Genomic DNA, 57,671 nt, shown 5'->3' on the forward strand with positions numbered 1-57,671 from the left:
AATAAGAACACTATTTTCACTGAATTTTGAAAATAAAATTACTAATAAAAAGAAAATTGAAGCAAATAAAACAAAACAAGATATAAAGAATTTTTTTATGATGTCTGGAAAGTTAAAACTAGGAAATACTTTCAATAAAAGTGCTGAGAACAAAACAATATATATAAGACCGCACCCATTTCGAGCATTAGTCACTACAAGTAATGCACTATTTAAAATAGCAAAAATACCTAACTCTATATAAGAAATTAACGACTTACGTAAATAAAGCCATAATAAAACAACATTTAGAAAAACATACGAAGGATACGTTACGTATGAGAAACCGAGAGAATAACGTATTACGCCATTAGCGCGTATATTTGTTGTAGAGGGAATTAAACCACAAAAAGACGATATTATAATAAAGATAGACACAAAAGTTTGGACAAAAATTGTACATTTAGCTATATCAGCGAACAAGATTTTTCTACCACAAAAAAGTAAGATAGAAAACGCCAATAGATCTTCGTGTCCCCAAAAATATGTTTGAAGATTGAAAATAATTAATACAAATGCAACAATAACGTCTAATAAAGAAAGATCGTTAATAAAAATAATCTCGGAAATAATAAATAAAAATACTGAAAAATAATAAAGAATATTATTATGACCGAAATAAACTGAAAAATTGCTAGTATTAAGTAATGCAACACTTAACCATATAGTATAAGCAACAAAAAAAACAGGAGCTTGTTTAAAAGCTAAATTATGTGCTGGAGCAGCATGCAAGGCTTTATTGAAGAGCATTTTGTACCGCCTCCAGCCACTGGAAATGATATTGTTCGGTCGGCTCTAAAATTGCGCCTTCTCCCCATTCATTCCAAGCGTTAATAACCAAAATATCGGCGGCATCTTTTCGATTCTGTGAAATTAATTGATGCAAATATTTTTCAAATTTTTTAGGTGTTGCTCCCTTTGTAATAAAAGCTCGACTGCCTTTCCTCGGCGAATTATCAAAATTGGTAAAACATGAACGTAAAATTTTCCTATTATTGTATGTTCTATTTTTTTCAAGGAGCTTTTGCCACAGATAATCGTAATCAATAATATCAGTACGCTTAGTTTTCTTATTAAAAAAACGAAGCGCTTGACGTACATAGGAAATTTGGTAATGAGCTGAATATAGTGGCTCAAACTCCATTACAGCTTCAGAATACTTACTAAAGGCATTAGAATTGAAAGTACTGATAAACTCAATCAAATATATCTTTTCTAATCCAATCGATTCTAAGTAGCGATTCCAGTATTCAATCATTTGATCAAACTGAGGAATTCGATTCGGAGAATAAATAAATAGAACAGGCTGATTGTTGATACGAATGTATCTACTATCTTTAAAGAAGGGCAAGAAATATTCAATATGGGCTTTCCAGTCCTTTTCACCACCGAAAGTCTGAGGCATTATAATTTCTTTGTTTTTCCCATCCCATGCACGTGTCCATGGTTCGTTAGCCCAGCAAAAACAAAACTCTTGCGTTGCTTCTTTGGTCTTTAAAAGGTTTTCTACAGGTTTTTCAAGAAGTAACTTACCGTTGAACCAGTAGTGATAATAAATAAATCCATCGATACCATACTGTCGAGCTAAGGAATGCTGCCAAACCAATTCACTCGTCTTTGATAAATCATAATAATGATCATTTAGAGGAACTAACGGCTGAATATGACCAGAATACAGAGGAGCTGCTCTTCTTACATTTGTCCATTCAGTGAAACCCTTTCCCCACCATTTATCATTTTCCGGAAAGGTATAATATTGGGGTAGGTGCAAGGCCAACGTCTTCATTTTATCTCTCCTTTACGTTTGGTTTAACAAATAAGATAGTAGCAATTTGTGAAATTCTTTTTAGTAGATTACGCTTTAACAATCCACAATGCCAAAGCTTATATACGTGTGCCAGATTTCTTTCTTTAAGTGTTGCCGCATAGAGAAACACTTTCTCTCTTTCTCTATCATGCATAAATTCATTATACTGTTTATATAAATATTCCACTTGTTTGCAGTTTTCCCAATATTTAGCTGCATTAGTATGGAAAGAACAGATCTTCTCAATAAGTGAATAATGTTCAGCTCCGACAACATTGTCCCCGTGCTGCCTGTATAAAACTAATTGCTCCGGAATCTTTGTAAGATAACCACAGGATACTGCAATATCGCAAATCCACCAATCATGCATAACGATATCTGGCGAATACTTTGTTTGGCAAATTAAGCTATACAATGCTTTATTGCCCATAATGGTGCAACCTGCAACAATACTTGTATTAAGGATTTCTTCAGCAACCGGTTGTATCTGATCTTTTCCAGAATCCTTTAAAAAAGAATTAGCGATGGTGGATAAATTCTCATCCACAACTTTCATGTCCGAATAAACAAGCAACGGCACATCTTTACCGTACTGTTTTTCAAGCCCTTTCATATATGAAAGAGATACTTCTAATTTCCTTGGTAGCCAATAGTCATCCTGATCACTCAGACAAAAATAATCACTCGTTGCATATCTCAACATATCAAGGAAGTGATATGCAGCATTTTTGTGCACAATACCCGTTTTTAAACTGAATATACGCTGATCACTAGATGACAACTTTTCGATTACGCGTTGCGAACCATCACTTGAGCCATCATCAGATATATATAAATTCCAATTCGACATTGTCTGTTTACGAATGGAATTAACCTGTTCTTCCAAATATTTCTCGCCATTATAACATGCTAAAAATATATCAATCATATTAGATACCTCGCTGCATTTCTACGCTATACCTAATTACAACTGATGAAGCGAAGTATATTACGTATGTTTGGAGAACATAAAACACTTTTCTTTAGCAAAGCTCGCTTTTCTCTTGTCGTTAATCCATCTCGACAAACAAGCACTTTATAATATAGAAAGTTAGAATATTCTTTCTTATTATTAATTAAATCTTCTTTATACTTATTTTCTATATTTGCGTACGCTTTCAACGCTTTAGATACATTCGTTGTAATACTATCGCTTGATATATGCTGTTCGACAAGAATTTGATCAGTAAATGATAGTTTATTACCTTTCTTCAAGATACGAATGGCCAAATCCCAATCTTGAAATCGAGGTAATGTTGGATCGAATTTATTCTCATCCAACACCGACTTCTTAGCAACAATCATTTGCGTGCTAACAAAGTTCGTTTCCAGAATTGTGGGATATCCTAATCCTTTGTTAACGATTTTTATTGCAGGCTGTATATCAATTACTTTGTTTTCTACTGAGATTGTTTGCATCTGACAGATATCAATGTCTGATTTATTCGCTTCTAAATTAGCTAATTGAGTGGAAAGCTTCTTAGGCAACCAAACATCATCACTGTCTTGAAAGGCAAGAACGCTACCTTTTGCCAGCGAAATACCATAATTTCTGGCAACACATGCACCTTGATTTTTTTGATAATAATAGTGTATTCGAAGATCATTAAATTGACGAACAACGCTTTCAGTATCATCAGTAGATCCATCGTCAACGATTATTAGTTCAAAATCCTGATAATCTTGTTGCAGAATACTAGTTATCGATCGTCCTATCAAAGTTGAACGATTATATGTCGGCATTATTATCGATACTGAGCACATCTTATAACTAGTCTCCTGACTAAATCGACATTGTTTGCTACTTTTCAGTCCCGCTTAAACAAATCTCGCGTGTAGACCTTGTCCTCGGCATCGTTCAGCTCAGCGTTCCACCGGTTCGCCACGATCACGTCGGCGCGCCGCTTGAAGTCCTCCAGATCGTGTGTCACCTCGCTGCCGAAGAAGTCCGGGGCATCCAGCGTGGGCTCGTACACCAGCACGGTCACGCCCTTGGCCTTGATGCGCTTCATCACACCCTGAATGGAAGACTGACGGAAGTTGTCCGAACCGGACTTCATGGTCAGGCGGTAGATGCCCACCACGGGGTTCTTCACGTCCTTGACGCGCTCGAGCACCTCCTCGGCCACAAAGTCCTTGCGGGTGCGGTTCGCGTCCACGATCGCACCGATCAGGTTCTGCGGCACGTCCGCATAGTTCGCGAGCAGCTGCTTGGAATCCTTCGGCAGGCAGTAGCCGCCGTAGCCGAAGCTTGGGTTGTTGTACTTGTCTTCGATGCGCGGATCCAGGCACACGCCGCGGATGATCTGGCCGGCGTCAAGGCCGCGGGCCTCCGCGTAGGTGTCCAGCTCGTTGAAGTAGGCCACGCGCAGCGCGAGGTAGGTGTTGGCGAACAGCTTGATCGCCTCGGCCTCCGTGCAGCCGCACACCAGCTGGGGAATGCCGCAGGAGCCGTCGGCGTTCACGCGGTCCTGCTCGGCGGGATCCGCGCCCTGCGCCAGCAGACGGGCAAACTCGTGGGCGGCCTCGGTCGCCTCCACATCTTCCACCGGCGCACCGGCCACGATGCGGGACGGGTGCAGGTTGTCGTACAGGGCGTGGCCCTCGCGCAGGAACTCCGGGGAGAAGATGATGCGCTTGTCCCCTGTCTTCTCGCGCAGGCTGTCGGTGTAACCCACCGGGATGGTGGACTTGATCACGATCCACGCGGTCGGGTTCACCTCGCGGATCGCATCCACGGCGGCCTCGACGCTGGAGGTGTCGAAGTAGTTCTTCTTCGGGTCGTAGTTCGTCGGAGTGGCCACCACGGCAAAGTCCGCGCCGCTGTATGCGCTCTTCGGATCCAGGGATGCGGTGAAGTCCAGTGGCATGGTGCCGTCCGTCTTGCCGTCCAGGAACCGGGTGATCTCCGAATCCACGATCGGGCTCCTACCCGCGTTGAGCATCTCGACCTTCTCCGGCACGATGTCCAGCGCATGCACTTCGTTGTGCTGCGACAGCAACAGCGCCACGGACAGTCCCACGTAGCCGGTACCGGCAACCGCAATCTTCATAGTTTTTCCCCCGTTTGGGTTGGTTCTGCTATCAGTGCCGTCGGATGACGGCAATATGAGTACAAGTATAGAACGGATGGCGGGCAGCTGTACTTTTGGGAGGGAGAATCTCAGCAAGGAAACAACCCTTGAGCGCTGGCTGAAAACTGAAAGAAAAGAACTTGCACTGGAATAGGACGGTCGCGGCAATTGCAACATGCCTTTAGAACATGAAGTCACATTAGAGATGAAACGAACCACGAAGCAAGACTTCGCGCTGATTGATCCCAACGTATTAGTCAGCCAATCACCAACTACCTGCGATGCTAAAGACCACCCTATGCGAAAAGCAAATGGGGGGGGAATCATCGCATCGATTAGACACCATGAAGTGGCCTGATTTTTGTTCCGACTCTGTTATGTGACGACTTGTGTCGTCTGCTGTCGTAATACCCGTTCTCAACCTGTTCTGGTGCCCTATAGTCAAAGGAGGCGTGCGGACGCTTCGAGTTGTGCCACGAGACCCAGCGCATCGTCGCGCACTTCAGCTCAATCACACTCCGGTAGGGTTTGTTGGCCCGGATCAGCTCGCGCTTGTACAGTTAATCGCGCGCTCGGCTAGCGCGTTGTTGTATAAGTCGCCGATCATTTCTGCCGAGAGGAGCATGCTCGCTTCGGCCACATGCATAGAGTACACGAGGCTGATGTACTACGGCCGTGGTTGGAATGGTGCACGCACCCGTCCGCGCCACCATGGCATCCATCCCATGACCGCCTGGCCCAGTACCCGCAACGGCAGCTTCCGGTGCACATCGTGGAGGCGACCGCCCAGCCGACGATCCTGCGCACACACATGATGACTGAAAGATTATGGAAACACATTAAAGATAACCGCTCACTTGAATTAAAATTGACATAAATGTGTATGAACACTAACATATGAGCTATTCATAATCGGTATTCAATTTCATATGATAAGCAATCCTGATCATGAATAGCATCTAGCCTCACTGAAAACCTCATCGAGGCTAGTGAATAATTAACGCATCTACAAAAATGCTAATTGTGATTAATAAACGGCGAAGATAATTATGGTAAAAAATACAATACGCAATGGTTCAATCGATCTGATTCGCACTATTGGTATTATCGCAATCGTAGCAACTCATGCATTCTCCTCTTATCCAATAACACGAACATTACTGTATCCATGGCAAGTGCCTATATTCTTTGTGCTAAGCGGATGGTTCTGGAAATCAAAAAAATCTCCATCTTCTGAGATTAAAAGCCGTTGCACAGCATTACTTATCCCCTATTGTTCATGGCTAATTTTACTCTTAACCTTAGAAACAATTCTTTATATTCATTCTAATAACATTAACGGAATACTCAGGGTAGCTTGGAATGCTTTGCGAGGTGGCCAGTATGCAACAACACCATTCACAGTATTTTGGTTTATTACCGCTTTATTATTTGCCAGAATCTATTTAGTCCTAATAGAACGTATAGCTGGAACTATAGGAATAGTGGTAGTTTCTTTAGCTGGAATAGTTAGCGCTTGGCTTATACCTTATTATCTTAAAATTATGTGGCTATCATTAGGATTGGCTCTTCCATGTACTGTGTTCATAGTTGCAGGAATTATTGGTGGCCGTTTTTCGTGATCTGCTATAATTAGTAAAACGTGTAAAACTATTATTGCATGTTTCTGTACTTTCATTGGTTGCATTGGCTTCATACTGGGAGCCAAACCATTTGATATTAAAAATGCAAATTTTGGCACACCAATTCTTAGTATTGTGTGTTCATGTTTATTATGTGTTGGCGCAACTTTGTTGATTGAGTTAATACTCTCAGGTAAAAAACTTACTTGGTTCACATGGTTTGCATCACTCGGCCTGCCAATCATCTTTATTCACCCATTATTCTTTATGCTCTTAAAACAAATGGGGAATGCCACAGTCGGTGGATTCTTAACTGTTTCAGCCGCTTCAAGCGTAGTAGCAATTTGTATCCATAAGTCATCAGCACTCACTAAAATATTTGGGTAAATTTTTTAAAATGACTTCTTAAAACATAAAACGCTAATATCATTATAATTTTAGCTAAAAGAATAAATGATATTAGCAAAAGTAAATGTCTTTGCACTGAGTACAGTGCCACCTATGCATCTACCAACTAAACAATAACATGATACAAATAGCAGCAATCTCTAAAGAGAATATTCATTTTCATAGTTATATTTTTAAAGTGTGCAAAAGAGATTATTAAATCTTACAGAAGATACCTATTTTTTCTTTTTTAACAATGAAATAAATTGTTTAATATCACCATGAAGATAAAAAACAGCTAGGAAGGAAAGACTATAGAAAAAAATATAAATTATAAAATCAATAATAACATTACCTGTTTGCCAATAAAGTATAAACTTAGTGATATATGGCAAAGAAATTGCCACGATTCCCAAAACAATTACAATAGCAACAGGTTTAAGGAATTCACAAATAGTATGACCGAATGCTTTATAAGTAGTGTAATAAGCTACAGTAAAAGTTTGTAAAATAAACGCACATGTAACAAAAACCGTAAGGATAACAACATTACCTGTAATAGATCCTAATGACAAAAGCACAAGCATCACGGTTGTCGCAGCCAGCCCCTGACGAAAGAGAAGATCAGTACGACCAGCACTTTGTAAAATACCGCCTGTAACATTCATGACCATCTGAAAAATGATACTGAGAGATAAAATCACAAATAGAGGCACACAAGCACTCCATTGATCACCATAAAAAATAAGCACAATCTCATGCCCACATAAACCAAATATCCCTGCTATATAAGCACCAGCAATTGCAAGCGCTCTAACCATAAGCATCTGATAATTGTGAAGTCGTTCTTTATCATCCTGATATGCAGATAAATAAGGCTGAAGTATGGAGCCAAGAACACCGGGAATAAATTGAATAGGATAAGTTGTTAATTTATACGCCTTATCATACAGCCCTAATGGAATTGAGCCAAAAAATCGACCAATAATGAGATGATCTGTATTACGAGAAAAATAATTAATAATACTAAATCCAGCCTGATACGCCGAATATCGAGCAATAAGCCGTACCGACTTAAGAATATCTAATTTTTGTATACTAATCTGCTGCCGTACAGTAATTATGTTCCATAAGAAAATGGAAATCGCAGTTATATTTACATTCCAGACTAACGAATAAGTACCAAAACCGTTTAGCGCCATAACTACTGCAATTACACCACCAAAGACAGTAGTGGCAATTAAACGCACTCCAATCACATCAAAACGTTTATCACGTAGCAAAATACCATTAGGCACCATATTAACAGTATTAAAAAATACCGATACTGAAGACAACGCACATAATGGTATATATTCTGTTTCTTGATAAAACCAAGAAATAGGGAATCCCATAAATATGAAACATATGGTCAAGACTGCAGCGAGAATGAAAGAGAATATAAGCAAGCCACCAAAATCATAACGGTCAAGCTGCTTATATTGGATAATACCAGCACCAAAACCCATATCCGCAAGAATTGCAAATAGACTTGTAAATACCGTCAAGCCCGCCATTACACCATATTCTTCCGGGGACAACAAACGAGCTAACACAGCTGTCAATATCAACTGAATCAATACATTCATATATCGAGACGAAAACTGAATTACTGCTGCCTTAAAAAAACTAATATTATTATGTTTCATATATTCCGACTTAACTATTCCGGTCCTATTCATAAATAAGCATAATTATATACGATAATAATTTTATTAATTATTAATCAAATTCTCCCAATCTTTTGCAATTACTTCAGGCGAAAACATCTTCACTCGTTCTAACGATAGGGCAGAATACTGCTCACGTAGATCTCGACTATGAATTAATTGGCACAATTTGTTTCTAAAATCTTGAACGTCATCACCTTTGGCCATTAAACCATACATACCATGAGCTGTAACCTCTTGCATGGCTGGAATATCAAATGAGATCACCGGTAGTCCCACGCTCATTGCCTCAATAGACACAAGCGGCATTCCCTCCCATCGGCTAGGCAGTATAAAAATACTTGAGTTGAGATAGTGATTTATAAGATTCTCTCCAGTTAATGGCCCACACATAATAAACTTATTTTCTAATCCCTTTTCTGCAATTAGATCTAAAAATCTTTTTTCATCCGGACCTGAGCCAGCGATACTAATTTTCCAAGTTTCAGGTAACGCAGCAGCAATGTCAACTAGGTAATCCAAACCTTTCTGACGTAGCGAAAGACGCCCGGTAAAACATATAATCTTCAAATCTAAATTAGCAATTTTATTTGCATTGGCAATGGTCGCTGGATTATGAATTACAGTCACATTATCATTATATTTTCTCCATTTTGAAGCTGTATATGGCTCTAAGCAAATAATACCATCAGCTGAAGAGACATTTTTAATTAATTCATCAAAACGGTTCCCAAAGTAACTAACATCATTTTGATATATATCAAAATTATTATGCATCCACATATAAAAACGCGTTGCAGGAAAAATAGCTTTAAGGTGATTTAAATAAAGGAAGAAAGGCGGGTTAAGAATAACTATGTCATAGTGATTACGTTTCAATTCTTTATAAAAGAAATATTCTACATTATCTTTTACATATTTAGGAAAGATTAAATGCAGTAATTTCCTTAATATCTTTCCTGAAATTTTTAAAGGCGTCATTGGCTGCTGCACGAGAGGAACAGATGTATGATAAAAGTTATTCTTACAATCATAATTTAAAACATGTGTTTCATAACCAGCATTTTGCAGAAGATTAGCAGCATCCAATGTCACATGCTGCACCCCTCCTACCTGCAAATTATCAACACTAAACAAGATCTTTTTTTTCATGACTAACTCCGCTTCAACAAACTATTAAATTATATCAGATAAATCATATGGCATGCCATACTATAATTGCTCTGTCATCAGTCATTCTTCCCATTTGATAAGATTGACTCGGACAGAACAGAGACAGTCGATGCTTTTGTCATATATTCTATTTTAATATTGTCATTTGGACTTGTGAGATAGCAAAATCTATGATCGTTATGCGCACACTGCTCCTCATTATGAATTAGCAGAGTCTAAAATATACAATTATTAGCCGTATAGCACCCTGTGCCATACGAAACACTCATAACTGTATTACAGGTCCCCATATACGAAAGAAGAGCTCGGAGCAAATCATGCAGAAAATTTGCTCTATTAACTATGGTCAGTAGCACTTTGGATAAACAGTAACGAAAACCCATTTAATCCAAGCGTTAGATCACTACTCTTACTGCTCTTCATGCATAATAAGTAGTTATGGAAACAAATACGTCAGATATGAGCCAAGCCGTTGTATCAGTGATCATCCCCACGCTGAATCCCGGTGAGCAGATCATCACTTCACTTGAGCGTTGCCTTGAGCAGACTCGTCGCCCGGATGAGATCATCGTAGTGGATTCGGCGTCCAATGACGGTACGGCGGAGCGTGTGCAACGGTTCATCGACAAGCACGCCAAAGATCCGACAACGACCATCCGGTTCATCCCGATCCAACGTCAGGACTTCGACCACGGCGCGACCCGCGACATGGCATTACGCGAGTCCAAGGGCGACTTCGTGTTGTTCCTTACGCAGGATGCGCTGCCGGCTGATGCTCACTATATCGAGAATATCCTCAAGCCATTTGCGGACGAACATATTGCCATGGTCTCCGGTCGTCAGATCCCGCGACCCGATGCACGGCCGTCCGAGCGGCTTGTCCGCCAGTTCAATTATCCGGCCCAGTCGCATGTGCGCAGCGCCAAAGACATTCCCGCATACGGCATCAAGGCGTTCTTTGCCACTGATGTGTGTTCCGCATACCGGCGTTCGGCATATCTTGAGGTCGGAGGGTTCGAACACCCGATCACCACGAATGAAGACATGTTCATTGCGGCGGCGTTCCTGTATGCAGGGTACTCAATCGCATATGACGCGGACGCGCAAGTGATTCACTCCCATAACTTCACATGGAAGCAGCAGTACAAGCGCAACTATGCGATGGGACGTGAAATCACCAAGCACCAAAGCCTGCTTCGCAATGCGAAGGTAGCCGGGGAAGGCGCGTCGCTGGTGAAAAATGTGATGTCCGGCCTAATAAAACAGCATGCGTTCGGCGAACTGTTCTGGTTCGTGGGCGACTGCGCGGCACGACTGCTGGGCAATCGTGCCGGCACTGCGGCAGCCAAACGTGAGAGTGCGCGATAATTTCCGCATTCTCACCTATCATCACCGGTTATATGTAACGCCCGTATCCAGCCACCCCATCGGCGTCTGGTCCACACCCAACTGGGCGGTGGCCTTCGCCGATGTGGTCACGTCGAAGTCGTACGTAACCGAGGCGCCGGAAGCCAAGTAGACCACGCTGGTGAGCAGGCTCTTGCCGTTGAGCTTGGCCTTCTGGGCGTTGTCGGTCACTTTTCCGGTGCCGGACGCCTTGAGATTGGAGATGGAGCCGCCGACGGGACCGTAGAAGAGCATCTTCTCCACGGCGGTGCCGGCGCCGCCAACACCGTTGTTGCCGCCTACCAAGTACCACGAGTACTTGCTGACGTCGTTTTCCGGAATGGTATTGGTCATGGTGAAGCTCACATGGTAGTTCTGGGAGCCGTCGGCGTTGGTGCCGGTATGGGTGACGACGGTCTTGCGCTTGATGTACCAGTCGAGCTTGGAGGCGTTCTGCTGGTTCAAGTAGATGCCCACTTCCGGGTTCTCCTCGCTGGAGGGGGAACTCTTGGCGAAGCCGGCGTTCTGGAAGTTCTGGGCCTCGTCCTCGTGGAACGTGTACATGTACAGGTGGCGCTGTTCGGCCAGAGAACCCAGGGACTGCACCATCTTCATCATGGTGTCGATCTTCATGCCCTTGAACATGTTGTTCATGGCGGTCTTGGCCACGTATTCGAAATAGTAGTCCTGCTTGGAGATCGCCACAGTCTTATAGATGGTGTTGAGCAGGTATTCGGCCGTATTGTCGCCGGTGAGGGTCACGCCGTTGTCCAGCGTGATGTTGCCGCTGAGCTTCACCATTTCCTGAATGAAGACCGGGTCGATCATCATCACGCCGTCAACCTTGGTGCTGGAATAGGCCGAATAGTTCCAGATGGTGCGGATGCGCTCCGCCACCTTGTCGAAGTCCGGGTTGGCGGTGGTGTCGCGCACGTCGAAGCGGAATACGAGCGGGCCGTCGAACACGTTCTGTTCATCGGTGGAACCGCCGTAATACGTATTGAGGAACCGAGCGTTCGGGTGGAAATCCCCCACCTCGATCTTGCCGTTGTCCGCGGTCATGGTGCCGAGCGAGCCCACCAGACCACCGCTCGAGCGGGACTCTGAGGTGGTCTGGGCCACCACCACGTAGGTGCGGGCACCGTTGACGCCCAGGAACTGCGGCAGCACCTGCAGAGTGTCGTTCACGTCCTTGATCGTCTGCGTAATCTGCGTGAACTGCTCCACGCTCTGGTCGTACGCGCTCTTGACCTGCGGGACCGTCGGCTGCGGAAGGGCCTCCAGCTGTTCGAGCTGCTGCTGGAGCAGGGTGCTCGTGTCGTTGAAGCCGGACTGCGCGTCCACAATGGGCTGGAGGTTCACCTGGCCGTCACCGTTGCTTAGGGACGTACCGAGCAGGGTCTTCATCACGCCGGACAGTTTGGGCAGCGTGTCCGTCACCACGGAGTCCACCACGTCAGTCATGCCCTGCACGGTCTGGATGTCCGTGCCGTACTTGGGCAGCTGGGCCGCGCGTTGCCACAGATCTCCGTGCGCGATCTCCTTGGCGGCGGCGGTGTGGGCCTTGACCTGCGGGATGAGCTGGTCGAGCGCGTCCGCGGACTGCAGGTCCTTCATGTTCTGCACGTTCTTGAGCAGCGATACGGCCTGCATCTCGTGGTCCTTCACCTGCATGGCCTGCTGGTAGAACCGGTAGCCGGTATAGGCGGCTGCACCGGCGGCGCACAGGATCAGGAGCAGCAGCACCAGCAGCGTGTTGCGGATGGGATGATGCTTCTTGAGCACCGGCGAATTGGCCGGGATGCGCGCATGGGCCCCATACCTGCTATGCGCCCCAGACCTCGTTCCTCGTCCCACGTGTGCAGCCATACGTTCCTCTCCCGGCAGTACGAACCGTTTCAGTCCAACTTATCCATTGTCCGCGGGCGGGAAGACCGCTTAGGGGGAATTCCGGGATTCTCCACAATTTCGCCCGGAACCGGGAGACCTCGGCGTCAGATCTCCGAGAACAGTTGATCGATGCCCACCAGCCGCAAGTCCGGGTCGTGTTCGCCCAGTTCCTCCAGCGACCTCTCAAAGCCGCTGAGCGAGAACAAAACATACGACCGGTGTTCGATGCCGGTGTGGGAGGCTCGGTCACGCAACAGATTCAGCATTGATGCGTTCATGGGTGTGGAGCGGAACTTGCATTCGCCCATGACCGCCTGTTTGCCGGAACCGTCCACCGCCATCACATCAATCTCTCGGGTGCGGTCCCACCAGCGGCCGATCTCAGCGGCATGGAACGGCAATCGTCCAGCCATGCTCTCGCGCCACATCCATTCGCGGCACATCGCCTCAAACGGCGATCCCGCGAAGTCATGAAGGACAGAAGCTATGTGCCGGTTGTACACGCCATCTTCATCGCCCCGCTCCAGCTCGGAGCGATAGGGGAAAACAAACGAATACCAGAAGCGGAAGAAATTGTCGTCAATCCGGTACAGTCCACGCGTTCCCTTCGCCCGTTCCTTGATTTTCGCCGTCACGGGGAATTCTCGTTTCACAATTCCCAGCTCCATGAGGTTCGTCAGGTACGACGCAACCGTGGCGTTCGGAATCATCGTGTGCGTGGAAATCTCATTAAGCGATGTACCCCCGAGCGCAATGGCTCGGACCACGCTGTTGTACTTCGCCGTCTCCCGCAGCTCCTCGTGCATGAGGAATTCCACCTCGCTGTACAGCGGCGCGATACGGCGCAGAATGTGACGCTTGATGTTGTCGCCAATCGACTCGTCCGGATCGAACTCCTCCAGATAACGCGGGATACCGCCGAGGATCGCATACGCCAGCGCCTTATCTTCAGCCGAATAGTCGGGAAAGAACTTCACCGCGTCCCAATACGGCATCGGGGTCATCTTCAAAATGCCGGTGGCCCGCCCATACAATGGGGATTTCTCCGACAAAAGATCCTTCTCGATGAAGCTCATGGCGCTTCCGCAGATCACGATCATCAGGTTCGCATGGCGCAACGTATGATCCCACAAATTTTGCAGCACGGAAGGCAGGGACGGGTCGGATTTGACCAGATAGGGAAACTCATCGAACACGATCAGTCTGCGCCCGCCATCCGGTGGTTCTGGCAACCGGGTCAGTTCGGTCAACGCACTCTCCCAGTTCGGATACTGACGCAAATAGTCCTTGGCCGGCGCACCTGCCTCGAACATAAGACGGGAGAACGAGGCCAACTGCTCCTCCGCGGTTGCGCTTTGCGCGGCAAAGAACAGCGTGCTTTTGCCCCGGGAGAATTGCGTGAGCGTCTCGGTTTTGCCGACGCGGCGACGACCATAGACGAATACCAGCTGCGCCTTGTTCGCCCTGTAGCAGTCTTCGAGTTGCCTGAGATCGTTTTCGCGTCCGATGAAAACCATGCCGCCATAGTATGGCGTTGCATTGACTTTATTGCATCACGATGCAATGGTTTACGATGCAATGTATCACGATGCAATAAGCGCTTCGCGGAGCGGACGTCAATCCACCTGCATGGTGGCGAGGAGGGCCTTGTGGTCGCTGCCGGGGACGGTCACGGTTGTGAGGTCGCCCATGGTGACGCCCTTGTCGTGGATGATGTGGTCGATCTCGATCACCGAGGGGACGGTCACGCCGTGGACCTCCACGTTGGAGGGGTACGTGAAGTGGTAGCCGCGGCCGGCCTGCTCGGAGGCGTCCACGAACCGGTCGCCCAACAGCTCGCGGAAGCGCGGGTGGTCCCATGTGGAGTTGAAGTCACCCATGATCACGTAGGTCCAGTCGTAATCCTTGAGGTCGCCGATCGTGCCGAGGCCCGCGCCCCACAGGCCCTGCTTGCCGCGGGTGGGCGAATTCGGGTGCGCGGAGACGAAGCGGACCTGATGCCCGCCCATGGTGACCGTGCCGGCGGACATGGCGGAGGTCTCGATCCGCAGCAGGTTGGAGCTCGGGCGGGACATGGACGCCTTGGTGTACAGCACGTTCACGCCGCCGTTGTCGCTGTTTCCGGACTCCCCCACCACGCGGTGAGGCAACACCTTGGCAATGCCGGCGTCGCTGAGGCGCTGGAGCAGGTCATCGTTCACCTCCTGCAGCGCCAACACCTCCACATGCTCGTCGGTGACCAGTTGGACGATCGACGCCGCATCCGCCTTGCCCTCGCGCGCGTTCAGGGTCATGATGCGCGCATAGGCGTCATCCGTGGCGACGGGCTCGGCGGCCACGGCGGCGCGCGCCTCGCTGGACAGCTGTGCGGCGGGGATGAAATAGCCCATGTGCCACGAGAACTGCAGCACCACGCACGCCACGGACACGGCGGTGAGCAACCAGCGCCGCCACCAGAACGCCAGCACGGCGATGCCGGCGGAGATCACGCCCGCCACCGGCAGGAAGGCGATGAGCTCCGGCAGCGCCCGGCCGTCCATGTCCAGACCGGGGATGAATCGGATGGACATGAGCGCCATCAGGGCGAACGTCACCAGCCACAGCCAGAACGAGAGGAAGCCGTGCTTGCCGCCGCGCAGGAACCAGTTGCGGCGGCGGGGACGAGCGGGGGCTGCGGCGGAGGCGGAGGACGGAGGCATGGATTCATCACCGGTGTTCATGGCATTGGGGAATGGCTGTGCGACGGCGGATGATTGCGGCTGTTGCGGTGCCGGCTGCGGGGCATATTGCGGCCGCTGCGGCATGGGCCGGGTTCGACCCGCCGCCGGAGACTGCGCGATGGGACGCGCAATGGGACGAGTGGGCATGGCGGCATAGGCAGCGTCTGCGGCGGATTGCGTCGGCAAAATTTGGGTGGCTTCCTCGGCGGGACCCGGCCGAGTCTGTGCCGTGGCGGGCATAACCTGCGTGACTTCGGCGGACGGAGACGCCTGCGGCCCCGCAGACGGCATCACTTGCGTAGCTTCGTCGTCATCACCGCCGGTAGAGACCTCATTTGCGGTGGCTGGCTGAGGGAACAATACCTGCGTGGGCTCCTCAAGGCGGGCTTGCGGCCGCTGCGGTTCCTGCCCCGCGATGGCCGGCATCGACTGCGTCTGCGCGAAGTCATGGACGATCGGCACCGTGGGCTGGTCCGGCAGCACGCGCTCGGTGGGCATCGGGCGCGTCTGCCACACGCCGTTGAGCTCGTCGTCGATTGGAGACATGGCCCGCGTGGCGGCCACGTCGTCCCGCGCCCCAGCTTGTTGCGAGTGCTCTTGCTGGGCATGCTCCTGCTCGGCGCGTTTGCGCTGAAAATCGAACTGATACTCGGTCATTGCGCACTCCTTGCCGGCAAGCGAACCCCATGTGAGCGCCAAGCATAGCGCACGCGGGCGCATTTCTCCGCCGGCAATCGTGCTTCTTCGCTTCATATTTGCGATTCGTGTGGTGGTTTTTGATCGCCCTGCTCGGTAAGGGTGCCGCAATTCCGGCCGAACCGCAATGCGCCTACTCATGGATGGCCGCAAAAACCACCACACGAATCGCAAATACGGGTATGAAAATGCAAAACCGCCACCCCGAGCGGGCGGAAAGTCTTCATTCGCTCAGGATGACGGTAGGGAGCACCTCGCCCGACCAGGGCGATGGCGCTACTTCTTGATGATGCGGTTGTCGGCCACGTCCTTGAGGTGCTGGCCGTACGGGCTCTTGCCGTACTTGGTGGCGGCCTCGAGCAGCATGTCCTTGCTGATCCAGCCGTTCTCGTACGCGATCTCCTCGGCGACGGCGATCGGCAGGCCCTGTGCGCGCTGCACGGTGCGCACGAACTCGCCGGCCTCGTACAGGGAGTCCATGGTGCCGGTGTCCAGCCACGCGTAGCCGCGGCCGAGCGTCTGCACATGCAGGGAACCGTCCTCGAGGTACATGCGGTTGAGGTCGGTGATCTCCAGTTCGCCGCGGGCGGAGGGCTTGACCTGCTTGGCGAAGTCCACCACGCGGTTGTCGTAGAAGTACAGGCCGGTGACCGCGTAGTTGGACGCCGGATGCGCCGGCTTCTCCACAATGCTCACCGCGCGCTTGTTCTCGTCGAACTCAACCACGCCGTAGCGCTCCGGGTCGTCCACGTAGTAGCCGAACACGGTGGCGCCCACGCCGTTCTCCGCCTTGTTCACGGCATCCTTGAGCTGCTTGCCCAGGCCGTTGCCGTAGAAGATGTTGTCTCCAAGGACCAGCGCACACGGCTCGCCGCCGATGAACTCCTCGCCGAGGATGAACGCCTGCGCGAGGCCGTCCGGGGAGGGCTGCACCTTGTAGCTGAAGTGCACGCCGTACTGGGAGCCGTCGCCGAGCAGCTTCTCGAAGTTCGGCAGGTCCTTGGGCGTGGAGATGATCAGGATGTCGCGGATGCCGGCCATCATGAGCACGCTCAGCGGGTAGTAGATCATCGGCTTGTCGTACACCGGCAGCAGCTGCTTCGAGGTGACGGTGGTCAGCGGGTACAGGCGGGTGCCGGAGCCGCCCGCGAGAATGATGCCTTTCATGGTGTTGTCCTTAACTCTTAAGCCTTTTACTTGTTTTCCTACTTGCCGAGTTCCTTGTCCACGTACGCGGCGAGGGATTCCTCCCAGTCGGCGGGCGTGTAGCCGGCGGCCTCGATCTTGCCGAGGTTCAGCGCGGAGTGCACCGGACGCGGGGAGACCGGGTTCTTCGCGTTGGCGAAGTACTGCTCGGTGGAGATGGGCTCGACCTTGTCGCCGTTGCCGTTGGTGCGCTCGAACACCGCGGCGGCGATCTCGGCCCAGGACTTGACCGCGCCGGAGCCGGTCAGATTGTAGGTGCCGTAGGGCGCGTTGGAGTCGAGCAGGTGGAAGATGGCCTCGGCCATGTCGCGCGTGAAGGTCAGGCGACCGAACTGGTCGTCCACCACGGTCACGTGGTCGAGCTTGTCGGCCGGATCGGCCACGCGGTTGGACAGGGCCATCATGGTCTTGACGAAGTTGTGGCCCTCGCCGATCACCCAGCTGGAGCGCAGGATGTAGTGCTTCGGCGCGTTGGCCACGGCGATGTCGCCCGCGGCCTTGGTCTGGCCGTAGACGCCCAGCGGCGCGAACGCCTCGTCCTCGGTGTGCTCCTCGGCGGTGCCGTCGAACACGTAGTCGGAGCTGACGTGCACGAGCGTGAGGTTGTGCTCCTTGGCCACCTTGGCGAGCAGCGCCGGGCCCTGCGCGTTGGCCTTCCACGCGATCGGGCGGCCCTCGGCGGTTTCGGCCTTGTCCACGGCGGTGAAGGCGCCGGCGTTGATGATGGTGCCGTACAGCGACCAGTCGTACTTGTCGTAGGCGGCCGGGTCGGAGAAGTCGAACTCGTCGATGTCCGTGTACTCGAAGCCCTCGAGGTTGTGGGCCTCGGCGTAGGCGCGGATGGCGTGACCGAGCTGGCCGTTGCAGCCGGTCACCAGCGTGCGGCGCGGGGCCATCGGCTTGGCGTCCTTGAGCATGGGGTGGTGCAGGTCGGCCTCGGAGCGCTCGGACTCCTCCAGCGGGATGGGCCACTGGATGTTGAGCTCCGGGTCGGCGAGGTTCACGAACGTGTAGGTCTTCTTCTGTTCGAGCGACCAGTGCGCGTTCACCAGATACGTGTAGACCGTGCCGTCCTCGAGGGCCTGGAAGCTGTTGCCCACGCCGCGCGGCACGTAGATGGCCTTGGACGGGTCCAGACGGGTGGTGAACACCTGGCCGAGGGTCTCGCCCGGGCGCAGATCGACCCACGCGCCGAAGATGGAGCCGGCCGCGATGGAGATGTACTTGTCCCACGGCTCGGCGTGGATGCCGCGCGTCACGCCCTTGACGGCGTTGAAGCTGATGTTGTTCTGCACCGGCCCGAAGTCCGGCAGACCCAGCGCGGTCATCTTGGCGCGCTGCCAGTTCTCCTTGAACCAGCCGCGGTTGTCGCCGTGCACCGACAGGTCGAAGACGAGCAGGCCCGGGATGTTCGTTTCCGTGACCTTGAGTTCCTTTTCGAAATCCATATTGTTACCTTCTGTTGTTCCTGACAAAAGTCACACAAGGGGAACCGCGGAGCGTTCCCGTGGTTCCCCTTGTCCCGTTGCTATTCGATCACTGGCCCTGGGCCTTGTAGCGGGCCTCGGTCGCGGCCTTGGCCGGCTCCCACCACGCGCGGTTCTCGGTGTACCAGGCGATGGTCTTTTCGAGACCCTTCTGGAAGTCGGTGTGCGTGGGCTTCCAGCCGAGCTCGGTCTGGAGCTTGGTGGAGTCGATCGCGTAGCGGCGGTCGTGGCCCGGGCGGTCCTTGACCCACTCGAAGTCGTCGGGGTCCTTGCCCATCACGGTGAGGATGTCGCGCAGCACGGTCAGGTTGTTGCGCTCGCCGTTCGCGCCGATCAGATACGTTTCGCCGATGCGGCCCTTGGTGAGGATGTCCCACACGGCGGAGGAGTGGTCCTCGGTGTGGATCCAGTCGCGCACGTTGAGGCCGTTGCCGTACAGCTTCGGCTTGAGGCCGTCGAGGATGTTGGTGATCTGGCGCGGGATGAACTTCTCCACGTGCTGGTACGGACCGTAGTTGTTGGAGCAGTTCGAGATGGTCATGCGCACGCCGAAGGTGCGGTGCCACGCGCGCACGAGCAGGTCGGAGCTGGCCTTGGTGGAGCTGTACGGGGAGGACGGGTGGTAGGGGGTCTCCTCGGTGAACTTGTGCGGGTCATCCAGCGCGAGGTCGCCGTACACCTCGTCGGTGGAGACGTGGTGGTAGCGCACGTCGTACTTGCGCGCGGCCTCGAGCAGGCGGAACGTGCCCTCGACGTTGGTCTTGAGGAACGGTTCGGGGTTGGCGATCGAGTTGTCGTTGTGGGACTCGGCCGCGTAGTGCACGATCGCGTCGTGGCCCGGGACCAGCTTGTCCAGCAGCTCGGCGTCGCAGATGTTGCCGTGCACGAACTCCACGCGGTCGCCCAGAATCGGGCGGATGTTCTCCAGATTGCCCGCGTAGGTGAGCGCGTCCAGCACGGTGATGTGCACGTCCGGATGGTTGTTGTAGACGTAATGCACGAAATTCGAGCCGATGAAACCGCAGCCGCCGGTCACGATGATGTTATGGGGGGTGAATACTTCTTCTGCCATGGGCACCATTCTACGGCGTGCGGGTTCCGCCGTGCACCCTTTTCGTGAACATCATGGAAGCGTTCCGCGAATAATCGGGGGCATCCGGGCTCGCATACGGCAATAACCCCGCCGACGTTCTGTCCCCGTTCTCCTTCTCCCCCGTTATCTCGCCAATCTTGACGGAAGATGAACGATTTGTGAAGATCGACTGAAAGGCGATTTTCCTCTCGACGGGCATGGGCCGCCGGCGTAGAGTGGGCCCTACGCGCGGTTCAACAAGTGAGTTGTCTGGGGAGCCGTGCGGAGTCATATTCGCAACGAAGAGAACAGAATAAAGAGAGGGGAATCCGCATATGAAGCAGACAACGCTCAGCAAACGCTTCGCGGCCATCGTCGCCGCAGCGGCCACCATTCTGACCGTCGGCATCGGCGCGCAGGCCGCGAACGCAGCCGGCACGGACGACACGGCCGGACTCAAGGACGTGGCCATCAACGCCGCCAACTTCCCGGACGAGAACCTGCGCAAGGCCGTGGCGAAGAACGATTGGGACAATGACAATGTGCTCGAGGCGAGGGAGGCCAAGTACGGCCTTTCCGTGAGCGTGTACGACGCCCCGGTGAAGAGCGCCAAGGGTCTGGAACTGCTGCCCACGCTGGAATCCCTGTCCCTCAACAACACCGGACTGACCAGCGTTGACGTGTCCAAGAACACCAAACTCGAGAGCCTGTATGTTGGCGACAACAAGCTCACCACGCTGGACGTCACCAAGAACCCCGAACTGGTCAGTCTCACTGTGGACAACAACGCCCTGACCGGCATCGACCTGTCCAAGAACACCAAGCTCGAGCGTTTCTCCGCGTACAAGAACAAGCTGACCACGCTGGATCTGTCCAAGAACACGAAGCTGACCAACCTGTATGTGACGGGCAACAAGCTCACCGCCCTGAACGTGTCCAATGCCGCTGGACTGACCAACCTGAGCGTTTCCAACAACGCCTTGACCACGCTGGACGTCACCAAGAACACCAAGCTGACGTCCCTTGACGCAGCCGGCAACAAGCTCACCACGCTGGACGTTTCGCACGCCGACGCATTGAAGTACCTGTATGTCCGCGACAACACGCTGACTTCGCTGAACGCCTCCAACAGCCCGAAGCTCGAGTACCTGAGCCTCAGCGACAACCCGCTTATCGCATTGAACCTGCCCAAGAGCCAGCAGAGTGCAATCGGCGGGGTAACCACCAATCTCAACCTCACGCTGAAGCTGCCGTACACCGGCGCCAGCGTTGATCTGGCCAAGGTGGCCTCCGGCTTCGACGGCGCCAAGGCGCGGGGACTCTCCGGCGCCAAGCTCAACGGCACCACCCTGACCGGTCTGGTCAATGGCTCCGTGGTGAGCTACCAGTACGATCTGGGCGGCGGCAAGAAGCTGCCGGTGCAGATCACCTTCAGCACTGCCACCAAGGCCCCGACCGCCGGCGATTACGCGCCAAGCAGCTGGATCTTTTTCGCCGAGAACCCGACGCTGAGCCTCGACAAGGACGGCAAGCCCGTGGCCAGCAACCTCAAGCTCGAGCTCTACACCGACGGTCAGGGCTTCAAGGATCTCACCGCCAACGACTACGAGGTCAACATCCAGTCCGACAAGTACGGCTACACGCTCACCGTGGTCTACAAGGGCAACAAGTCCCTGACCGCCACGCGCTACTTCGAGAAGAAGGACGTCAAGCCGGGCGCGACCACGACGCCGACCACGCCCACCACGCCGGAGACCCCGACCACCCCCGAGCAGCCGGCCACCCCGCAGACCCCGGCCACGCCGGAAGCCCAGCCGTCGACTCCGGCGCAGCCCGCCCCGAGCGCCCCGGCTGCGAACAACACCACGGACAACACCGCCAAGCAGAACGATTCCGCCAAGGATGACTCCGCCAAGAACAACGCGACGGTGAAGGTCGAAACCCCGAAGACCACCAAGAACGCCAACCAGCAGCAGGCCAAGAAGACCCTGGCCTCCACCGGCGCCAGCGTGGCGATCTTCGTGGTGATCGCGCTCGTGCTCGTCGCCGCGGGCGCCGGCCTTGTGGCCGCGCGCAAGCGTTCGGCTCGCCGCTGATCGCTCACGTGACCGCATAGTCCATCCGGACTTCATCTAGGAATCGGGCTTCTCCCCCTAACCGGGAAGAGGCCCGATTCCCTTTCGGGGGAACATCCACCCGGCGAAATGCACACCTGATTTGTGAGCTTTAGGGAACTCCCCCCCCTCGAACCGGGGCAATCCGCAGGAGTGCGCGATATACTCGGTCATATATGTGTATGAAGAGCAACGAAGGGACCCACAAGTGACCGGGGAGAGCAGCACCGCTCAGCAAACGGTGGAGGCATCCGAGGAGATGCCCACCGTCGCCATGCCGCAAAGCAAACCTCGTACCGCGGCGAATACGCCTCCGGCGCCGCCGTTCGTCCCACCGCCCACATTCTTTGACGGCTCGTGGACCGACGGCAAGGGCGATTCCGCGAAGAATGCGCGCATCCGCTCCTACCGCCCCGCCGACCGACCGCAGATCATCCATTGGCGCTACATGTTCAACGCGGCGCTGATCATGCTGGACGTCGCCATGATGCTGCTCGCCTGTCTGCTGAGCCTGTTCCTGCAGCCCGGCATCGGCAATGCGATCAACGGCGAGTTCGAACGCCACGGCTCGCTGATCGTCCCGCTGATCTTCGCGGCCGTGTGGGTGCTGTCCCTGTGGATCGCCCAGAGCTACCGCATCCACACCATGGGCGAGGGATACGGCCTCTACACCAAGATCCTGAACGCGGCGCTGATCTTCTTCGTGTCGCTGTGCACCATCGGCTATCTCTTCGAGATCGACTTCCCGCGTCTGTTCTCGATCATGGCCACCTTCTTCGGGTGGATCTTCACCATGATCGAACGCTGGCTCATGCGCCGCATGCTGCACAAGAACCGCATGCACGGCGAGAACACGTATCCCACCGTGATCGTGGGTTCCCCCGCGGGCATTCGCAAGGCCATCCACAACCTCACCACCGAGCCCGGCAACGCGATGGGATACCTGCCGATCGCAGTGTGCCCGATCACGTCCATCACGCTGGAGGCCGATCCTGATGCGCCCCAGCATTTGGCGCCGGTGCCGTTCGAGCCGCTGGACGAGCAGGAGGCCAAGCTCAAGGTGCTGCCGCTCAACTCGCGCATGCCGCAGATGGCGAAGAAGCTCGGCGCGAACGCGGTGCTGGTGACGGACGTGATGACGCGCGACTCCGAGACGCTGCGCACGCTGTCGCTCGCGGTGGAGTCCATGGGCATCGAGCTGGCCATCGCCGCCTCCGTGGCGGACATCAGCGGCGGGCGCATGCAGCTGCGCAACAACAGCGCCATGCCTATCCTCACCGCGTCACTCCCCCAGTATTCGTGGCCCACGCGCTTCGTCAAGCGCACGCTGGACATCTTCTTCTCCTGCCTCGCACTCATCGTGGCGGCGATTCCGCTGGCGATCGTGGCCGCGCTGGTCAAACTGGAGGACGGCGGCCCGGTGATCTACAAGCAGAACCGCATCGGACAGTACGGCGTGCCGTTCAAGGTGTACAAGATCCGCTCCATGCGCGTGGACGCGGACAAGATGGACGTGGCGCTCGCGCAGCAGGCCGGCGTGGAGCACGGCATTCTGTTCAAGCAGAAGGACGATCCGCGCATCACGAAAATCGGGCACTTCATCCGCAAGACGTCGATCGACGAGCTGCCGCAGTTCCTCAACGTGCTCAAGGGCGACATGAGCATCGTGGGCCCGCGCCCGCAGCAGCAGTACGAAGTGGACCAGTACGGCACGCTGTACTCGTCGCGTCTGCTCGTCAAGCCCGGCATCACCGGCCCGTGGCAGATCTCCGGCCGTTCCGACCTTTCGCAGGAGGAGGCCGAGTATCTGGACGTCTCCTACGTGGAGAACTGGTCGGTGACGACGGACATCGCGATCATGCTCAAGACGGCCGGCGCGATTGTGCACGGCTCCGGGGCGTACTGATCTTTGCCGGCTTGCCGGTTTGCCGGTCTCTGTCGGCATAGGGCGGTCTGCCGCGTGCGTTAGTTATGCGCGTGCGGCGGACCGCCCTTTTTGCTTCCTTTTGGTTGTATTGACTGGTGTTGGGCGGTGTTGGTTGACCGCGCGGAAAATCTGCCGCCTTGGATTGTCCACTGCGTTGCCGCACGCTGACTGTAGACTGTCGCTCCAGTGGCACATGGCATGGGAGGAAGCATGGCGATCGACGCACGCACACGGATTCAGCGGTGCGATTGGCGGCCCGGGCGGCATCGCGCGGCGGCGGCTCTGGCCGCGCTCGGTGCGGTTCTGGGGTGCTTTGCGCTGACTGCCTCCTATACGGATGAGACGGCGTTCATCGACATCGATCATGTGAAGGCCGGCATCTTCCCGTACTTGGGCGCCAACGGACCGACGGCCGGCATGCTGCTGTGCCTGACCGTGCTCACGTTGGAATACTGCGGTTTCGTGGTATTCGGGCGGTGGCGGAACGGTAATGCGGCCGGCGGAGACGAAGAAAGAGAAGACGGCGGCCACGGGCGGGCGGCACGCGGATGGTCCGTGACGATGGGACTGGTTCTGGCGCTCACGCTCACCATTCCGCCGCACAGTGTGACGCATGAGGCGACGTCCCAATTGGCATCCGCGGGCGCTCCGCCGGCGGTGGCGTCCGAGTACCAAACCGTATGGTATTGGCTGTACTACGGGCTGCGGTACGCCGGATTCGCGCTGTTGCTGACCGCAGTGGCGGCGTTGGCGCTGCGCGGGGCGCTGCGGATGGCTGGACGGGTGGCCGCCGGGCCTGCGGCGGCTACGGCGACGACGGCGAGCGGTGACGAAGCAGGTCATGAAGGCCACGGAATATGGCGGCAGCGGTGTCGCCGGCTCTTCGGCGAGCTCTCCGCCGCGCACGCGTTGACGATCGGCGCGATCATCTTCGTGTGCTGGCTGCCGTGGACGATCCTCGTGTGGCCGGCGAACATCGCGGCGGACACCGTGGCGCAGCTGGTGTGGATGCGCACCGGTCAGGCGTGGGATCCGTCGACGCACGACTATCTGCCCGACTACGCGCTGAGCGACCAGCACCCGTGGCTGGACTCGCTCATCTACGGCGCGTTCGACCAGCTCGGCCTGTGGATGGGCTCCGAGGCATGGGGGCTGTGGCTGCTTGCGTTCCTGCAGACCGTGCTGTGCGCGCTGGCACTGGGATTGGTCCTCAATTACCTTGGCGGCGTGATGCGCCTTGGCTGGCGGTTCTGCGCGGGCGCGACGGCGTTCATGGCGCTCGTGCCCATCTACGGCCGGCTCATGATGTCCGTGGTCAAGGATTCGACCGTGATGCCGTTCTTCCTCGTGCTCATGGTGCTGGTCATGGAGTACATCCGCCGCGTGCGGGCGGGCGTCAGGCTCGGGCCGTGGCTGGTGATCGGATTGATCGTGTTGAGCGTGCTGTGCGCGCAGATGCGCAAGATCTCCACGGAGATTCTGCTCGGCACGTTCATCATCCTGGCGGTGGTGCTCGCCAAGCGGCGGCTGACGTCGCTCGCCGTGGCGGTGGCGCCCGTGGTGATCGGCATGATCATCTCTGCGGTCGCGATGCCGGCGCTGCATGTGGCCCCGGGCGGCAAGCAGGAGATGATCGCCATCCCGCTGCAGCAGACCTCCGCGTTCATGGTGGCGCATCCCGATCGGTTCAGCGCATCGGACCATGCCACGTTCGACCGGGTGATCGCCTGCTCCACGGCCGATCTGGACAATTACCTGACGTGGAATCCGTGGGACGGCAAGGAGATCGGCGGCGCGGACGCGATCAAGGACCGCTGCTTCAACCGAGACGCCACCAGCGGCGACATTCTGAGCTTCCTGGGCCTGTGGGCACGGCTGTCCGCGGGCGATCCCATCACCGCGCTGGCCGCCACCCCGTGGCTGCGCGACCCGTTCGTGATGGGCCCGGTGTACGACGAGGGCTGGTACGTGCGCTGGGGCTGGGAGGAAATGGGCAGCAACATGATCATGCCCGAATACAAGAGCACATGGACGGCCGCGGACGTGAGCGAGCCGCAGAAGATCGGCGCTCCGCTGTATGAGCTGTTCGAGGGCTTGCCGGGCGTTTCGCTCCTGATGCGGGAGAACCTCTACACGGTGTGGGTGCCGCTGTTCGCCATGGCCTGCTGCTTTGTGATCGGTGGGCGACGGTGGCGCAATCTGGTGTATCTGACGCCGTGGCTGCTCACGATCGGCTCGCTGCTCGTGCTGCCGGGGCATCAGACGCGCTATACGTGGACGCTGACCTTCGGCGTGGCGATGATCATTGCGGTGCCGTGGATTCGGGAGGAGGCCGCGGGGGCTGGGGCCGGTTCTGGTTCTGACTCCGGTTCCGATACTCCGCAGGATTAGGCGTATCTGGTTTGGTATGCATCCGAAGAGCCGAAGGCGCGACACGCCCATTTGGCAGGTTTGCAAATGCATGTTATCTTAAAGAGGTTGCCTGAGCTTCTGCTCAAACGCAATGGAGGATTCGCCTAGTGGTCTATGGCGCACGCTTGGAAAGCGTGTTGGTGTAACAGCCTCACGAGTTCGAATCTCGTATCCTCCGCCATCGCCCTTTTCCCACCCAAAGGAAAAGGGCTTTTTCATTGCCAAAACGGCGATATTTCAACGTTTTTGCCCGGTTCCGCCGATTCTCGTGCTTTCCGTTACGACCCGTTCCGACCCGTTTTTCAGGGTACGATGGTCGGTAAGTTAGTCGGTACCGCTTAAGGCTTACCGCTCACCGCTCTTGGGGACATCAACGACGATACGGGCATCAGACAATCAGGAAGGCGCTTCATATGGCAAGGACCACACGGACAACCACACGGAACCGCCGCCGCAGGTTCGGCAAGGTGGAGATGAAGACGAACCGGCATGGGCAGATCTACTACGACGCCTCGTACATCCCGCCCGTGGAAGCCCGCGAGCGCTATCCGCATCTGCCGTCGCGTATCCACCGGAACTTCGACGAAGGCTATGAGCTTCAGGCCGACGCATGGCTGAGCGAGGCGAAAAGGCTCATCGATCTGGGAGCATGGGAACCGCCGGAGGTGACGGAGAACCGGAACGCCGGCAATACGGTGACGTTCCACGAATACGCCGAACGGTTCGTGGAAAACCGCCGCAAAGGCGACAACCAACCGATTCGCGAGACCACGAAGGACAAGTACCGCCAGTACGTGCGTGACTATCTCAATCCGATACTCGGCGACCTACCGATGGCCGAGATCAAGCCGGCGCACATCTGTGACTGGTACGACAGCATGAAGGTCACGAAGGACGGCCGCGGCGAAAGCATCCGCCGGCACGTATTCGAGCTGCTGAACGCCATCATGGCCGAGGCGGCGAACACACCGTTGGACGATCAGGGCACGACGCTCATCAAGGTGAATCCGGTCCAGTTCAAGGTGCCGCGCCCCGCCACGAAGCACGCGTATGTCATCGCCACACGTGAACAGGTCAAGGCGCTCGCCGACGCCATGACGCCGAATCTCGCGTTGGGCGTGCTGCTGGCCGGCACGCTGGGATTGCGTCAGGGCGAGGTGCTGGGGCTGCAACGCCGGGACATCGAGCTGGATACGTCGCCGGTGATGCTGCATGTGCGCCGCAGTGCCAAGGAAGTCAGCGAGAACGGACACAAGGTGGCGGTGCTCGGCGAGACGAAGACGCCCAGCAGCAAGCGCGACATCGAGGTACCCGCCCCTCTGGCCGAGGAAATCAAGCGTCATCTCGATACGTACGTGGGCGGCAAACCGACCGATCTGCTGTTCACCGGCGTACGCACGCGCGGCATCGTACGCGCCCAATCATTGCGCAACGTCTTCGCCAAAGCCATCGAGGCGACGGGAGACCCGGCGCTCAAGGGGATGGACTTCCATGACCTGCGACACACCGGGCTGACGCATTACGCCGAGCAGGGCGCGACGGTCGGCCAGCTCATGCGTCTGGGCGGGCACACGAACATCAAGACCGTGGCGACCTACCAGCAGTCCAGCGCTGATGCGGACAAACGCTTGCTGGCGAAGGTGGAGGCGAGCATGGGCGGGACGGTAACGGCCGAAAACGACCCGCAACGGCACTCCCCTGGTAATCCGTCCGATGCTGACCAACCGTCCGAACCGTCCGCGAGCGCGACGCCGGATACCGCTGCCGATGCCGAGATGAAGACGCTCGCCGACGTGCTGGCCGCGCTGGAACTCCAGCAGCGTCTTGCCGTACTGAAGGGATTGGATGACGACAAGCGCGGCAGGATACTCACCCTGCTCCCCTCCACGGTGCAGGTGGACACTATTCAGGGGCTCATCAAGGCAGTGGCGTGATGGCGAGGACGATGCCGGGGCGGACATTGGTTGCGGTCGATACGCCGACCCGGCATCCACTCATGCGACACGCTCAAGAAATTCAGCACCGTATATGCCGTTTGCCTTGGCGTTCCAACGCTCTTCCGTTTTGAACCGTATCTAGTCCGTTTCCCCCCGTGGCGGAAAACGCTAACCGCAGCAAAAATGATATTGTCGCGAATTTCTATGGAAATGGGAAATCCACCGAAGACGGCGACATCACGACCTCCCCGGAGTCGGTAAAACCGGGTTCATGCGCGGCGGTCGCCGGCAATCACACAGAAGAACCATCACCTTGGGAGCAGGGTATCCACGTCGGCTACGCCTTCTCCTCGGTACGACCTGCGAAGGATTTCATCCTATGCGAAACGACTACGTACAACTGACCGCCAAGCCCGCTCAAGTGGCGGAAATGCTCGGCTACTCGGACACAAAGACCGTGTACGGGCTCATCCGTTCCGGCAAAATCCGGGCGCGCAAGGTGGGCAACACCTATCTGGTGAACCTCACCAGCGTGCGCAGGTTCGCGGGAGAGGAGTGAACGATGCGGGACATCGACAACGTCGTCGCCGTCCCCGACGCCATCACCGTGTTGGGCGAACGCTTCGACCCGAACGAACCCGGATACGTGCTTCAGGCGACGACCGGCTATCTGATCGAAACGGCTTACGGGCTGCACCGTCTGACCGTCACCCGTGACGCCGAACACACGGCCCGATGCCTAGCGTTGTGCGCCTATGCGACACACATCCGCCCGGTCTCCATCGCGTTCAGCGCTGCCAACAGTGACCTGCCGGCCCTGCGGATGCTACTGGCCGCGCTGCTGCTGTGCGCCGACGCCCGCGCGACGCTCACCACCGGACCATTCCCGATGACCGGCCACATCATCATCCGCACCGGCAAGGTGGACACTGCCATCGGCGATTTATTGGAACGCGGACTGCTGCCAACCCGTGCGCGCGGCGACCTTCACGCGATGAAGCAGCGAATGTCGGCGAGCGCCGCGCTACTCGGACGAGCCTATGACGGCGCAGGCCGTCACCACGGCAGTAATGACGTACTGGCGCTCATCGTCGAACAGGCTGGCGAACCATGGCGTGCGACCGCCGCGGCGCTCGCCGGCGAGTGGAAGGTGGCCGCGTGATCGAACGGGCGAACATCATCGACATGGACATGGGAAAGGACCCATTCATCAACGACACACCTTCATTGGAGCTGGACGACCGCGATGCCGGCTACGGTTTCGACCCGAGTGAGCTGGCCAACCGCATCTTCCGCTTGCTGAAGCGCTATATCGGCGCGACGGACGACGACCTGCGTATGCTCACGCTGTGGATTATGCACACGTGGGTGTTCGACGCCCTGTATACGACGCCGCGTCTGCTTGTGACATCCATCATGCCGGGCGCGGGCAAGACCACGCTGCTGGAGTGGATTGGGCATTTGGGCGCAAGGTCGGAGATGCTGAGCGCCATCAGTTCGGCGTCGCTGCTCGCCAATCTGGCCGATCAGGGGTACACGCTGCTGGTGGACGAGGCCGACCGGAGTCTACGCAAGGACAACCCGTTGTCCGCCGACTTCATCGCCGTGGTAAACACCGGGTACAAGAAGGGCGGCAGCCGCACGATTCAGGAACCGGACAAGAAGCACGGCTGGAAAGTGGTGCGCAAGTCCACGCACGCGCCGGCCGTGTTCGCGGGCAACAACCCCGACCTGCCGGCCGACACCCGGCAGCGCTGTATCCCCGTGTTCCTCTACCCGTCCGACGAAGTAGAGGAGTCTGATTGGGAGATGATCGAGGAGGATGACTCGGAGTTCCTGGACCTGCGGCACGACCTGCCCCTGTGGGCGGAAAGTGCCACGGCCTCCATCAAACCGCGCCCCACGCTGCCGGAACCGGTCAAGGGCCGATACCGCGAGGTATGGCTGCCGTTGGCCCGCATCGCCCAGACGCAGAGCGGCGGATGGCTGGACACCGTGCGCCGGCTGTCCGCGGAGTTCGTGGAGCAGGCCAAGACGGACGCCGACATGGGACTAGCCAACGACTCACCGCACATCGTGCTGCTCAAGGACATCGCCGAATTGTGGGCGACGCAATGGCGGACAAGCCCGTTCGTCGGCTCGCAGCAGATGTGTGACGCGCTGGCCTACGACAATCCGACGCAGTGGGGCGACCAGCAGACCGGTAACTTCGGGCGGCTGACGACCAAGCGACTGGCGTCGATGCTGAAGAAGGCCGGCGTGGAGGCGTGCCGTAACCGCGAGCGCACCAAGCGTGGATACCGGTTCGGCGCGTTCGCGCAGGCATGGCGGACACTGAAGGTCTGGGATTCGCTGAAGTTGGCTCCACCGACGCCGGACGCTTCGGACGGCTCGGACACGTCGGACACTTCCGCGGCCACACCGGAACTGAAACGCTGGGCGGCGACACTCGATACCACCGCTGACATCCCCGACTGGACGACGTTGTCCGTCGCCCAGCTGTTTGCCATCCGCACGGTGAAAGGCACCGGCCTATGGCTCAACAAAACCACCGACGAACTCAACAAGCGAGGAATCACCGTATGAAGGACAACGCCATGGCCGCATCCGTCGCCGTTACTGCAATCGCCGACAACACTTGACGATCGAATAGGGGGAGAGTCCCTATCCTCATGCCCGGGCGCACCCCGAGGCATATCGCCTCCCTCTCCCCCGATTTTTTCCTCAGCATAACATTGGTCACAGCAACCTCACATTATAGGAACTGAATAGTAAACTAGAGATTCCCGTACCGCATAGAGGAGCTTCATGACACTAATCAGCCAAATGAAACAAGCGACGAGCGAGCATAACGACCGCGAAGTTCCGCGGCCTTATAGCAGCATACTGGCTGATACAGAAGTCATCCCGGAATCCGTTTTAAATATTGACCAACGTGACCGTACTAGTATTTTTTCGTGGAAAGGTCAATTTTCACCACAATTTGTAGAAGCAATGCTAAGTACCTTTACCACCCCCGGCGATATGATTTACGACCCTTTTGCCGGTTCAGGAACAGTCCTCACCGAATCAGCTAGAAAAAAACTGCCTTGCATTGGCGTGGAACTCAACCCAGCAGCATATTATATGACATGGGTGAACCACATCTGCAATAAAACGATGCAAGAACGTCATGAGCTTATTAAGGTGGCTTCTTCTCAGATAATTACCTTCCATGAAAAAGCCAATAATGGCGATTTATCTACTTGGATTGCTTCATTAGAAGCCAAAAATCTACAAGGCATTTTCTCGCTGTTGGCTATTATATGTGATTTATACAAAAATGCGCCAACAATTGAGCTTATAGACTCGAAGTGGCAGCATCTTAAAACTCTGATTTGCCAACTACCATTTTCCCAAGCAAACGTAACAACGTTCAATTGCGATTCTCGCAAAGTCGATATTGAATCAGATGTAGTTGATTGCGTCCTGACGTCACCTCCATACATTAACGTGATTAATTATCATCAGCAGTATCGACGCTCAGTCGAATCTCTGGGATTTGATGTGCTCAACATTGCGCAGAACGAGTTTGGAGCCAACCGCAAACATCGTGGCAATCGTTTTTATACAGTGGTTCAATACGTTATTGATATGGCCATTTCAATCAAGGAAACCTTGCGCATCTGCAAAAATGGATCCCGACTTATTTATGTAGTAGGCAAAGAGTCAACGGTATTGGGATATAAATTCTGCAACAGCGAACTAATATATCGTATTTTCACCGAAATTTTCCATCAACCATTCTTAATGAAGCAGCAACGCTGTTTCACGAATAGGTATGGGAAAAAAATCTTCGAGGATATCCTGCACTTCCAGTGCAGCAAAAGAGATTTCAATTGCAGTTACGAGAATATAGTAGCAATGGCACGAGTCATTGCAAGAGACGCTTTACGTGACGCCTCACTGCAGGACATTCCAGATGAAAAGAAAAACAAGAATCTTCCACTACTCCTTGAAGCCATTAGCAAATCCGAACAAATAGAAGCATCCACCAATAAGCGAAAGGCAAGAAAATGACCCGCGGTGTTCACGGTGAAAAGCTAGTTGCGGCGATTAACAGTCCCAAAGTACCAGCAACGGACAAAGAGCGTCTTCAAAAAGCATTAGACAAGTACGATTTATGGATTTCCGAGATTAATACACATACTGAGAACAGTGTAGATTCATTAATCACATCGCTCGTACAGTGCTTGACAAATTATAAGTACTACATAGATGTTGATTTAATCTTCGATTCGCAAGAAGATTTTCTTTATCGGCAGAAAGGGCAAATGAAACTCGACAATACGATTGTCGAGGAATTTCTCCCTATTCTTGTACGTCGTTGCATAGAACTTGAGTATGGCGCATGCGATTATATTGTCGATTCGCAGAAGCCAATTTTTTCATCTGCTTATTTCAACAGCAGCCTATCAACGCCAGAGATAGGCGGAGGACTTGAAATCAAGACCAAGGATCAAGATTTCTCTATCAGTAGAGAAATACATCTTCGGTCTTCATATTCCGGGCTGTTTTCTTCGACCGAAACACGCGAAAAGACAACATATCTAGGCTATGTGCTCGCCGAAATTAAGACAAATCTTGATAAGACAATGTTTCAGGAAGCATCTGCAACCGCACATGATGTCAAGCTAGCTGTTACCGGAGCAAAATACTATCTGCTTTGCGATTTCCTGGACATGACACCTATCAGTACATCTACAACCGATATTGAGGAAATCCTCATTTTAAGAAAAGCCAAGCGAATGAGCTCAAACATTCGAAAAAACTTTAACACCTTCGCAGGGCGACAAGCACACAGAGACGAATACGTGTACCATCTTGACGATCATCCATACTCAGCTGAAGTATTCCAACGCTTTGTTAATCATATATTCGATCAAATCAACAATGAATCACTAATCGAGGGCGACGTTCTTGACATCGGATACTTTTAAAGTGTTCGACTATTCTCATGCTTCATCTCGCGACACGCCGAAGAAGAGCGGCAAGTTAAGCGGCAAGGCAGTTGAGCGGTACGCCGGTTTCCATTGCGATTCCGCCAGTCTTACGGCCTGAAGTTGCGAATCTCGTATCCTCCGCCACACACCTCGGGAATCATTGATTTCCGAGGTTTTTTGTTTTCGGCGCACCACTCTCGAGGGCGTTACCTTTGGACGCTCCATGCGTGAGGCATCCGGCCGCGCTCATACCACACTCGTCCCCGAAAAACCAGTCTGTTGCGGACGGGATTGGCTCCGTATGCTGAAGGGCATGAACGATCGCATGAATGAGCGCAGCAAGGTAGACACGACCATCACGGAATCCCAGTTGCCGCAGGCCGGACGCGACGCCGAGCACATGCAGGGGCATTGGGTGCTGGCCAGACTTGGCAAGCGCGTGCTCAGGCCGGGCGGGGAGAAACTCACCAAGCGCATGCTGGCGCATACGCCGCTCGCGGGCAAACGCGTGGTGGAGTTCGCGCCGGGGCTGGGACGCACCACACGGCTGATTCTGAATGCCGGCCCGGTCGCGTACACCGGTGTCGATCGGGACGAGCAGGTCGTGAAAATCATTGGACCGTTGGCGGCTTCCGTCGGGGGCACATGTATCAGGGCCGATGCGTCGCAGACGGGGTTGCCGGACGGATCGACGAATATGGTGATCGGCGAAGCGATGCTGACCATGCAGTCGGAGCGCGGCAAACGCGCGATCATCGGCGAGGCGCATCGCATTCTGCGGCCGGGTGGACTGTATGCGATCCATGAGATGGGACTTGCGCCGGACGATCTGGACGATTCCGTCAAGGACGCGATTCGCAAGGACCTCGCCCGGGCCATCAAGGTCAACGCGCGTCCGCTGACCGCCGTCGAGTGGCGGGAACTGCTGGAATCCGAGGGCTTCGAGGTGGTGTGGAGCGGAGTCGAGCCGATGGCGCTGCTGAAGATGCGGCGCAATCTGGCAGACGAGGGCGTGGGCGGCGTGCTGTGCATCGCGCGCAATGTGCTGACGCACGCGGATCTGCGGACGCGTGTATTGCAGATGCGCCGCGTGTTCAACACGTATGGAGACGCACTCACGGGCATCGCGTTCGTGGTGCGGCGCAAGGACTGAAGCAAAAATCGGCACGCCGACGCATCAGCGAAACGCACTCGTGGAGCGCACGGCGCGCCCCGTCCGTTCCGCACGGTTAATCTGATGCATGGTTAAGCTGATACGTACATGTCTGGCATTGCGGCCGGACGTCGGAAACAGCAGGAGCCAACGGAATCAAGGAGCACCAATATGAGCAACGAAACCGCAGCCGGCGCAGCGCGCGACGATCAGCCGATGGTGATGGAGTTCATCGACGACCTCAAGCCGCTGGTCGAGGTCCAGCCCGAGGCCACGGTCTCGCGCACGGTGATGCAGGTGGAGGGCGCCAACGTGGTGCTCTTCTCCTTCGACAAGGGTCAGGAGCTCAGCGAGCACACGGCGGCCATGCCCGTGCTCGTGCAGTGCCTCGAAGGCCGGCTCAAGGTCACCGGCGGCGGGAAGACCGTTGATCTCGTGCCGGGCGGCATCCTGCACTTCCCGACGCGGCTGCCGCACGCGGTCTACGCCGAGGAGGCCTCCAAGATGATGCTGATCATGATGCGTCGCTGAGCGCCGGCCATTTACCGCTTCTACCGCTTCCGGCGGCCGATCCACCAGTTGAGCAGCGATCCGGCCGCCACGAGGAGCGCGCCGCACCAGAAGGGCAGCGAGAGCGCGAGACCGAGCAGCACGGCACTGGCCACGGTGGACAGCACCGGGGCTGCGTAGGACGCCATGGCGAGGGTGGTCATGCTGCCGTGGAGAATGCCGTAGCCCCAGCAGGCGTATCCGCCGGCGATGGACGCCGCGGCGCCGATCAGGGCCAGCCATGCGTGGACGGGCGGCACGGCGGCGGGCCAGCCCTGACCGGACGCGAAATGGATGGCCCACAGCACGACCGCCACCAGCGGGAAGAACACGGAGGTGCCGTCCTTGCCCTTGGCCATGGCGGGCGTGAACACGGCGTAGACCGACCATGCGAACGCGCCGGCGAACGTGAGCACATATGGCAGGGGGTTCTCGGCGATGTGGCCGGCGGCGAGCGCCCAGTCTAGCCCGTTGTTGCCGCCGACCGCCAGCACCACGCCCGCGGTGGCGACGATCGCGCCCGGCAGCACGCGCAGCACCGCACGCGCCCGCCCGCTGGTCTTGCCGGTTCCGCCGGCATGGGACGCGCCGAAGACCGCCGCCGTGAGCAGGACCATCATGGTAGGCCACAGGTAGTTCACCAAGCTGACCTCCACGGACGACGCGGCGGTGGTCGCCATGCCGATCGACAGGGAGATCGCCGACTCGTAGAACACGAACAGGGATCCGCCGATCAGAAGATATTTGCGGGGGTACTCGCGCAGCGGCGCGGGACGGTGGAACACCATCAGCATCACGACGCCGACGGTGTAGATCATGGCCGAGCCGAGCGTGGCCCCGAAGGAGTCCGCCACCACGCGGACCAGACCGGTCATGAGGCTCCACACCGCGATCGCCAGCAGGCCCACGGACGTGGCGCGCGCGGAAACCACGTGCCCCATGCCGGCAGCGCCGCCGATTCCCGATCCGTCCGCCATGCCGCTCCTCCTCGCCGTCAAATCACGTCACGCGAATACCGCGAATACCGCATGGCCCAAGTGTGGCCGGCGGGGGCGACGCGCTCGAGATCTCATCGCATCTGCGCTCGTGGGGAGGATTGCGGCTTGTACACACGGCGCTTGTGCGCACGGCCAAATCCTCCCCCGGAACACAAAATGCCGGGCGGAATGTGATCGGCATTCCGCCCGGCATTCGGTGATTGGCTTTGTTTCCTTCGCCGCCCGTCTGACTAGTCAACGTAGGAAACGTAGGACGGGCGACGGCGGGAACAAGCGGCCGGACAATCAATCAGCTTGACCGACGAACGATCAGCCCTCAATGGCGATCTGGTGCTTGGCCTCGACCTGCGGCTGGGCCTGCATCTTCGGAACCTGCAGGCACAGCGTGCCGTTCTTGTAGCTGGCGTGGATGTCGGATTCCTTCACGTCCTCGCCCACGTAGAAGCTACGAGAGCAGGAGCCAGCGTAGCGCTCGCGACGCAGCCACTTGCCGTCCTCGCCCTTGTCGTCGTGCTCGCTGTCGCGATGCGCCGACACGGTCAGATAGCCGTTCTGCAGCTCAAGGCTGATGTCGTCCTTCTTGAAGCCGGGCATGTCGATGTCCACGTCGTAACCATCCTTGGTCTCGCGCACATCGGTGCTCATCATGTTGTTCGCAAGCGCGGCGGCCGCGGAGCCGTTGCCGTTGTCGCGCCAACCCTCGAAGAACGGGTCGTCGAACAGATCGGAGAACATCGTGTCATTCATCAAAGCCGGAAACATTGCCATAATCCATACTCCCTAGTCAGGAGCTGAAGCGGTTTGGCTTGGCCGGCGTCCTCGCGGGCGCCGACCTATCGTTGCCGTTCCCGGAACCCCTCCCGGGGCTCCATCGTTATCCTTGTCACTTCCCCCAACATTCCGGGGCGGAGGGCATTCCGGGATTTTACCGTGGGTGAAATCAGGCGTCGGCGGCATCCTTGGCATTGGCGTTGGCGCTCTTGAGCTCGTCGCGGATCTCCTCGAGGACGGCGAGGGTCTGCGCGGAGACGTCGGCCTTGGCGGCTTCCGCCTCGGCGTCGGCGGCGGCATCCGCGGCGGCGTCCTCGTCGAGCACGGACGCGGTCATGTCGCGCAGCTTGTTGATCGGCAGGATCACGCAGAAATACACGGCCACGCCGATGAGCAGGAAGTTGAGGATCGCGTTGAGGATGGAGCCGAACGAGATGACGGCGTTGTGCGGCAGCGTGATGTTGAGGATGCCGGACATGTCCGGCTGCCCGCCGATGGCCGCGATGAGCGGGTTGATGAGGTTCGCGACGATCGAGTTGACCACGCCGGTGACCGCCGAGCCCATGACCACGCCAACCGCCATGTCGATCATGGAGCCGCGGGAGATGAACTTCTTGAAGCCGCCGAACGGGCCGACGTCGGTGAGCGCGGCGATCCTGCGCGCGGCGGACGTCGCGGTGGCCGTGGTGGCGGCGGTGACGGTCGCGGCGACTTCGCCGGTTGCTGCCACGGCGTCGCCGGCCATCGCGAGCACGGTGGGAGAGCCGCCCGACTGACGGGACCGGGACTGACGCGGCCTGCCCGCATCGCGGGAGTTCCGCGGCCGGCGGGCATTGTCGGACCTGTCGGCGCGGGGCCCGCTGGACCGGGACTTGCCGTTCGCTGCGTGATTGGCCATGACGTCTCCTTCCCGGATGCCGCTCGGGCGCTCGCATCCGCTGCTCATTCCATTGTCCCAGACCGTCCGACTGTTCACTCTTCCGGTCATCCGGCTGTCCGGCCGCCCAGCCGTCCATTTGCCCGACGCATTCGTTCCAATCTGCGCCCACTGCGATGCGGGTTGGAACGAATGGGCGCAAATCGGCCCTTCCGAAGGCACGATTCGAAGTCATTCGTTCCAATTTGCGCTGCGGAGGGCACAGGTTGGAACAAATGCTCGCAATTCGAGGTCTTTTGGCCCAATTTGCGCTGCGGAATTTGCGCTGCGGGGGTGTGCCAGCTGGAACGAATGGACGGACGCTGGGCCCGTTGAAGGTGCATGAAGCTGATTTCGGGACTACTCGCCTTTCCTAGGGCGGATTTCCGGCCTCGCGCACACCTACTTGGCCTTCCGAGGGCAGACGATGACCGGCAACGCCGCCGCTCTCACATCGCGTTCCGCGGAATTCCCCCGAATGGCGGGCCCGGACGGGGCGCGACAACCGGAATGTCAGCCGCAGAGGTGCCCTCGGAAAGCAGAGTAGATGTGCGCACGACGGAAAATCTGCCCTAGGAAGACCAAGTAGGTCGGGCAGCACGGCGGCATAATGCCACAACAGCGTCATTGTGCCAATGCCCATGGGGCCAGCGGAGTCAACATGGGCGGAACCGTCGAGGCGCGCATGGAACGGGCGCGGGGACGAGCGAAGGGCAGGATGGTCACCCCGCCAGCTCGGAGCGGACAGGCCGCGCATGGGACGGGCGCCGGTGGCATACTGGGCAGCATGAGCGAAAATGCAGTGAATGGCAACGATGAGCGGCGAACGCATGAGACCGCATATTTTGCGGGTGGATGCTTTTGGGGCATGGAACGCTACTTTCAGGCCGTGGACGGCGTGACCGGGACGACCGTAGGGTATGCGCAGTCAAAGGTGGAGAATCCGACGTACGAGCAGGTGTGCTCGGGCGAGACCGACGCGGCGGAGACCGTGAAGGTGGAGTTCGATCCGGCTCGGGTGAGCCTGCGCACGCTGTCGCTGCTGTTTTTGGAGGCGATCGACCCGTTCAGCGTGGACGCGCAGGGGCCGGACCATGGACGGCAGTACCGCACGGGCATGTTCTACATAGAGGGCGACGCGGGGAACGACGCCGACGCGACAGGTGACGCGGCGGGCAGCGCAGCAGCCGGCATGACCGAAGCCGGCGCCGAGGCAAGCGCTCCGGCCGGACTGGCAGATGACGGACTGGCGGGCGATGGGCTGGCAGCCCGCAGCATCGCCGCGCACGCCACCGGCAACGAGCAGCGCGACGTGTACGTGGCCGCGCTCGAACAGCTCATCGACCGCGACCCGCGCCGGCCCGCCGTGCTGGTGGAGCCGCTGCGCAACTTCTACCCGGCCGAGGAGCATCATCAGGATTACCTCGAGAAGAATCCGGGCGGCTATTGCCACATCCCCATGGCGAAGATCGCCAACGTGCGCAACCGTCAGAAGTACGTGGAGCGCATCTGGGACCTCACGCTCGAACAGTTCGCGGTCACGCAGCGCGCGGCCACCGAGCGGCCGTTCACCAACGCGTACGATCGAACGTTCGAGCCGGGCGTCTACGTGGACGTGGTGAGCGGCGAGCCGCTGTTCCTGTCCACCGACAAGTTCGACTCCGGGTGCGGCTGGCCGGCGTTCTCCAAGCCGATCAGCGCCGACCTGCTCACCGAGCACGAGGACGACCGCGTGCCGGGCCGCCCGCGCATCGAGGTGCGCACGGCGGACACGCAGATTCATCTGGGGCACGTCTTCGCGGACGGACCGGCCGACCGCGGCGGACTGCGGTACTGCATGAACTCGGCGGCCCTCCGGTTCGTGCCGAAGAGCCGCATGGCCGAGGAGGGCTACGGCGACCTCATTCCGCGGCTGGAGGAGTAGAGCGGCGCTCAGAGGGCGCGGGCGTTGTCGATGAGGGCCTGCTTCAGGTCGGACTCGAGCTGGCGCATCTTGCCTTCGGCGGCCTGGCGGTTGGCCTTGCCCTGCTTCTGGATCTGCACGGTCTCCTTGAGCGTGGCGATGAGCTCGGAGTTGATCTTCTCCAGCGTCTCGATCTCCACCACCGAACGCTGGTTGGCCTTCTCGGCGTCCACCGCGCCCTGATGCAGCGCGGACGCGTTCTTCTGCAGGAGCTTGTTGGTCACGTCGTCGGCCTTGTTCTGCAGGTCGAGCGCCTTGCGCTGGTTGGACAGGCCGAGCGCGATGACCATCTGGCTCTTCCACACCGGGATGGTGGTGGAGATGGTGGTGTCGATCTTGTCCACGATGGTCTGGTCGGCGTTCTGGATGATCTTGATCTGCGGGGCGGTCTGCAGGGTGACCACGCTGATGCGGTCCAGATCGTCGAGGCGCTTGGCGAAGCGGTCGAGCTTGGACTTGAAGTCCTTGAGCACCTGCGCCTGCATCGGGTCGCCGGACTTGGCGGCCTCGGCCTCGAGCGCGGGCAGCTGCGTGGCGTTGAAGTCGGCGAGCGCCTTCTTGCCGGCGAGCACGGTGAGCTTGAGGTCGCGGTACTGCTGGGCGTTCTGGTCGTACATGGTGTTGTACATGGCGATGTCCGCGACGAGGCGGGACTGCGCGGTTTCCAGCTTGGTGATGATGTCGTCGATCTGCGAGTCGACCTTCTGGTAGCGGCGGCGCAGCTTGTCGATCGAGACGGCCACCTGCCCGATGATCGGCAGCTTGCGGAATCCGCCGAGCTCGGCCTCGTCGATGGTGACGAGCATGGTGCTCAGCAGTTCGCCGGCCTCGCCGGTGTCCTTGGAGCGGGTGTCGGAGAGGATTTCGTCGGCGAAGGTGCTGGTGGCGCGCTGCACGTCCTTGCCGTACGACGATTCGATGCCCTGCTGCGTCAGGTTGATGGCCTGGGCCATCTGGGCGACCTGCTGCTGGTCCGCCTCCGGCAGCTGTGCGATCTGCTGGTCGGGCGTGAGCTTGGCGACGGCCGCGGCCTGCTCGGCGGTGGGGACGAGCGCGCCGGCGTTCGGGTCGGCGACGGCGGGTGCTGTGACGGCGTTCTGCGTGCTGCCGGCGGTGAGGTCGGCGAGGGTGATCTGCTGGGGCATGGGATGGGTTCCTTTCTGGAAAGACGGGTTGAAATGGGCGGATTTAGGACAGCGCGATTTAGGACAGCGCGGCGATGATGGCCTGCATGGCGTCGTTGTTGGGCAGCTCGCTCACGGCGTTGAGCTGGTCGGTGGCGGACGGGACGCCGAATCGGCTGATCGAGTCGGTGCCCACGAAGTTGGAGGCGCGGAAGCCGTGGCGCTCCCACGCGAGCTTCTGCACGTCCGGGGATTTGAGCACGTCCATGAGCTTGCGGCCGTTGTCGTCGAGGGCGATGAGCGTGTGCGTGCTCCACACGGTGGGCGTGGGGTACACGATCACCACGTCGTCCTTGATCTGCGCGTAGGCGTCCGGCTGGTTGACCGCCAGATCGAGGATCTGCGACTCGTAGCCGACCATCATGGGCTTGGAGCCGACGCCGAGCGTGAGGAACTGGTTGAAGCTGTCCTCCGAGCTGGTCTCCATCCAGCCGGACTTGGAGAAGATCGCCTTGATCTTGCCCGCGTCGCGCTTGACCGAATCGACGGTGGCGGGCTGACCGCCGTTGAGCACGGTGGCCACGAGGGCCGCGTATTCATTGCCGGAGTTGGACTGGACCGGGTCGGTGGAGTCGATGCGGAACTGGCCGTAGCCGGCGCTGTAGCCCACGTCCGCCCACGTCTTGTTGTTCTCCATGGCGTCCACGGCCTTGGCCATGTCCATGTGGTACACGTCGCCGTTCTTGGTGACGAGCCCGCCGGCCACGAGGCCGTCCACCACGGCCTTGTGCGTGTACAGCACGATCGGCGAGTTGAAGACGATGTCCGAGCTGGAGGCGTTCACGCCCTTGGCCTTGCCGTATTCGACGGCCGCGCGCGAGGACGGGAACAGGTAGTCCATGCCGGTGCGGTCGGCGTCCATCATGGCCAGGGACCCGGCCTTGCGGTAGTCCACCTTGAGGCCCTGCGCGGCGGCGATCTGCGCGAACTGCGGGTCGTCGAACAGGCCGATCTTCTCGCCGCCCAGATAGCCGTTGACCTGCGTGGCCTCCACGGGCGCCGCCGGCTTGGGCCGGGTCTGCTGCCAGACCGCCGCGCCCCCGAGCACGGCGATTACCACGAGCAGGGCCACGAGGCCGATGATCTTCGATTTGGTGATTTTCACTGCTGCTTCTCCTCCGTCCGCGTCTTCGCCGTCGTGCCCGCCTCATCTTCGTCGGGCGCGTCGTCCACGCTGTAGCCGTCCATGCGCGCGAGCCGCTCGATCGCCTCGGAGTCGGCCGCGATGCCGAGCGTCTTGGACGAAACGGCCCGGGACAGTTCGCCGGCCGCCGTCTTCTCCAGCACCTGCAGCGCCTCGATGGTCTCCCGGCGGGCGCTGGCGAGCTGGTCGCCGGCCCCGGAGCGCTCCACGTCCACGTACGATTCGAGCAGCTTGGACGTCTGCTCGCCGTACACGGTGATGTAGTGGCGCAGGGTGTTCCATGCGCCCGGATCGGTGTCCACGTAGCGCACCAGATCGCGCGTGGCCACGATGAAGTCGTTGGCCTCCGCGCGTACGGTGGGATCCCGCACTTCGCGCAACGTGCCCTCGATGAGCTTCAGCCGGGCGTTGGCCGCGTCGATCGCGTCGGCGGCCTTCTGCCCGTTCGGCAGCGCGGAGGCGAGGGTCTTGCCGATTTTGCGCTCGGGCGTGGCGAGCGTGCTCACGCCCACGTAGCCGCCGGCCGCGGCGACCAAGGCGACCACGATGCCCGGCACTCCCCCGCCGGCGATGACGAAGCCGGCCGCGCCCAGCACCAAGCCGGCCGCGAATCCAAGAACCACGCCGAGCATCAGTTGTATCCCTTGACCTGGCGGAACACGGAGGCGAGGTCGCCGGAGCGGCCGTCGAACACCTTGGCGTTGGAGAGCGTGGCGATCTCGTCGAGCTGCGTGGGGTCGGCGGTGCCGAACATGATCGAGAAGATCGGCACGTCGTTGCCCTTCTGGCGGTAGGTGGCCCGGAACGTGTCCTGATCGTCGGTCTCGGACTGGCCGTCGGTCATGAGCACCACGGCCACGGTGTAGTCGGTCAGGTCGCCCGGCAGCTGGTCGAGGGCCGTGTCGAGCGCCGAGTAGATGTTCGTGCCGCCCACCGGGTTGCGGTTCTCCGCGTTGGTGAGCAGCGCCTTGGTGTCCGTGCCCTTGGCGGAGAACGGCTGGGAGGGCTTGGAGGAGAACGGGATGAACACGTTCACGTCCTTGTCGGACGGCTGGATGCGCGCGTTCTTGGCCTCGTCCGGGTCGAGCGCGGCGTTGAGGCCGGCGACCACGCCGCGTTTGCCGGCGCCTTCCATGGAGCCGGAGTAGTCCACCACCCAGATGGTGTAGCTGGGCTTGCGCAGCGCGGTCTGGTAGATGTCGAGCGCCTGGTCGATCACGTCCGCGGCGGGCATGGGGATGGTCTTGAGCGTGCTGGCGTCGGTGTTAAGCCCCCAGTCAGCCTTGAACGACTGCTGCACCTGCGGGTCGGAGGCGTAGGTGAGTGTGCCGCCGAGCCCGGTGCGCCGGCCCGCGCGCTCGAATTCGAGCTTGGAGTCCTTGGAGCCCAGCGCCTGCTGGAACTTGGAGAACGCGTCGGAGAGGTTCTGCCCGCGGTCCACGTAGCCGAGCGGGGAGTCGGAGATGGCGATGCCGTCGGCCGGGTAGACGGCGAGCAACGGGTCCTTGCCGTTCTGCGTGAGCTGCTTGTCCGCCTGAATGACGAGGGATTCGTAGTTGACCATCGCGTCGAAGCGGTCCGGGTTGGCCACGACCATGTCCTTGAGCCAGTCGGAGGAGCCGGACGAGCGGTCCACGCCCTTGAGCAGCGAGACGACCTTCTGCTGGAGGTCCGCGTTCTGGAAGTCGGCGGCGGTGAGCGGGTCGGTCTTGCCGGACAGCGCGGCGGCGAAGGCGAGGTACGCGGAGGCGCCGGAGTTGGACTGCGTGGCGGAGGTCATGGAGAACTTGAGCTTGCCGGCGGTCACCGCGTCGATGATGTCCGTGGTGGAGACGGCCTTGGTCTTGCCGGAGGCGTCCGCCCAGCCGAGGTCCACGGCCTTGGCCTTTTCGATGCCGAAGACGACGGGCGTGGTGGAGGTGCTGGCCGCGTCCTTGACGAGGTGCTTGGTGTCGCCCATGGAGATCCACATGGAGGATGCGGGCCAGACGGCGTCGTAGTTTTCGCCGCCGTTTTCGAGGGCGCTCATGATGTCCAGCGAACCCATGTAGTTGAGCGTGACGGCCACGCCGGATTCGTCGGCGGCCTTCTGCACGGCGGCCGCGACCTCCTTGTTCTCCGAGCCGGACGCGATGTTGAGCGTGGCGGACGCCTTGCCGCCGGCCGGGGTGAAGGTCTGGACCTTGTCGTTGTTCTGCGCGCCCGAGCCGTTCGAGCCGTCGCCGTCACCGGTGCCGTTGACGCCGGACGAGCAGCCTGCTCCCGCGAGCATCATCGCCCCGGCCGCGAGCGCGGCCACCGCCCTGAGGATACGCTTTCCCATGGTGTTCATAGCCCCATTGTGGGCCACCGTTGCTTCCGCGAGGGGGCGCGCTGGTGAACGTCAGGTGAACAGCGGCTGAACCTCTGGAGCTGGATACGTCGTCGATCGATTGACAGACGTTGTGGAACTACAGCGCGGCGGTGACGGGGTCGTCGAAGAAGTCGAGGATGCGGTCGAGGTAGGGGCCCAGCACGGCGTTGGGCATGCTGAACAGCTCGTGCAGCGAATCGGGCACGCGGACGAGCTCCACCTCGCAGCCGCCGTCGCGCACCAGCGAGGCGAAGCGGTCCTGCGGCTGGTTGAGCACCCAGATGTCGTGGTCGGCCTGGAACAGCAGGATCGGCGTCTCCACGTTGGCGCACGCCTCGGGCCGGCTCACCGCGTGCGAGAGCCGCAGCGCCTGGCGCACCCATTCGAACGTGGCCGCGTTGGTCTGGCGGTGCTCGTCCTCGCAGCGCAGGTGGTGGAACCAGCGCACGCGGGCCTCGGAGGCGCCCCTGTGCTCGCTCATGTCGAGGTTGTTCGGGTCGAACGGCCCCTGCCCGAACACCACGTGCCGGCTCAGGCCGAACGCGCACATGCCCTCCGCGAGCACGCGCGCCACCCCGTTCGGCATGCCGGTGGCGGGGGCGATCATGGGCGCGGACAGCACGGCCCGGTCGAACAGCGTGGGGTACTGCTCGAGCACCGCCGCGCCGATCCCGCCGCCCATGGAATGCGCGTACAGGTTGAGCGGGCTGCCGCCGGCGTACTGCTGGCCGATGGTTCCCGCGAAGGCGGCCAGATCGGAGACGTAGCGCCGCCAGTCGTCGATCCACACGAGGGACTTGTCGTCGAGGTCGCGCACGGACCGGCCGTGGCCGCGGTGCTCGAGCACGCACACCGAGTAGCCGGCGAGCAGGAAGTACCACACCATCTCGGCGTATTTGGCGGCGAATTCGGTGAAGCCGTGGCTGATCACGATCGCGCCGCGGAACGTGGCGTCCGCGCCGGCCACCTTGATTGCGTCGAAGCGGGCGGCGTCGTAGCACACGTAGTGCAGTCTGCCGCTTGTGGGCGCCGGGCCGAGGCCCTTGGGCTCCGGCGGCTCGAACCAGCCTTCGTCGCGGCATGCCTCGAGCGCCGGCAGCACCTTGGTCTCCATCTCGTGGCGGTAGTCGTTCTCGTCGATGAGCGTGATCTGCATGCCTCCAGCGTAGCGCAGGGCCGTTGGGGCGCGGCGCGCTCAGCGCAGGCCGAACGCGTCGTACAGGAAGTCGCGCTGGAGCGTGAGCAGGTTCTCCGCCACCGTCTCGTCGTTGGTCATATGCGTGATGCCCGTGAGCGGCAGGTAGGTGTGCGGGCGACCGGCGGCCATGAGCGCCTGCGAGAGCTTCAGCGAATGCGCGATGGTCACGTTGTCGTCCGCGAAGCCGTGGATGAGCATGAGCGGGCGGGTGAGCTTCGGGGCGTCCTGCACGATGCCGTTGCGCTCGTACACCTTCGGGTCGAGGCCCAGATAGCGCTCGGTGTAGTGCGTGTCGTACAGCGTCCAGTCGGTGGGCGGGGCACCCGCGCAGCCGGCCTTGACCACGTCCGGAGCGTCGAGCACGGCCAGCGCGGAGAGGAAGCCGCCGTAGGACCAGCCGATCATGCACACCTTGTCCAGATCGGCGTCCGCGGCCTCGGACACGCCGGTGAGCGCGCGCACGGCCTCCACCTGGTCGGCGAGCGTGACGTCCTTCATGTTCTCGAAGATCGCACGGTCCCACTTCGGGCCCCGGCCGGTGGTGCCGCGGCCGTCCGCGGTGACCACGATGAAGCCCTGGTCGGCCCACCACTGCGACTCCCAGTAGTAGCCCTGCTGGAGCACGACCTGCTGGAATCCGGGACCGCCGTAGGGCTTGAGGAGCACGGGCAGCCTGCCGCCGTTGGCCGCCTTGATCCGCTCGGCCATCTCGCAGCCTTCGGACGGGCGGGTGATGGCGGTGTACAGGCGGTGCTCGCCCAAGCGCACGAACGTGGTGTTGGGCGTGAATCCGGGCACGGCGGCGTCGTTGGCGACCTGCGCGCGGGCGGTTTCGCGGCCGTCCGCGTCGGTGAGCACGTGGACCATCTCGCCCCTGGCGTCGCCCATGCCGCGGCCGGAGACGACCGATCCGCGCGCGCCGCGGGACACGTGCCAGACGCCGGGCCTGCGCGTGACGGGCGTGACCGCGCCGTCGTAGCCGAGCGAGACCACGTCGAAGCTGCGGGCGTCGTGGTCGTCCGGGTCATCCCAGCCGTCCTTGCCGTCCGCGGCGTCGGCGGCGTCGGCGATCGGGCCGGTCAGGTCGGGCTCGCGCTGCACCACGGCGAGCACGTCGCGGTCGGTCACCGCCAAGACCTCGCGCACGTTCCAACCGGCGGGCGTAAACGGCTCGCCGTCCACCGTAAGGCGGTTGGCGTCCGCGGCCATGTCGTTGAGCGGGCAGACCAGACGGCCGTCCGGCGTCATGGCGGGCGTGCCGGGCACGAGGTCGATCCACTGGTCGTTGTGGTGGGATTCGAGCACGGTGGTCTCGCCGGCCTCGTCGGCGTCCAGATCGGCGTTGACGGCGAGCACGCGGTCGTTGCGCTGGCAGCGGTCCTGCACGAGTACGATCGGCCCGCGTCCCTTGGGCCAGCTCACGGCGGCCACGTACTCGTAGGCGTCGGAGTCCCAGCGCACCTCGGCGGTGGAGAAGCCGGCGCAGGAGCCGTCCCCGTCGAGCACCAGCTCGCCGATCGAGAGGGACACGTCGGCGTTGCGGGTCAGCGCGCGCGGGTAGCGGCGGCCCTCGGCGGGACGGTCGGGGTGGGTCGGGTCGCTGATGTACCACATCGGCTCGTACTGGGTGTCGAACATCTCGAACAGGATGTGACGCGAGTCAGGGCCCCACCAGAAGCCGTCGTAGCGGTTCATCTCCTCGCCGGCCACGAACTCCGCAAGGCCGATCTTCCATGTGTTCTCGGCCTCGTCGTCCTCGGGGCACACGCCGTAGAGCGTGACGATGCGGTCGGCGGGCTCCTCGCCCTCGCCGCTGTCCCCGCCGTACAGGCCCTCGGACAGGGCGGCCTCCATGGCGTCATCTTCCACGAACACGCCGTCGGATTGGTCGCCGGCGGGCTCTTCGGACTCGACGGGCACCGCGTCGTCCCAGTCGGCGATCTCCACGAGCATGAGGTGCTCGCCGGTGGTGTACAGCACGCGCCGGCCGTCGGGGCTGATGCGCGGGTTCAGGACCGGGCCGGTTTCGCCGTCCACCGCGCACAGCTGCCGGGTGCGGGCGGACGGTTCGGGCTCGCCGGTCTCCCCGCTTCCGCCCGAGATTTCGGTGAGGAACAGCTGGCCGTTGATGGTGAAGACCACGCGATCGCCGGCCGCGTCCACGGAATAGCCCACGATACCGGCGCCGCCCTCGCGCGCACGCTCGCGGCGGGCCTTCTCCTCGGCCGGCACGTCCTCGTTGTCCGCGTCGGCGAGCAGATCGCGCGGGTCCGCCAGCTTGGTTTCATGATGCTCGCCGGACGCGTCGAACCAGCTCAGCCACAGGCTGGTGACCAGATCCTCCTGACCGTCGGAGCGCAGGAACAGCGCGCGTTCGCCGTCACCCAGCAGCTTCGCGGAGCGCGGCGCGGCGCCTTGGAACCGCAGGGTGCGCGCACGCTTTCGGGGGAATTGCCGGATTGCCTCATCGATCGCACCGCTCATGGATGCCGCTCCTTCGTCTCGCTGGCCTCGGACGGGCCTCGAACATGGATACGGCCCACGCTAGCACCGTGCCGCACTCATTCCGCTCACTTTGCGCACCGGCTCCCGTGGATTGAGCGAATCCAGTGCCGGAAGGCGGCGGACAGGCGAATCCGGACAAATTCGGGGGTGAAATCCGGCCGCGTTCCCCACCGGGCGCCCATTCGCCCGGCGTGGCGTGCCGAAAACGGGGCGAAAATAGGCGGATTGCCCCGAATACTTGCAAGTGTTTCACAAGACGAATGCCACCCGACCGCCAACCCGCGTACCATTGAATGCAGTATGAAGAAAGGGAGTACCATGAGCTTTCTCGATCGTTTTGAGAAGAAAGTCGAAGGAACTGTCAACGGCGTCTTCGCGAAGTTCGGCTCGAAGGACCTGCAGCCGGTCGACCTCTCAAGCGCCCTCGAGCGCGAGATCGACGCTCAGGCCATGCCCGTGGGCCGCGACCGCACCGTGGCCCCGAACGAGTACCGCTTCAAGCTGAGCACCCCCGACTTCGACCGCATCGAGTCCTGGGGCAGCGAGGCCATGGCCAACGAGCTGGCCGACAACCTCACCAAGTACGCGGAGAGCCAGCACTACGCGTTCATCGGCCCGGTGGTGGTGATCTTCGAGGAGGATCTGGACCTCGCCAAGGGCGACTTCCACCTGTCCTCCGAATCCGTGCAGGGCAACGCCGCGCCCGTCACCACGCCGAGCGAGACCAAGGACTGCCCGGTGCTGGAGATCAACGGCCGCCAGTACCTGCTCACCGCGCAGCAGACCACGCTGGGCCGCGGCTCCAACTGCGACATCGTGATCGACGACCCGGGAATCTCCCGCAAGCATCTGGAAATCGACATCACCGACAAGGGCGTGATCGCGCGCGACCTCGGCTCGACCAACGGCACGTACGTGGAGGGCCATCAGGTGCCCGCCGCCACGCTGCTGGACGGCAACACCATCACCATCGGCCGCACGCGGATCCTCTACTGGGCCTCGGCTCAGGAGCAGGAGTAAGCCCTCAGGGCGTTCGTAAGGTCCCATCATGACCGAGTTGACGTTCGCGCTCCTCAAGTACGGGTTCCTCGTGCTGCTGTGGGCGTTCGTGTGGCTGGCGGTGCACTCCCTGCATCAGGACATCGCCGCGTTCAGCCCCAAGCCCTCCCGTTCGCGCCGCAAGCGCGAGCGTGCGGCCCGTCGCGCCGCGGAGGCCCCCGTCCCCGAAGCGCAGGCATCCGCCCCCGCGCCCCGCAGCCACGTGTCCGCGCGCAACGCGGGTTCCGCCGCCGACGCCGACGCCAAGGGCGCACCGGCTCTGCTCGTGGTGATCGACGGCCCGCTCGCCGGCGCCACCGTGCCCCTGAGCGGCGAAGCCATCACCATCGGCCGCGCGGCCTCCAACACCGTGGTGCTCAACGACGAGTTCGTCTCCGGCCATCATGCACGCGTCTACGTGGACCCGACCAGCGGCCAGTGGGCCATCGAGGACCTCGGCTCCATGAACGGCACCGTCGTCGCCGGCCAGCGCATCGGCGCCCCCACCATCCTCCCCGCCCGCGTGCCCGTGCGCATCGGCGCAACCACGCTGGAATTGAGGTAGTCGCCCATGCCGGATTCCTCACAGCTTTTCCTGTACTCCACCACCGTTTCGGACGTGGGCTACGTGCGCAGCAACAATCAGGACTCGTCGTTCGCCGGCGAGCACCTGATCGCCATCTGCGACGGTATGGGAGGCCATGCGGGCGGCGACACGGCGTCCACGATCGCCATCCGGTCCCTCGCGCACATCGAGCACGACGACACCACGAACGACGTGAAGGCCGTGGCGGACATGCTCGAGGCGTCCGTGCTGGCCGCGCACGACGCGATCGTGGGCAAGGCCCGCCGCGAGCGCAAGCTCTCCGGCATGGGCACGACCGTGACCGCCGTGGCGCTGGTGGGCGGCTACTGGGTGATGTCGCACATCGGCGACTCGCGCGCCTACCTGCTGCGCGACGGCAACCTCATGCACATGACGCAGGACCACAGCTACGTGCAGCATCTCATCGACACGGGCCACATCACCCCGGCCGAGGCCAAGAACCACCCGCAGCGCAACGTGGTGATGCGCGTGCTGGGCGACTTCGACATCGACCCGCGCCCGGACATCATGATCCACGCGGCCAAGCCGGCCGACCGTTGGTTGCTGTGCTCCGACGGCCTGTGCGGCGTGCTCGCCGATTCGACGATCGCGCAGACGCTCGCCTCCGTGGCCGACCAGAACGAATGCGCCCAGCAGCTCGTGCAGATGGCGCTCAAGGCCGGCAGCACCGACAACGTGACCGCCGTGGTGGCCGACGCGACGCTCGCGCTGGACGCGAACGCCTTCGACCTGCCGCACCAGACGCCGCTGATCGGCGGGGCCGCGAGCGCGAGCCTCGAGCCGATCGCGGACATCATCGACAAGCCGGTCGCCGCCGCGCCCAAGCTCAAGGAGTCGGGCAGCTCGCCGGCCAGCCGCGCCGCCGCGCTCGTGCAGGCGGCCGAGCACAAGACGCCGGAGAACGGCGGACAGCCCGCCGCGGGCGCCGACGCCGGACAGGCGAGCGCCGACGTGCAGCGCGTGGCGCAGCCGGCGGAGACCCGCGCGGAGACCGGCGAGATGCAGGTGCCGGACACCGGCGAAATCCCCGTGATCATGAAGCGCGACGGCCGCATGACCGACGACCCGTTCGACCCCGACGTGGTGGACGCAATCCAGCACGACCACCGGACCCGCGCCCGGCTCAAGCACAACCGCAGGCGCCGCGGGCGCGCGTTCGTGACCTTCCTGCTCGTGCTCGTCGCGGTCGCGCTCGGCGGCGGCGCATACGGCACGTACCGCTGGAGCCAGACCCGCTACTACCTGGGCGAGGACTCGGGCATGGTGGCGATCTATCAGGGCGTGCCCACGAACATCTTCGGCTGGCAGCTTTCGCACGTGGTGGAGACCACGCACGTGCCGCTGGACGATCTGCCGCAGAACTGGCGCGACCAGCTGCGCCAGGGCATCGCCGTGGACAGCCTCGACGCGGCCCGCGAGCGCGCCCGGTACGTTGCCGAGGAGAACCTCAGCATGCAGCAGGCGTCCGCCTCGCCGACCGCCTCCGCCTCCACGTCCACGTCCGCATCGGCGGACGCAACCGCGAGCACGGGCGCCTCCGCGACGCCGTCGGACGCCGCGTCCCCCACGGCGTCGCCCTCCTCCACCGGGCAGGTGAGCCAGCAATGACCGGCACTCGTCTTCGCCAGCTCGCGCTCCTGCTGTTTTCGTTTGCGATCGTCGGGCTGGGCTTCTTCCAGATGTTCCAGCGCACCGAGGGCGGCATGCCCGCGGACTTCACCGTGCGCCTGCTCATCGTGGCCGCGCTGTTCGTGGTCATGTGGGCCCTGCTCGCCCGCTTCCAGCCGTACGGCAGCCAGACGCTCATCCCGTGCGTGATCCTGCTCACCGGCATCGGCGCGATGGTCATCGCGCGCATCGACGTGGCGCAGAACACGTCCGTCGCCTCCCGCCAGCTGCTATGGCTCATGGTCGCGCTGGCCCTGGGCTGCGTGCTCGTGGTGTGCCTCAGGGACTACCGCGTGCTGCGCCGGTTCTCGTACGTGAGCATGGTCGTGGGCCTTGTGCTGCTGCTCGCCCCCATGCTGCCCGTGCTCGGGCACGAGGAGGGCGGCTCGCGCATCTGGATCAAGATCGGCTCCTACACCATGCAGCCGGCCGAGTTCGCCAAGCTGTTCCTCGCGTTCTTCTTCGCCGCGTATCTGTTCGACCACCGCGACCAGCTGGCTGTGGGCGGCAAAAAGGTGCTGGGCTTCCGCCTGCCGCGCATCAAGGACCTGGGGCCGATCATCATCGTGTGGGCCGTGTCCATGGGCGTGCTCGTCCTGCAGCGCGACCTCGGCACCTCGCTCATGTTCTTCGCCATGTTCGTCTCCATGCTGTACGTGGCCACGGGCCGCAAGAGCTGGATCGTGCTCGGTCTGGGCGCGTTCGTGGCGGGCGCGTTCGTGGCGTCCACCGTGTTCAGCCACGTGGGCAACCGCATCACCGCATGGCTGCACCCGTTCGACCCGGACGTGTACAACGCCGTGGGCGGCTCCGAGCAGATCGCCAAGGGCGTGTTCGGTCTGGCCGCCGGCGGGCTCGTGGGCACCGGCCTCGGGCAGGGCCACCCGTACATCACGCCGCTGAGCTTCTCCGACTTCATCTACGCCTCCGTGGGCGAGGAGCTCGGACTGGCGGGCGTGCTCGCGGTGCTCATGCTCTACCTCATCATCATCGCCACGGGCATGGTGACCGCCATGAAGATCAAGGACGGCTTCGGCAAGCTGCTCGCCTCCGGTCTGGTGTTCACCATGGCGTTCCAGGTGTTCACCGTGGTGGGCGGCGTCACGCTGGTCATCCCGCTCACGGGCCTGACCCTGCCGTACATGGCCGCCGGCGGTTCGAGCCTGCTGGCCAACATGCTGCTGCTGTCGCTGCTCGTGGTCATCTCCAACGCGGCGAACAAGCCCCAGCCGGACACCACGTCCGACGCCTTCCAGTACGAGGCGCTGGCGGTGCTGCGCGAGCAGGAGGTCAAGGAGCGCGCCGAGCAGGTGAAGAAGCAGCAGGAGCAGAACTCGCTGGCCACGCAGGTGATCGCCGTGCGCCCGCCCGCGCCGCGGGACGGAGAAATCCGCGACGACGGGTACGACGCGGACTACGGCACGGACGACGGGTACGACGACCCGATCGGCGACACGCATGAGCAGCCGCGCATAGAGGACAAAGACGGGAGGAACGGGCAATGAACAAGTCGCTTCGCCAGCTCTTCACCGCCGTCATCACGCTGTTCGTGGTGCTGGGCCTTTCCAGCACGGTGATCATGGCCTTCCGGGCCGACACCCTCAACGCCGACGCGCGCAACCGCCGCGGACTGTACGCCGAATACGGCACGCCGCGCGGCTCGATCCTCGCCTCGGACGGCACGGTCATCGCCCAGTCCGACCCGGTCAGCGACTCGTTCAAGTACCAGCGCGTCTACGCGGACGGCGCCACGTACGCGGCCGTCACCGGCTACTATTCGATCACCAGCCGCTCCGACCGCGGCCTTGAGGCCTCGCGCAACTCGCTGCTGTCCGGCCAGTCGGACAGCCTGTGGCTCGACCGCATCAAGTCGCTGTTCACCGGTTCGGAGACCAAGGGCGCCAGCATCGAGACGTCGATCAGCCCGGCGCTGCAGAAGGCCGCCATGGAGGCGCTCGGCGACAACGAGGGCGCGGTGGTGGCCATCGAGCCGAGCACCGGCCGCATCCTCGCCATGGCGAGCACCCCGAGCTACGACCCGAACCCGCTCGCCGCGCACGACGGCACGTCGGCCATTAGCGCCTACCAGACCGCCGTGAACGCGCAGGGCAACCCCATGCTCAACCGCACGATCAGCGAGCACTACCCGCCCGGCTCCACGTTCAAGGTGATCGTGGCCGCCGCGGCGCTGGAGTCCGGCCAATACCAGTCGGACACCATGATCCCGGCCGGCTCGAGCTACACGCTGCCCGGCACGGTGACCAACCTGACGAACACCACGTCGCAGGCGGCCGGCTCGAACGGGCAGATCAGCCTCAAGGACGCGCTCACGTGGTCCAGCAACACCGCGTTCGCGCAGCTCGGCGTCAAGCTCGGCAACGCGACGATCGGCGAGCAGGCGGAGAAGCTCGGCTTCGACAAGCCGATCACCGTGGACGACTCCGGCTCCGGCGACACCGCGATCACCGCCACCGCCTCGCAGTTCCCGAACACCAGCAGCGACGACAAGCTCGCGCTGGCGTCCATCGGGCAGGGCGACACAGTGATCACGCCGCTGCAGAACGCCCTCGTGGCCGCGGCGGTGGCCAACGGCGGCAAGCTTATGAAGCCCACGCTGGTCGACCGCGTGCGCGGGGCGGACCTGAGCGTCATCTCGGAGACCAAGCCGACGGTGATGAGCCAGGCGTTCTCGCAAAACACCGCGAACGCGCTCAAGGATATGATGTCTTCGGTGGTGAGTCAGGACGCGCCCAGCCTGCAGCTGAGCCAGGGCGTGGCCGCGAAGACGGGCACCGCGCAGATCGGCAACGGCGACCGGATCGACGGCTGGACCATCGGCTTCGCGCCCGCGGACAACCCGAAGATCGCGGTGGCCGTGGTGATCCACAACGTGAGGGGCTTCGGCGTGAGCACGGCCGGCCCTGTGATGAAGAGAGTGATGCAGGAGGCGCTGAAATGAGACTTGTCGAAGGTCAGCTCATCCACCGGCGCTACCGTCTGGACAGGCGTCTGGCGCAGGGCGGCATGGGCGAAGTGTGGAAGGGCTACGACATCCAGCTCGACCGTCCGGTGGCCATCAAGGCGCTGCGGCGCGACACGCAGGACACCGAGGCCAAGCTCAAGCGCCTGCGCGCGGAGGCCCACAATTCCGCCAATCTGGCGCATCCGAACATCGCCGCGCTGTTCGAGTACTACGAGCACGACGGCATCGGCTTCCTCATCATGGAATACGTGCCGAGCAAGTCGCTGGCGGACATCTACCACGAGCGCGGGGCCATGCCGGCGCTCGAACTGCTGCCGATCCTCATCCAGACCGCGCGCGGCCTGTTCGTGGCGCACAGCCACGGCGTGATCCACCGCGACGTGAAGCCGGCGAACATCATGGTCTCGGACAACGGCGAGGTGAAGATCACCGACTTCGGCGTCTCCTACTCCACCAACCAGGTGCAGATCACGCAGGACGGCATGGTCGTGGGCACCGCGCAGTACATCTCCCCCGAGCAGGCGCAGGGCCTGACCGCCACGCCGCAGTCGGACATCTACTCGCTCGGCGTGGTGGCGTACGAGGGCCTCGCCGGACACCGCCCGTTCACCGGCGCCACGGCCGTGGACATCGCCGCCGCGCACGTGAACGAGCCCGTGCCGCCGCTGCCGGACGGCGTGGACACCCAGCTCGCCCACTTCGTCATGGCCATGCTCGAAAAGGACCCGAAGGACCGGCCCACCGACGCGCTCATGGTCGCGCGCACGCTGGCGAAGATCGAACGTCGCCTGCTGGATCAGGAAACGCCCAACACCGAGATGATCCTCGGCGCGGGCAAGAAGCTTCCCCGTATGGTGGTCAGCGCGCCGCACAGCGCGCGGCTGCTGAACGCCGCCGGGGCAAACATCACTCAGGAGGTATCGCGATGAGCGCACTCACTCCCAACACGCTGGCGAACGGCCGATACCGTCTCGACCACGTGATCGGCCACGGAGGGATGGCCGAGGTCTACATGGCGCTGGACACGCGCCTCAACCGCACGGTGGCCGTGAAGATCATGCGTTCCGATCTGGCCAACGACTCCATCTTCCTCGCCCGCTTCAGCCGCGAGGCGCAGTCCGTCGCCAAGATGAACAATCCGAACATCGTGTCCATCTACGATTCGGGCGACGAGCTGTTCGCCACCGACAACGGCCAGAGCGAGCGCGTGCCGTACCTCGTGATGGAGTACGTGCAGGGCCAGACGCTGCGCGACATCATCAAGGCCAACGGCCCCCTGAGCCAGCGCGACGCCGAGCAGGTGATGCTGGGCGTGCTCAACGCGCTCGACTACTCGCACCGCATGGGCATCATCCACCGCGACATCAAGCCGGGCAACATCATGATCTCCGACCAGGGCATGGTCAAGGTGATGGACTTCGGCATCGCCCGCGCGCTAGACGACTCCGCCGCCACCATGACCCAGTCGCAGGGCGTGGTGGGCACCGCGCAGTACCTCTCCCCCGAGCAGGCGCGCGGCGAAAGCGTGGACGCCCGCTCCGACCTGTACTCCGCCGGCTGCGTGCTGTACGAGATGCTCACCGGCCGGCCGCCGTTCACCGGCGACTCCGCCGTGGCGATCGCCTACCAGCACGTCTCCGAGGTGGCCACGCCGCCGAGCACGCTCGTGCCGGGCCTGCCGACCATGTGGGATTCGATCTGCGCCAAGGCCATGGCCAAGGACCGCATGAACCGCTACGCCACCGCCGCGGAGTTCAAGAACGACATCCTGACCTTCATGAACGGCGGCATGCCCGTGGCGGCCGCGTTCAACCCGCTCACGGACCTGAGCAACATCAAGGCGCGCAAGGCCGAGGAGACCGCCGCGGAGACGCAGGCCACCGGCACCGCGACCATGGCCATGCCGCCCGCCGCGGACACCGCCGCCACCACGCAGGCGCTCGGCGCGCCCATGCAGGCCACGCAGACGTTCAACCCGATGACCGGCCAGTTCGAGACCGTGCCCGGACCGGCCAACGCGCAGACCGGCACACTGCCGCAGACCCGCGCGGCACAGCGCGCCGCGTCCAAGAAGAAGGGCAAGCGCAACACGGTGATCGGGATCATCGTGGGCCTGCTGGTGCTCGCCGGCATCGTGGCGGGCGCATGGTGGTACATGACCCGCGACACCACGAAGTACGTGGCCGTGCCGCAGCTGACCGAATCCATGACCGAGGCGCAGGTGCGCAACGCGCTGGCCGCGGTGAACCTCAAGCTCGACAAGCAGGAGGACACCGACTCCTCCAAGCCGGCCGGCACGCTCACCAAGCAGGATCCGGCAGCCGGCACGCAGGTGGCCGAGGGCAGCTCCGTGAAGGTCTGGTTCTCCGCCGGCCCGGCCAGCCAGCAGGTGCCGTCCGGACTCGAGGGGCTCGACCAGGACGAGGCGGCCGCGAAGCTGAGGGCCGCCGGATTCACGGTGAGCCCGTCCAACAAGACCGAGGACAGCGCCACCGTCGAGAAGGACAAAGTGACCCGCACCTCGCCCGCCGCCGGCGAAAGCGCGACCAAGGGCTCCGCGATCACGCTGTACATCTCCAACGGCATGACGACCGTGCCCGACTGGACCGGCAAGTCGCAGACCGACATCACCAACGACCTGCGCACCAACTACCCGAAGTTCAACGTGTCCATCCAGCAGGAGGCGTCCGACACCGTGGCGTCCGGTTCGGTCACACGCACCTCGCCCGCCGCCGGCACGCACGTGGCGCAGGACGAGAACATCACCGTCTACGTGTCCACCGGCAAGGAGCAGATGAGCATGCCGAACGTGGTGGGCAAGACCGTCGCCGAGGCGCAGCAGGAGCTCAACGGCTTCCAGATCACCATCTCCGGTGCTTCCGACTCCAACGCCAAGGTGACCGGCCAGAACCCGTCCGCCGGCTCCACCGTGGAGAAGGGCTCCGCGGTCACGCTCACCACG

The 57,671-nt window shown here is 59.8% G+C and carries 43 protein-coding genes, 1 tRNA gene and 1 pseudogene (1 of these 45 running past the window's edge); 22 read left to right on the forward strand and 23 right to left on the reverse strand.

Annotation, left to right across the window (positions count from 1 at the left end; genetic code table 11):
• The 6 genes and pseudogenes from DSM100685_RS07610 to DSM100685_RS11210 all read right to left on the reverse strand — a co-directional run.
• Window positions 1–789 (reverse strand): annotated as a pseudogene (locus tag DSM100685_RS07610) (hypothetical protein); the annotation flags it as partial.
• Window positions 776–1,825: a glycosyltransferase WbsX family protein gene (locus tag DSM100685_RS07615; RefSeq protein WP_152350757.1), complete on the reverse strand. Its 1,050-nt coding sequence runs from the start codon at window positions 1,823–1,825 to the stop codon at window positions 776–778. The pseudogene DSM100685_RS07610 and the gene DSM100685_RS07615, both read right to left, overlap by 14 nt.
• A gap of 1 nt (window position 1,826) precedes the next feature.
• Window positions 1,827–2,774: a glycosyltransferase family 2 protein gene (locus DSM100685_RS07620; protein ID WP_152350758.1), complete on the reverse strand. Its 948-nt coding sequence runs from the start codon at window positions 2,772–2,774 to the stop codon at window positions 1,827–1,829.
• Window positions 2,775–2,806: 32 nt separating this feature from the next.
• Window positions 2,807–3,628 (reverse strand): glycosyltransferase family 2 protein, encoded by an 822-nt coding sequence (locus tag DSM100685_RS07625; RefSeq protein ID WP_163201047.1) that lies wholly within the window; start codon window positions 3,626–3,628, stop codon window positions 2,807–2,809.
• A gap of 65 nt (window positions 3,629–3,693) precedes the next feature.
• On the reverse strand, window positions 3,694–4,938 hold the full coding sequence (locus tag DSM100685_RS07630; protein WP_152350760.1) for a nucleotide sugar dehydrogenase: 1,245 nt from the start codon (window positions 4,936–4,938) through the stop codon (window positions 3,694–3,696).
• A 356-nt stretch (window positions 4,939–5,294) separates the two neighbouring features.
• Window positions 5,295–5,519 carry an integrase core domain-containing protein gene (locus DSM100685_RS11210; RefSeq protein ID WP_152350796.1) on the reverse strand — a complete coding sequence of 75 codons (225 nt, stop codon included), beginning with the start codon at window positions 5,517–5,519 and terminating at the stop codon, window positions 5,295–5,297.
• A gap of 489 nt (window positions 5,520–6,008) precedes the next feature.
• On the opposite strand from DSM100685_RS11210, the gene DSM100685_RS07640 reads away from it, so the two are divergent.
• Complete coding sequence (locus DSM100685_RS07640) at window positions 6,009–6,581, forward strand: acyltransferase family protein (RefSeq protein WP_152350761.1); 573 nt, start codon at window positions 6,009–6,011, stop codon at window positions 6,579–6,581.
• 623 nt (window positions 6,582–7,204) lie between these two features.
• Here the strand turns inward: DSM100685_RS07640 and DSM100685_RS07645 are convergent.
• Together DSM100685_RS07645 and DSM100685_RS07650 are read right to left on the reverse strand one after the other, a co-directional pair.
• Window positions 7,205–8,656 (reverse strand): lipopolysaccharide biosynthesis protein, encoded by a 1,452-nt coding sequence (locus tag DSM100685_RS07645; RefSeq protein ID WP_163201045.1) that lies wholly within the window; start codon window positions 8,654–8,656, stop codon window positions 7,205–7,207.
• A gap of 66 nt (window positions 8,657–8,722) precedes the next feature.
• The gene (locus DSM100685_RS07650; RefSeq protein ID WP_152350763.1) at window positions 8,723–9,829 is read right to left on the reverse strand and encodes a glycosyltransferase; all 1,107 of its coding nucleotides are present in this window, start codon (window positions 9,827–9,829) and stop codon (window positions 8,723–8,725) included.
• Between the two features lie 459 nt (window positions 9,830–10,288).
• Here DSM100685_RS07650 and DSM100685_RS07655 point away from each other — a divergent pair, with 459 nt between their 5' ends.
• On the forward strand, window positions 10,289–11,218 hold the full coding sequence (locus tag DSM100685_RS07655) for a glycosyltransferase family 2 protein (protein WP_239512708.1): 930 nt from the start codon (window positions 10,289–10,291) through the stop codon (window positions 11,216–11,218).
• A 21-nt stretch (window positions 11,219–11,239) separates the two neighbouring features.
• Here DSM100685_RS07655 and DSM100685_RS07660 read toward each other — a convergent pair whose 3' ends face one another.
• From DSM100685_RS07660 to rfbB, 6 genes are all read right to left on the reverse strand, one after another.
• A complete protein-coding gene (locus tag DSM100685_RS07660) occupies window positions 11,240–13,021 on the reverse strand; it encodes a DUF4012 domain-containing protein (protein ID WP_240811897.1) in 1,782 nt (593 codons plus the stop codon).
• A gap of 209 nt (window positions 13,022–13,230) precedes the next feature.
• Window positions 13,231–14,643: an ATP-binding protein gene (locus tag DSM100685_RS07665; RefSeq protein ID WP_152350765.1), complete on the reverse strand. Its 1,413-nt coding sequence runs from the start codon at window positions 14,641–14,643 to the stop codon at window positions 13,231–13,233.
• A 99-nt stretch (window positions 14,644–14,742) separates the two neighbouring features.
• Window positions 14,743–16,503 (reverse strand): endonuclease/exonuclease/phosphatase family protein, encoded by a 1,761-nt coding sequence (locus DSM100685_RS07670; protein WP_163201043.1) that lies wholly within the window; start codon window positions 16,501–16,503, stop codon window positions 14,743–14,745.
• Between the two features lie 315 nt (window positions 16,504–16,818).
• Entirely contained in the window at window positions 16,819–17,709 is an 891-nt protein-coding gene (rfbA, locus tag DSM100685_RS07675) for a glucose-1-phosphate thymidylyltransferase RfbA (RefSeq protein ID WP_152350767.1), read from the reverse strand.
• A 38-nt stretch (window positions 17,710–17,747) separates the two neighbouring features.
• Entirely contained in the window at window positions 17,748–19,196 is a 1,449-nt protein-coding gene (locus tag DSM100685_RS07680; RefSeq protein ID WP_152350768.1) for a sugar nucleotide-binding protein, read from the reverse strand.
• Between the two features lie 88 nt (window positions 19,197–19,284).
• The gene (rfbB, locus tag DSM100685_RS07685) at window positions 19,285–20,307 is read right to left on the reverse strand and encodes a dTDP-glucose 4,6-dehydratase (RefSeq protein WP_152350769.1); all 1,023 of its coding nucleotides are present in this window, start codon (window positions 20,305–20,307) and stop codon (window positions 19,285–19,287) included.
• 335 nt (window positions 20,308–20,642) lie between these two features.
• On the opposite strand from rfbB, the gene DSM100685_RS07690 reads away from it, so the two are divergent.
• From DSM100685_RS07690 to DSM100685_RS07745, 12 genes are all read left to right on the forward strand, one after another.
• Window positions 20,643–22,403, forward strand: coding sequence for a leucine-rich repeat domain-containing protein (locus DSM100685_RS07690; RefSeq protein ID WP_152350770.1), 1,761 nt, complete (start codon window positions 20,643–20,645; stop codon window positions 22,401–22,403).
• A gap of 226 nt (window positions 22,404–22,629) precedes the next feature.
• Window positions 22,630–24,327, forward strand: a complete 1,698-nt coding sequence (locus DSM100685_RS07695; RefSeq protein WP_338070657.1) for a sugar transferase — start codon at window positions 22,630–22,632, stop codon at window positions 24,325–24,327.
• A gap of 231 nt (window positions 24,328–24,558) precedes the next feature.
• On the forward strand, window positions 24,559–26,739 hold the full coding sequence (locus tag DSM100685_RS07700) for a DUF6020 family protein (protein ID WP_152350771.1): 2,181 nt from the start codon (window positions 24,559–24,561) through the stop codon (window positions 26,737–26,739).
• Window positions 26,740–26,853: 114 nt separating this feature from the next.
• A tRNA-Ser gene (locus DSM100685_RS07705) sits at window positions 26,854–26,941 on the forward strand.
• Window positions 26,942–27,173: 232 nt separating this feature from the next.
• On the forward strand, window positions 27,174–28,694 hold the full coding sequence (locus tag DSM100685_RS07710) for a tyrosine-type recombinase/integrase (protein ID WP_152350772.1): 1,521 nt from the start codon (window positions 27,174–27,176) through the stop codon (window positions 28,692–28,694).
• Window positions 28,695–29,076: 382 nt separating this feature from the next.
• On the forward strand, window positions 29,077–29,256 hold the full coding sequence (locus DSM100685_RS07715; RefSeq protein WP_152350773.1) for a helix-turn-helix domain-containing protein: 180 nt from the start codon (window positions 29,077–29,079) through the stop codon (window positions 29,254–29,256).
• A 3-nt stretch (window positions 29,257–29,259) separates the two neighbouring features.
• On the forward strand, window positions 29,260–29,859 hold the full coding sequence (locus tag DSM100685_RS07720) for a hypothetical protein (protein WP_152350774.1): 600 nt from the start codon (window positions 29,260–29,262) through the stop codon (window positions 29,857–29,859).
• Window positions 29,856–31,283 carry a DUF3631 domain-containing protein gene (locus tag DSM100685_RS07725; RefSeq protein ID WP_163201041.1) on the forward strand — a complete coding sequence of 476 codons (1,428 nt, stop codon included), beginning with the start codon at window positions 29,856–29,858 and terminating at the stop codon, window positions 31,281–31,283. The genes DSM100685_RS07720 and DSM100685_RS07725 overlap by 4 nt, the downstream gene beginning before the upstream one ends.
• 222 nt (window positions 31,284–31,505) lie before the next feature.
• Window positions 31,506–32,756: a DNA methyltransferase gene (locus tag DSM100685_RS07730; RefSeq protein ID WP_239512707.1), complete on the forward strand. Its 1,251-nt coding sequence runs from the start codon at window positions 31,506–31,508 to the stop codon at window positions 32,754–32,756.
• Window positions 32,753–33,676, forward strand: a complete 924-nt coding sequence (locus tag DSM100685_RS07735; protein WP_152350776.1) for a Bpu10I family restriction endonuclease — start codon at window positions 32,753–32,755, stop codon at window positions 33,674–33,676. The genes DSM100685_RS07730 and DSM100685_RS07735 overlap by 4 nt, the downstream gene beginning before the upstream one ends.
• Before the next feature lie 316 nt (window positions 33,677–33,992).
• Window positions 33,993–34,832 carry a class I SAM-dependent methyltransferase gene (locus DSM100685_RS07740; RefSeq protein ID WP_239512706.1) on the forward strand — a complete coding sequence of 280 codons (840 nt, stop codon included), beginning with the start codon at window positions 33,993–33,995 and terminating at the stop codon, window positions 34,830–34,832.
• Window positions 34,833–35,048: 216 nt separating this feature from the next.
• Window positions 35,049–35,363 (forward strand): cupin domain-containing protein, encoded by a 315-nt coding sequence (locus tag DSM100685_RS07745; RefSeq protein ID WP_420837382.1) that lies wholly within the window; start codon window positions 35,049–35,051, stop codon window positions 35,361–35,363.
• Between the two features lie 20 nt (window positions 35,364–35,383).
• On the opposite strand, the gene yddG is transcribed toward DSM100685_RS07745, so the two are convergent.
• The 3 genes from yddG to mscL all read right to left on the reverse strand — a co-directional run bounded on the left by yddG (window position 35,384) and on the right by mscL (window position 37,895).
• A complete protein-coding gene (gene yddG / locus DSM100685_RS07750; RefSeq protein WP_152350778.1) occupies window positions 35,384–36,358 on the reverse strand; it encodes an aromatic amino acid DMT transporter YddG in 975 nt (324 codons plus the stop codon).
• Between the two features lie 330 nt (window positions 36,359–36,688).
• Complete coding sequence (locus tag DSM100685_RS07755; RefSeq protein ID WP_152350779.1) at window positions 36,689–37,147, reverse strand: Hsp20/alpha crystallin family protein; 459 nt, start codon at window positions 37,145–37,147, stop codon at window positions 36,689–36,691.
• Between the two features lie 172 nt (window positions 37,148–37,319).
• Entirely contained in the window at window positions 37,320–37,895 is a 576-nt protein-coding gene (mscL, locus tag DSM100685_RS07760) for a large conductance mechanosensitive channel protein MscL (RefSeq protein WP_152350801.1), read from the reverse strand.
• Between the two features lie 958 nt (window positions 37,896–38,853).
• Here mscL and msrB point away from each other — a divergent pair.
• Window positions 38,854–39,990, forward strand: a complete 1,137-nt coding sequence (gene msrB, locus DSM100685_RS10970) for a peptide-methionine (R)-S-oxide reductase MsrB (RefSeq protein ID WP_239512705.1) — start codon at window positions 38,854–38,856, stop codon at window positions 39,988–39,990.
• A gap of 8 nt (window positions 39,991–39,998) precedes the next feature.
• Here msrB and DSM100685_RS07775 read toward each other — a convergent pair whose 3' ends face one another.
• The 6 genes from DSM100685_RS07775 to DSM100685_RS07800 all read right to left on the reverse strand — a co-directional run bounded on the left by DSM100685_RS07775 (window position 39,999) and on the right by DSM100685_RS07800 (window position 48,392).
• A complete protein-coding gene (locus DSM100685_RS07775; protein WP_239512704.1) occupies window positions 39,999–41,174 on the reverse strand; it encodes a toxic anion resistance protein in 1,176 nt (391 codons plus the stop codon).
• Window positions 41,175–41,232: 58 nt separating this feature from the next.
• Window positions 41,233–42,318, reverse strand: coding sequence for a substrate-binding domain-containing protein (locus tag DSM100685_RS10760; protein ID WP_163201037.1), 1,086 nt, complete (start codon window positions 42,316–42,318; stop codon window positions 41,233–41,235).
• Window positions 42,315–42,989, reverse strand: a complete 675-nt coding sequence (locus DSM100685_RS07785; RefSeq protein WP_152350780.1) for a 5-bromo-4-chloroindolyl phosphate hydrolysis family protein — start codon at window positions 42,987–42,989, stop codon at window positions 42,315–42,317. Before DSM100685_RS07785 ends, DSM100685_RS10760 begins: the two co-directional genes overlap by 4 nt.
• Window positions 42,989–44,689 carry a VWA domain-containing protein gene (locus tag DSM100685_RS07790; protein ID WP_239512703.1) on the reverse strand — a complete coding sequence of 567 codons (1,701 nt, stop codon included), beginning with the start codon at window positions 44,687–44,689 and terminating at the stop codon, window positions 42,989–42,991. Before DSM100685_RS07790 ends, DSM100685_RS07785 begins: the two co-directional genes overlap by 1 nt.
• A gap of 118 nt (window positions 44,690–44,807) precedes the next feature.
• On the reverse strand, window positions 44,808–45,866 hold the full coding sequence (locus DSM100685_RS07795) for an alpha/beta fold hydrolase (protein WP_152350781.1): 1,059 nt from the start codon (window positions 45,864–45,866) through the stop codon (window positions 44,808–44,810).
• Window positions 45,867–45,905: 39 nt separating this feature from the next.
• Window positions 45,906–48,392 (reverse strand): alpha/beta fold hydrolase, encoded by a 2,487-nt coding sequence (locus DSM100685_RS07800; protein WP_152350782.1) that lies wholly within the window; start codon window positions 48,390–48,392, stop codon window positions 45,906–45,908.
• Between the two features lie 339 nt (window positions 48,393–48,731).
• Here DSM100685_RS07800 and DSM100685_RS07805 point away from each other — a divergent pair, with 339 nt between their 5' ends.
• The 7 genes in view from DSM100685_RS07805 to pknB are tightly spaced (at most 28 nt apart) and all read left to right on the forward strand, a layout consistent with a single transcriptional unit that may run on beyond the window.
• Complete coding sequence (locus DSM100685_RS07805; RefSeq protein WP_152350783.1) at window positions 48,732–49,433, forward strand: FhaA domain-containing protein; 702 nt, start codon at window positions 48,732–48,734, stop codon at window positions 49,431–49,433.
• 28 nt (window positions 49,434–49,461) lie between these two features.
• Window positions 49,462–50,016: an FHA domain-containing protein FhaB/FipA gene (locus DSM100685_RS07810; RefSeq protein ID WP_152350784.1), complete on the forward strand. Its 555-nt coding sequence runs from the start codon at window positions 49,462–49,464 to the stop codon at window positions 50,014–50,016.
• A 6-nt stretch (window positions 50,017–50,022) separates the two neighbouring features.
• Window positions 50,023–51,666 (forward strand): PP2C family protein-serine/threonine phosphatase, encoded by a 1,644-nt coding sequence (locus tag DSM100685_RS07815; RefSeq protein WP_152350785.1) that lies wholly within the window; start codon window positions 50,023–50,025, stop codon window positions 51,664–51,666.
• The gene (locus DSM100685_RS07820) at window positions 51,663–53,231 is read left to right on the forward strand and encodes an FtsW/RodA/SpoVE family cell cycle protein (RefSeq protein ID WP_152350786.1); all 1,569 of its coding nucleotides are present in this window, start codon (window positions 51,663–51,665) and stop codon (window positions 53,229–53,231) included. The genes DSM100685_RS07815 and DSM100685_RS07820 overlap by 4 nt, the downstream gene beginning before the upstream one ends.
• Window positions 53,228–54,685 carry a peptidoglycan D,D-transpeptidase FtsI family protein gene (locus DSM100685_RS07825; protein ID WP_152350787.1) on the forward strand — a complete coding sequence of 486 codons (1,458 nt, stop codon included), beginning with the start codon at window positions 53,228–53,230 and terminating at the stop codon, window positions 54,683–54,685. Before DSM100685_RS07820 ends, DSM100685_RS07825 begins: the two co-directional genes overlap by 4 nt.
• Window positions 54,682–55,638 (forward strand): serine/threonine-protein kinase, encoded by a 957-nt coding sequence (locus DSM100685_RS07830; protein WP_152350788.1) that lies wholly within the window; start codon window positions 54,682–54,684, stop codon window positions 55,636–55,638. The genes DSM100685_RS07825 and DSM100685_RS07830 overlap by 4 nt, the downstream gene beginning before the upstream one ends.
• Window positions 55,635–57,671 carry the 5' portion of a Stk1 family PASTA domain-containing Ser/Thr kinase gene (gene pknB / locus DSM100685_RS07835; protein WP_152350789.1) on the forward strand. The gene runs 303 nt beyond the window's last position, so only the first 2,037 of its 2,340 coding nucleotides appear in the window; it begins with the start codon at window positions 55,635–55,637; the stop codon falls past the right edge of the window. Before DSM100685_RS07830 ends, pknB begins: the two co-directional genes overlap by 4 nt.

The organism is Bifidobacterium avesanii, assembly GCF_009299475.1.
In the GTDB taxonomy this organism is placed as follows: Bacteria; Actinomycetota; Actinomycetes; order Actinomycetales; family Bifidobacteriaceae; genus Bifidobacterium; species Bifidobacterium avesanii.

Bases quoted from the DNA above. Each gene is read 5' to 3' on its own strand.
- DSM100685_RS07800 (WP_152350782.1), bottom strand. From the start codon at position 48,392: ATGAGCGGTGCGATCGATGAGGCAATCCGGCAATTCCCCCGAAAGCGT.
- DSM100685_RS07625 (WP_163201047.1), bottom strand. From the start codon at position 3,628: ATGCCGACATATAATCGTTCAACTTTGATAGGACGATCGATAACTAGT.
- DSM100685_RS07670 (WP_163201043.1), bottom strand. From the start codon at position 16,503: ATGACCGAGTATCAGTTCGATTTTCAGCGCAAACGCGCCGAGCAGGAG.
- rfbA (WP_152350767.1), bottom strand. From the start codon at position 17,709: ATGAAAGGCATCATTCTCGCGGGCGGCTCCGGCACCCGCCTGTACCCG.
- DSM100685_RS07805 (WP_152350783.1), top strand. From the start codon at position 48,732: ATGAGCTTTCTCGATCGTTTTGAGAAGAAAGTCGAAGGAACTGTCAAC.
- mscL (WP_152350801.1), bottom strand. From the start codon at position 37,895: ATGGCCGGCGACGCCGTGGCAGCAACCGGCGAAGTCGCCGCGACCGTC.
- DSM100685_RS07810 (WP_152350784.1), top strand. From the start codon at position 49,462: ATGACCGAGTTGACGTTCGCGCTCCTCAAGTACGGGTTCCTCGTGCTG.
- DSM100685_RS07700 (WP_152350771.1), top strand. From the start codon at position 24,559: ATGGCGATCGACGCACGCACACGGATTCAGCGGTGCGATTGGCGGCCC.
- DSM100685_RS07715 (WP_152350773.1), top strand. From the start codon at position 29,077: ATGCGAAACGACTACGTACAACTGACCGCCAAGCCCGCTCAAGTGGCG.
- msrB (WP_239512705.1), top strand. From the start codon at position 38,854: ATGAGCGAAAATGCAGTGAATGGCAACGATGAGCGGCGAACGCATGAG.
- DSM100685_RS07640 (WP_152350761.1), top strand. From the start codon at position 6,009: ATGGTAAAAAATACAATACGCAATGGTTCAATCGATCTGATTCGCACT.
- DSM100685_RS07665 (WP_152350765.1), bottom strand. From the start codon at position 14,643: ATGGTTTTCATCGGACGCGAAAACGATCTCAGGCAACTCGAAGACTGC.
- DSM100685_RS07825 (WP_152350787.1), top strand. From the start codon at position 53,228: ATGAACAAGTCGCTTCGCCAGCTCTTCACCGCCGTCATCACGCTGTTC.
- DSM100685_RS07650 (WP_152350763.1), bottom strand. From the start codon at position 9,829: ATGAAAAAAAAGATCTTGTTTAGTGTTGATAATTTGCAGGTAGGAGGG.
- rfbB (WP_152350769.1), bottom strand. From the start codon at position 20,307: ATGGCAGAAGAAGTATTCACCCCCCATAACATCATCGTGACCGGCGGC.
- DSM100685_RS07830 (WP_152350788.1), top strand. From the start codon at position 54,682: ATGAGACTTGTCGAAGGTCAGCTCATCCACCGGCGCTACCGTCTGGAC.
- DSM100685_RS07785 (WP_152350780.1), bottom strand. From the start codon at position 42,989: ATGCTCGGCGTGGTTCTTGGATTCGCGGCCGGCTTGGTGCTGGGCGCG.
- DSM100685_RS07730 (WP_239512707.1), top strand. From the start codon at position 31,506: ATGACACTAATCAGCCAAATGAAACAAGCGACGAGCGAGCATAACGAC.
- DSM100685_RS07630 (WP_152350760.1), bottom strand. From the start codon at position 4,938: ATGAAGATTGCGGTTGCCGGTACCGGCTACGTGGGACTGTCCGTGGCG.
- DSM100685_RS07740 (WP_239512706.1), top strand. From the start codon at position 33,993: ATGAACGATCGCATGAATGAGCGCAGCAAGGTAGACACGACCATCACG.
- DSM100685_RS07745 (WP_420837382.1), top strand. From the start codon at position 35,049: ATGGTGATGGAGTTCATCGACGACCTCAAGCCGCTGGTCGAGGTCCAG.
- DSM100685_RS07710 (WP_152350772.1), top strand. From the start codon at position 27,174: ATGGCAAGGACCACACGGACAACCACACGGAACCGCCGCCGCAGGTTC.
- yddG (WP_152350778.1), bottom strand. From the start codon at position 36,358: ATGGCGGACGGATCGGGAATCGGCGGCGCTGCCGGCATGGGGCACGTG.
- DSM100685_RS07735 (WP_152350776.1), top strand. From the start codon at position 32,753: ATGACCCGCGGTGTTCACGGTGAAAAGCTAGTTGCGGCGATTAACAGT.
- DSM100685_RS07680 (WP_152350768.1), bottom strand. From the start codon at position 19,196: ATGGATTTCGAAAAGGAACTCAAGGTCACGGAAACGAACATCCCGGGC.
- DSM100685_RS07820 (WP_152350786.1), top strand. From the start codon at position 51,663: ATGACCGGCACTCGTCTTCGCCAGCTCGCGCTCCTGCTGTTTTCGTTT.
- DSM100685_RS07815 (WP_152350785.1), top strand. From the start codon at position 50,023: ATGCCGGATTCCTCACAGCTTTTCCTGTACTCCACCACCGTTTCGGAC.
- DSM100685_RS07615 (WP_152350757.1), bottom strand. From the start codon at position 1,825: ATGAAGACGTTGGCCTTGCACCTACCCCAATATTATACCTTTCCGGAA.
- DSM100685_RS07755 (WP_152350779.1), bottom strand. From the start codon at position 37,147: ATGGCAATGTTTCCGGCTTTGATGAATGACACGATGTTCTCCGATCTG.
- DSM100685_RS07690 (WP_152350770.1), top strand. From the start codon at position 20,643: ATGAAGCAGACAACGCTCAGCAAACGCTTCGCGGCCATCGTCGCCGCA.
- DSM100685_RS07620 (WP_152350758.1), bottom strand. From the start codon at position 2,774: ATGATTGATATATTTTTAGCATGTTATAATGGCGAGAAATATTTGGAA.
- DSM100685_RS07645 (WP_163201045.1), bottom strand. From the start codon at position 8,656: ATGAAACATAATAATATTAGTTTTTTTAAGGCAGCAGTAATTCAGTTT.
- DSM100685_RS07795 (WP_152350781.1), bottom strand. From the start codon at position 45,866: ATGCAGATCACGCTCATCGACGAGAACGACTACCGCCACGAGATGGAG.
- DSM100685_RS07775 (WP_239512704.1), bottom strand. From the start codon at position 41,174: ATGCCCCAGCAGATCACCCTCGCCGACCTCACCGCCGGCAGCACGCAG.
- DSM100685_RS07720 (WP_152350774.1), top strand. From the start codon at position 29,260: ATGCGGGACATCGACAACGTCGTCGCCGTCCCCGACGCCATCACCGTG.
- DSM100685_RS07655 (WP_239512708.1), top strand. From the start codon at position 10,289: ATGGAAACAAATACGTCAGATATGAGCCAAGCCGTTGTATCAGTGATC.
- DSM100685_RS07790 (WP_239512703.1), bottom strand. From the start codon at position 44,689: ATGAACACCATGGGAAAGCGTATCCTCAGGGCGGTGGCCGCGCTCGCG.